Consider the following 56,275-nt stretch of genomic DNA (forward strand, 5'->3'; position numbering starts at 1 on the left):
TGGAGCCGACCGAGAGCGAGGCCATGTCGGGTTTCAGGGGCAGCATGCCGCCCCGCGCCTGTCCCGCGCCGGAGCGGCCGCCGGTGGAAAGCTGGACGATCATGCCGGGGCAGTGCTTTTCGATGCCTTCCTTGAGCCGGGAGAAGCGCTCGGGGTCGGAGGTGGGCGTGCCGTCATCCATCCGGACATGGCAATGGGCGATGGCAGCACCCGCCTCGAAGGCCTCCTGGGTTGACTCGACCTGCTCATCGACGGTGATCGGCACCGCCGGGTTGTCGGATTTCTGCGGCACCGAGCCGGTGATGGCCACACAGATGATGCACGGGTTGGTCATGGTTGGTTTCCCCTACGGTCTTTCGAAGGTTTACGATCTACCCCCCTGCCCCGCAAGCGGGGAGGAGCGCGGTCAGAGACCCTTCTCCTCAAGCACCTTCCTGGCGACGCGGAAGCATTCGAGGGACTGCGGCACGCCGCAATAGATGCCGACCACGTGGATGATGGCGCGGATTTCCTCCTTCGTGACGCCGTTGTTGAGCGCGCCGCGGCAGTGGATTTCCCATTCGTGCATCTTGCCCAGCGCGCCGATCATGGCCAGGTTCATCATCGAGCGGGTCTTGGGTTCGATCACGTCGTCGCCCCAGCCGAAGCCCCAGCACCAGGCGGTCATCGCCTCCTGGAACGGCCTGGTGAAATCGTCGGCCGCTTCGAGGTTCTTCTCGACATACTCGGCCCCCAGCGTCGCCTTGCGCTGTTCGAGGCCTTTCAGGAAGAGGTCTTCGTCGAATGTGCTCATGTCAGGGTCCTCCGTCACACATCAATGGGCCGCAGGACGTAAAGGTCGTCTGCAGCGGTCAGGATCTTGTCGTGGTCGTAAAGCACGGCGCGCCACTCTTCCGGGATGCCCTCGTAGCCATAGATACGGCCGGCGAGTTGGCCCGCGACAGCGCCGACCGTGTCGGCATCGCCGCCGAGGTTGACCGCGGCGAGAAGCACGTCGCGGAACGTGTCGCCCTGCGTCAGTGCCCAGAAGGCGGCGTGGAGCGTGTGGACGACATAACCGCTGGCCACCTCCGGTGGCGCATCGGGGCGCGGCAGCAGGGAGGTGTCACCGGTGACCATGAAGCGGGCCATGCTGGCGGCGGCCTTCAGACAGGTGGGGCTGGCATGGGTCAGCCGGCTTTGCATCTGGGCCACCGCCATCGCGCTGTCGACCTCCGCCCCGTAGGCCAGCACCACGGGAGCCAGCCGCATTATCCCGCCATTGCCGGATTTCGCCTCGTCCGTCGATCCGCAATATGGATTGCGGGTCTTCTCGAAGAGGTCGAGCGCCTCGGCCGTCTGGTTGCCGATGTCGAAGCAGACGCCGGTGGAGGAGAGGTAGCCGTGGCGGCGCCAGTTGACGAAGCGCTTCATGGCGTCTTCGGGATCCCAGCCATTGGCGGAGCGGAGCATCTGGGCGAGGCACATGGCCATCGAGGTGTCGTCGGTCCACTGGCCGGGCTTCAGGCTGAAGGGGCCGCCGCCGGTGATGGTGGTGACCGGCTCGTACGTGCCGCGCGGCTTGAATTCGAGCGTGGTGCCCAGCGCGTCGCCCACGGCGAGCCCGATCAGCATGCCGCGGGCCTGGTCCTGCGTGAAGGGCTTGCCAGTCTGGTTCATGGGCGCGGCAGCTTTTCGGAGAACCGGCCGGACAGGGCGCGATGATGGGCGCCCTGCTCTTCCGCCTCGTCGCCCGCATCAAGTGTGTCGAGACGGAGGCCCTCGTGGGCGTAGACCGGCCAGCCCGCGCGGGTCAGGCCGCGCAGGCGGGCGGCCATGGCGCGTTTCTTGGCAACCTGGTGAGGCTGAAAATGGTCGTAGTCGCGCGGTGTGTGATCCTTCCCGCGGATGAGGTCGCCGGCCTCGACCGCGGCCTCAATGAGGCGGTGGCCGGTGGTCGTGCGGGTGATGACGCCGTTGAAGCCCGCATCCTCGCCCTCGGGCTGAGCATCTGGCCAGATATCGGCGGCGGCCAGGTCGGCGGCCTCTCCGATGGCGTCCGGGCAGAGCTTGCAGCGGGTCTGGATCCGCCAACCCGCCTCGTCGCGCCAAAGCTCGTCATAGGTGCGCTCGAAGGCGCGGCCGTCGCTGGTTTCCACCCGGGCACGGCCCGGGTTGCCGTAGCCGCGGTAGCGGAAGACCGTGACCTCCTCCTCGGCCACGCCCAATTCGTCGAGCAACTTCCACGACTTACCGAGATCGGAGGCGCCGCCGCAGACCATGACCAGCACCGCGACCAGCAGTTTCTCGAGCCTTGGGTCGGCCTTGGCGCGGGCACGCACGGCGCCGGCGTCGCAGGGTTTGGCGATGATGGCGAAAGGTTCATCGCGGGCCAGCGCGGCTTCCAGCCCGGCCAAGGTGTCGGACGGCCCGTAGCGGGAGCCGGCGCGGCGGGCTACCTGTTCCGGCGTGTCGCTCATCACCCAGCGGGAACGGACGGGCTGGGCCGGGTCGGCCGCGCAATGGAGGATGAAACGGGCCTTGCCGCTTTTCAGCAGGTGCATGCCCAACGCGGTCAGTACGCCACCGGTGGCGGCACGAAAGCGGATTTCCGGGTCGCCTGCCCAGGCCTCGCCCATATGAACGTACCGGCCCCAGACATTGTCGTCTTCCGGACCGTTGCCCGTGGCTTCGGCGACCACGCCGGGACAGGCGGCCAGAATGGCGTCATCTGCGCCGGGGTCCTCGGGAACCAGAGGCGCCGGGCGAAGGCGCCCTTCCGCCGTCATGGTCATCTTCCAGCGGTGGGGGCCCAGCGCCTCGCACAGCCCGCAGCCTATGCAGAGCCCGTGCTCAACGACCTCGCGCACCGAGGCGGGCTGCCGCGGGTCATTCGGCATTGAGCATTTCGCGGATCGACGCCTCGATCTGCCCACCGCACCAGGCATGGCCGAAGCGCGTGTCGGTGTCGTCGCGCATGGCCGCCAGCGCGTCGGTGGACATGATCCGTTCGCCGAGCGAGTGGACATGCGGTGCGTTTGCCTCGACCAGAGGGCGCAGTTCAGGCAGTTTCGCGGTCATAGTGAACCAGAGCGTGGCAGTAACGAGGTCCGCGAGGCCCGGTTTTTCTGTGCCCAGCATGTGGCCGCTGTCGGCCTTCAACCCGTGGGCGCGGCCCGTGGCCTCGAATATCTGTGCCCAGCGCGGCAGGCGGTCTTCGGCGAAGCTGTCCCATTCCTCGCGGCTCCACATCAAACGGCCGCCGAAGCGGGTGACCTCGTCGAGCACGTCGTTGGCGTCGGCGATGATCTTGTGGGTGAGGGACGCAGGTTCCGGGTCTTGCGGCATCAGGCCGAGGGTCGTGCCCAGGTAGGCGAGCGCGGCCGGCATTTGGGCGACCGCGGTGTCGGCCCCGTGATCGACCAGCAGTGGCGGAGCCATGAAGGGGACCGGCTGACCTGTGACCTTTGCGCCCATGACGTCGGTGATGGCCTCGATGCCGGGCTCATCCCATGTCTTGCCGGCATGAGCCAGCACGGCACGGATGAACTGGCCCCGGAAGGGCAGCGGCCAGTAGTAAAGGGTATAATCTGCCATGGTTTGCCTTTCGCCAGTGTTTCCGGGTCTTGGGTCGAAACCCGAGAAAGACTTCGATCCGCTTTCTTTGCAAAGGCGTGTCTCAGCCCTTCGTTCAAGAGAAAGCGGGCGCGCCCTCACTCCCCTCTTGGTAAACCGTCTGCCCGGCGGGAGCGCAACCGGAAATCCGCCGGTATCTGAGCGCGACGGGTATGCAGCGGCAGCGCGGGTCGGCATAAAAGGGGCGTTATGACAAATGAACGGGGGTGACGTGATGGAGACGACGTGGCAGGCCTTGCTGGACGCCACAAGGGCGCTTCACCGCGACGTTCCGGAGTTGTCGGCCTTCTGCGATTTCCCAGATCCGGTGACGGCGCGTACCTGTGCCGCGAAGCACGACCCGCTCTGTGATGCCATGCTGGGGCAATCAGCGTTGCCCACCCTGCCCGCGCTGCACGCCTTCCACGAAAGCGCCATGGCCGCCGCGCGTAGCGCGCAGTGGCGCGACACCTACCGCGACACGGCGTTCGGCGAAACGCTGCACGCCCATTTCGGCAGCTTCGAGGTGGTGGGCCGGGACACGGTGCTGGGGGCCGAGGGCATGCGCAGTTTCCTCGTCTACCAGGCGCCGGGGTTTCATTACCCGATGCACCACCATCCGGCCGAGGAGATCTACCTGGTGCTGGCCGGATCGGGGGAGTTTCACATGAAAGGCCGGCCATCGCGCCGGTTGGAGGCCGGAGGGACGGCGCATCATCCGGAGAACGCGCCGCACGCCCTGACCACGCATGACGCGCCGCTTATCGCTTACGTGGTCTGGAAAGGCGATATCGAGAAGAAGCCGGTCTGGACGGAGACGGACCCGCCGACCTGACGAATGACGGCGATACTGGTCCGTTCGCGCCGTGAGGGTGCCGCGAACGGAAAAGACCGGGTTGAGCGGCTCTGGCATGGAGGAGACATGCGTTTCCCTGCCGGAGCCCTGCAGATGCTGATCGACGCCCCCTCCCCGCTCCTCGAAGCCGCCGAGACCCGCGCGTTGTTCGACACCGCGCTGGCAGCGGCGCGCGACTGGCACGCGTCCTGCCCGGTGCAGCAGGGTTTTGCGCCTTGGCCGGATGACCTGGTGTATGCCCCGCGCGAACCGGTCCGGATACCGGGACTCGCACACATGGTGAATGATCCAGGCGCAGCTTCGAATGCGTCCCGCGCCCTCAGAGACGCAATTCTCGCTGTTGCCCCCTTCGCCGAGTGGCGGCTGACCTACACCGAGGACGAGGTCGGCGCGGATTTCCTTCAGCGTTTCGGCTGGTTCGAACTGGCCGGGCCAGAGGGCCATTTCCTGACGTCCCATGCCCGGATAACGGTCGGGTTCTGGGGAGCGCACCTGTATTATCCGCGCCACCAGCATGAGCCCGAGGAGCTATACACTATCGTGTCGGGAGAGGCGCTGTTTCACGCCGATGGTGAGGAGGACCGGCTGCTGGGCGCCGGGGCCACGCGGCGCACCAGCCCCACGCGATGACCACCACCGACGCGCCGGTCCTGACGCTGGTCTACTGGCGCGGTGGGGGGTTGGCCGATCCGCCACGGCTGACGGCAGCCTGACGTCAGCATGGTGCCTTGCCGTCGGCCCGGCCCGTGTCGAACTTCGGCCAAGGGGCTTGGCGGCGATGGCGGCCGGTTCAGAATTGCTGAAATCCGCGGCAGAATCGGACAAGGCAACGGGCTTTGCTTTATGCATAAGCGCAAAGCTGCGCAGCAACACCAGCTCCGTACGAGGCCGGCCAGCGAAGGCATCAAGCCTTAAAGCGAAAATTTTATTCCTCATGTGAAAATTTTTCTATTCCGGTGCCGAAATATCTGGCAACATGCCTATCACTCATGCAGAGTTGAAACGTCTTTGGGCCATAATTGGTGCGACGAACGGCACGAATAGAAAACCAAAACTGGTCCGGATAAGTTGGGGGCCGGAATCAGACCCCCGTAAACGCGAAACGAATGTCTGAACGGGAGGACACGTCAATGGATACCGATATCGGTGCTTTGACGGTGATATTCACCGAATTTTATTACTGGGTCACCGTACCGCTCATGTTCCTGATCCACGTCGGGTTCTGCATGTACGAGGTCGGCGCGACACGGCACAAGAACCACATCCACACCTTGATGAAGAACACCATGCTGATCCCGCTGGTGACGGTTACCTTCTTCTTCTTCGGCTGGTGGATCTACTTCGCCTTCCCCAACGGGCCCGGAATCACCGGCGGCCTCACGCAATCGGACAACGCGGTGCCGTGGGGCGAACTGATGGGCACGCACCTTGGCGGGCCGGGCGTGAACGACCCGCAGGCCAAAGGGTATGGCGCCGATCTCGGGAACGGGTTCTGGGCGCGTCTGAACGGCGTGTTCTGGGCGGCGTTCCTGCTGTTCAGCTGGACGGCGGCCTCGATCGTTTCGGGCGCCACGATCGAGCGGATCCGGCCGTCGGCCTTCTGGATCCTGGCGGTCGTCATCGGTTCGTTCACCTGGATCATCGACGCGGCCTGGGGCTGGCACCCCGATGGCTGGATGGTCACGCAGCTGGGCTATCACGACGCCTATGCCTCGGGCGTGATCCACGCGATCGCGGGCGGCTTCGCGCTCGGCGTGATCTGCGTACTGGGGCCACGGATCGGCAAGTTCGCCCCGGACGGGACGCCGCGCAACATCAATCCGCACAACAAGTGGCTGGTGACGATCGGGCTGTTCCTGATCTATTGCGGCTTCTGGGGCTTCTACGTGGCTTGCAACGTTCCGATCATCGCATCGGGCGATATCGGAGCCGCCGAGGGCAGCTTTACCGCAACCACGATCTACCTGACCCCCACCACCCTGTCAGCAATCGTCTTCAACTTCCTGATGTCGCTGTCGGGCGGGTTGCTGATGGGCTATGTCGTATCGCGGGGCGAGGCGTTCTGGACCTACTCCGCGGGGCTTGCGGGCATCATCACGGCCTCGGCCGGCAATGACCTGTACCATCCGATCGAAGCGATGCTGATCGGCGCGGTGGGTGCCTATTGCGCGTACAAGCTGCACTTCTGGGTCGAGCGGACGTTCAAGATCGACGATCCGGTCGGCGCGGTTGCGGTGCACGGCTATGCGGGCTTCATCGGCCTCGTGATTGCCGGCTTCGTGTTGTGGGGCCATCCGGCAACGGCGGGCTATCACGCCGAAACCGCCCACATCACGCCGTGGGGCCAGTTCGCGGGCGCCTGCATCATGTTCATTGTGCTGGGTTTCATCCCCGCCTGGATCGTCTCGAAGATCCTGCATGGGATGGGCATGCTGCGCGTGCCGCCCGCGGTGGAGCTGGTCGGGCTCGACATGAGCGAGGAGTTGAGAGAGGAGGCCGACGCGATTGCCGTGTCGGAAGCCGATATCGAAGAGGCCAAGCGCCTCGGACTGCTGACCTGAGGAGGACGCAACAATGTCAACCACGATCGTCGAAAGCTGGTCCGGCGCGGACCTGTCGCAACTGGGCCCGATCTATCCGGGCGTCGGCTGGGAAGTGACCCTGTTCGTTCTGGGCGTGGCCTTCTGGCTGCTGTTCCACATCCTTCAGGCCCGGATCGAGAAGAAGGAGTTTGAGGTCGACGAGGCCGCAGCGCGCAGCAAGGAGCGGCTGGCAAGGGTCTTCGATGAGGAGGCGCGCGAATAGGCGCGCCACCGGGAATCGCACAAAAAACTGGCGCCGGCCCCTTGGGCCGGCGCTTTTGGTTCAATTGGCCCCTTTCCCTCCAACTCACCTCATCGCGGGTATATTCCGGGGCAAACAGACCTTCTGTCGCGGGTTCTGCTCGTATTTTCAGCTGGTTTGCCCTCTATTTCAGCAACATTGAAATTCTGTGTTGGCTTAGCATTGGTGTAGCGTTCACGCGGATTATGAACCAATTGTGAACCAAAAGGGCCGGCAAGCAAGCCCACCAACGGTACGGAGGTACGAACCACATGGAAGAGCAACTCGCGGAACTCGCGGCCAAGGTGGCCGCGATTGAATCGAAGGGGAATCTGACGAACACGATGTTCGCGGAGACCTATTACTACCTGACCATCCCGCTGATGATCATCATTCACGCCGGTTTTCTGGCCTATGAAATGGGCGCCTCGCGCGCCAAGAACGCCCTGTCTTCGGGCGTCAAGAACATCCTGGCCTTCGCCTTCGTGATCCCGGCCTTCTATTTCTTCGGGTGGTGGGTTTACTGGGCGTTTCCCACAGGACTCACGCTCTCGGCCGGTCCGAACGGGATATCCGGTGCGGAATACGCCAACGGCTTCGCGCTCGCCTGGGGCGAGGCGGCGGCCTACATGGGCCCGAACACGGAAGACCAGATCGACGGGGTCTTCTGGGGGGCCTTCACGCTTTTCGCGGCGACCACGGCCTCGATCTTCTCGGGCGCGGTGATCGAGCGCATACAGACAGTCGGCTTCGTGCTCCTTGCCATTGTGCTGGGAGGGTTCAGCTGGACCCTGGCAGCCGCCTGGGGCTGGCACGCCGATGGCTGGCTGATCCAGCAATGGGGCGTGCATGACTTCGGGGCCGCGGGGCTTGTTCACGCTGTCGCGGCCTTCTTCGCCCTCGGCGTGCTGATCAACCTCGGCCCGCGGATCGGCAAGTTCAACGAGGACGGCACGGCCAATCACCTCGCCGGGCACAACATGCCGTTCACGGCCACCGGCCTGATGCTCATCGTCGTGGGGTTCTGGGGCTTCCTGATGGCCTGTCTCGTCGTGGGCGGCGAAAGCTGGTCCTGGGGCAGCAACTTCTCGACCATCTATGGCACGCCCACCAATCTCGGCGCACTCAGCTTCAATATCCTGATGGGTGTTGCGGGCGGCATCATCGGGGCGTGGTCGCTGACGCGCGATCCGTTCTGGATGATGTCGGGCGCACTGGCCGGCCTGATTTCGGTGGCCTCGGGGCTCGACATCTACTTCCCGTCGATCACTTTCGTCATCGCCATGGTGGCGGGTCTGATGCTGAAACCGGCTGCGACATTCCTCGAAAGCTTCGGCATCGACGATGCCGTGGGCGCGGTCACCGTGCATGGTACGATGGGCGTGTTCGGGATGCTGATGCTGGGCATCCTCGGCAGCGGCTACCCTGCCCTGCTCGGCGAGAATGCCCCGACAGTCAGCATCGTCGGCCAGCTTGTGGGCACGGTCGTCTTCGTCGCGATCGGGTTCAGCTCGGGCTACGCAGGGTCGCTCATCCTCAAGATGGTCGGCATGCTTCGCGTGCCGGAAGCGGCCGAAATCGCCGGTCTCGACACGGTCAAAGTGCCGGCTCAGGCCTATCCGGAGGGCATCATGGCATCGCCCCCGGCATCCAAGTAACAGGAGGACTGAAAGATGGGATTTCCCTTTGACACACCGACATGGGATGGCGTTTCCGGCGCGATCTTCATGGGCGTCGGAAGCTCGGCCCCGGCTGTCTTTTCGTTCATCGCGATCGTGATGGCCGTGCTGGCGCTGGTCTTCGGCCAGAAGACGGAAGCCGGCAAGTATCGCAGCCACAAGTAGGGTTGCATCAGCCTAAAAAATGAGACGCCCCGCCGGCCATCATCCGGCGGGGCGCCTTCTTAGAGCGGAGCAGATGCGGCAGCGGTCACGCCACCCGCGCCAGCCCCGCCCCGCTCTTTCCCGAAACGAACTTCTCGTGCAGGCATTTCACCGCATCGTCGGCCGCATCGCGCGGAACGACGAACTGTACATCGACATTGCGCGGCGTCTGTTGGGCGGCGACCACGTCGATGCCCGCTTCGTGCAACGCCTGGAGGCCCTGGCCCAGCACCCGCTCGCCGGTCAGGTCGCGGCCGATGACCGCCACCAGCGATACGGCGCGGGCCGTGACCTCGGCCTGAGGATAGATTTCCTCGATGTCACGGATCACGCGCTTGGCCGTCTTGAGCGAAGCCTGGATGTAGTGCGTGATGTTGTTCGCGTTCGAGGTTTTCGACACGATCCACACGTTGTGGCGCTTGAGGGCCTCGAGCGCGGTGGCGTCGTAGCCTTTGACGCCCACCATGTCCTGTTCGAACAGCTCGAGGGCGACCACACCGAGGCCGGTGACGATCTCGACGCCGGGGTTTTCGGCCTTCTCCTCGTCGATCAGCGTGCCCGGATCGCCCGGCTCGAACGCGTTGGTGACGCGCAGGGTGATGCCGGCGCGGCGCAGGATCTTGGCGGCGTTGGGGTGGATGGCCTCCATCCCCATGTTCGCCAACTGGTCGGCCACGTCGTAGTTGGTGTGACCCAGCTTGCGCGCGTTCTCGACGCCCACGAGGCCCGGATCGGCCGAGGACAGGTGGAATTCCTTGTGGATGATCGCCTCGTGCGCGCCGGTGTGGGCGGCGATGTTCGAGAAGGTCACCTCGGAGTAGCCGCGGTCGTATTCGCGCATCAGCCCTTCGGTGCACTGGGCATAGCCCGTGACGATGGGCAGCTCGCGCGTCAGGTCGATGTCGTCGAGCCCGGCGGCGATGCGCTCTTCCAGCGTGTGCTCGGCCTCGTCGCGCCAGCCGCTGAGGTCGACGAACCGGGCGTCGACACCGTTGCGCTGCAGCAGCAGCGCGGTGACGAAGGCCGAATGCGCCTCGCCCAGGCCCGAGAGAAGCTCCCGGATCACCAGCATGTGGCTGGACAGGCGGAAATGACCGAAGGAGCAGAGTCGCTGAAGATCGAAAAGGCACGAGCGCGCGCCTTCGACCCGTTCGCGGACGAACTCGTCGGCCATGTTCTGGTCGCCGGGGTGGCTGAGCACCTTGCGGTGCGCCTCGCACATGGCATCGCCGACGGACGAGAGCGCATCGAGCCAGCCATGGTCGTTGTCGTCATTTGCGAACAGGCCATAGACGCCGGGGCGGCCCGATTTCTTGTGCTCGAGCAGAAGGTCGGTGATGCCGCCAAAGGCCGAGACGACGAAGATGCGGTGATAGAGATCGGCTCCTTCGCGCCCCCCGATCAGCAGCGTGTCGAGCAACTCGTCCACGCGGCTCATCGAGGTGCCGCCGATCTTCTCGACGGTATGCTTGGGAAAACTCATGACGTTATTCCTTTCGGCGATCAGTCCGCCAATTCTTCCGCGGCGGCGTAGGAGCCGTCTTCGCGGTGTACCTCGTTGCCGGTCACCGGCGGGTTGAACACACAGGCCATGACCAGTTCTTCCTCGGCCCGCAGGACGTGACGGTCATGCTTGTCGAGCGCGTACATCACGCCCGGCTTGATCTCGTGTGTTTCCCCGGTGGCGAGGTCGGTGATCGACCCCTTGCCGGACATGCAGTACACGCTCTCGAAATGGTTCTTGTACTCGAACGTATGTTCCGAGCCGGTGTTCAGGAAAGTGATGTGAAACGAGAACCCCATCTTGTCATCGGCCAGGAGCATCCTGACCGACGACCAGTCTGCGTCGCTGACGACGCGATCTTTGTGGTTTTCGACGATATCGTTGAAATCTCTGACAATCATCTTGTTACTCCGCTGCCATCTTTGTGGAGGTCGAGGCGTCGCGTGCCGCCTCGAGCAGGATGTCGAGCCCCTTGCGGAAGGTATCTTCCGGCGTGGTGAGGGGGGCCAGCACCTTGACGACCTCGTCGTCGGCGCCCGAGGTCTCGATCACGAGACCCTTCTCGAAGGCGCGGGCACAGATATCGCCCGCCAGGTCGCCGGAACCCACGTCGACGCCCTGCATCAGGCCGCGGCCCTTGAGGCGCGCGCCGGGGATGATGTCGGCGATGGCTTGCAGGCCGTCTGTCAGGATTTTGCTCTTGCCCCGGACCTCTTTCGCGAAGTCTTCGGTCTTCCAAAACTTCTCGAGCGCGACCCGGCCCGTGACGAAGGCGTGGGTGTTGCCACGGAACGTGCCGTTATGCTCGGCGGGCTTCCAGATATCGTGCTCGGGCTTGATCAGAAGCGCGGCGAACGGCAGGCCGAAGCCCGACAGCGATTTCGCCTGGGTGATCATGTCTGGGTCGATCCCGGCCTCCTCGAAGGCGAAGTAGGTGCCCGTGCGGCCGCAGCCCGACTGGATGTCGTCGACGATCAGCATGGCGCCATACTTGCGGGCCAGCCGTTCGACACCCTGCATCCATTCTTTGGACGCGGCAGTGAGGCCGCCCTCGCCCTGCACCGGCTCGAAAATGAACGCGGCGGGCGCGTCGATGCCGGACGAGGAATTGTCGAGCATCATCTCGGCTTGTGCCAGCGTGTCGACATCGTCGCCAAGCGCGCCTTCGAAGGGGAAGTGGGTGACGTCGCCCAGCGCGCCGCCACCGGCGCCACCACGCTTGCCGGCGTTACCGGTCAGCGAGAGCGCGCCCATCGTCATGCCGTGGAAACCGTTGGTGAAGGCCACGATGTTGCGGCGGCCGGTGACCTTGCGGGCGAGCTTCATCGCCGCCTCGACGGCGTTGGTGCCGGTCGGGCCGGTCATCATGATCTTGTGGTCCATGCCGCGCGGCTTGAGGATGATGTCCTCGTACGCTTCGAGGAAGCGGGCCTTCTCGGTGGTGTACATGTCTAGCCCGTGGGCAATGCCGTCGCCCGAGATATGCTCGATCAGGGCGGCTTTCATGTCGGGGTCGTTGTGCCCGTAGTTGAGCGACGAACACCCGGCGAGGAAGTCGATATAGGTTTTGCCGTCGGCATCGGTGAGTTCCGAGCCTTGGGCCTTTGTGAAGACCGTGTCGAAGCTGCGGCAGTAGCTGCGCGCCTCGGATTCGCGGCGTTCGAATACAGATTTGTCGGCTGACGTGTCAGTCGGCATGGCGTGTCCTTTGGTTTGATGGATTTGAAGCGGAAGGCGGGCAGCCCCTTCAGGCTACCTTCTTCAGTTCTTCCGCGAGGTCGATGGTGACCATGTATTCGGTGTTGTGTTTTCCACGGAAGTGCAGGGCCTCACCGAAATAGGCCTGCGAGGAAAGCCGCGCGTCCTGCTGTTTCGCGAATTTGCGGAACAGCTTCCACGAGGCAGAGTTCGAGCGCGTGATGGTGGTCTGGATGCGCTCGACATCCTTGCAAATGTCGCGCTGCAAAAGGCCCTTAAGCATCAGGGTGCCAAGACCCATGCCGCGCGCTTCGGAAGAGACGGCGACCTGCCAGACGAACAGCGTCGAGGGATCGTTCGGCATGACGTAGGCCGAAACCCAGCCCGCCGGCTTGCCGCCAAGCTCCGCCAGAACGCATGTATCGCGGAAGTGGTCGCACTGGATCAGGTTGCAATACATCGAGTTCTCGTCGAGCGGCTTGCAGGCCCTGATCAGCGACCAGATATCCGCGCCATCCTCCGGCACGGGCTTTCGCAACGAGGGCGTCGCTTTGTCGATCAGTTCGAGCGTGTGTCGCATCGGTCTGCTGTCTCCTCAGTTTTGCTTTGAATAGTAAAGTAGTTTCCCCCACCTCGAACTTCAAGGTGCAAAGCAAACTTTAGTGGAATGTCGCGCGCGTACGGAAAAGCAGCGCATTTCGCCCTTTAATTCATTGCCTTTGCTTCACTCTGCAAAGCATTTTCGTGGATTGCCGAAATATAATTATTATGTGACTGTAAAGTAAAACGCCTTGCGGAGTCGCCCATGAAACGCATTGATACCTGCCTTATCGCCCTGCGCAGAATCCTTCGCGCGACCGACACCTATGCCCGCGACCTTGCCCAGTCGGCCGGGCTGACGGCGGTGCAGTTCCGGGTGTTGCAGTTGATCGCCGAGCGCGGGCGCTGTACCGCCACGGAAATCTCGCACCGGATGATCGTGTCGCAGGCCACGGTGACGGCCCTGGTGGACAAGCTGGTCAAGAAGGGGCTGGTGGTGCGCGAGAAGTCGAGCACCGATCGGCGGCAGACCAACATCATCCTGACCGAAGAAGGCCGTGCGACGGTCGACAACGCGCCCGATGCGCTTCAGCAGCAGTTCGTCGCAAGGTTCGAAGAGCTGGAAGATTGGGAGCAGTCGATGATCGTGGCCTCGCTGGAAAGGGTGGCGACGATGCTGAACGCCGCCAACCTCGACGCCTCGCCCGTGCTGGATTCCCGAGAGTTCCGCAACGGGGTGTGAGGCTCAGCGCGCTTTGGCGTTGTCGAGGCGGTCGACCACTTCCCGGTACCAGATATCCGCGGCCTTGAGGAAATGCGGCCTTGCGAAGGGGTGCAGGATATCCCGCCGCAGGGTCGTGTCGGCATAGGCGGTGGCGCCCCGCGGATCGCCCAGCGCGCGATAGGCGGCCTTGGCCCCCAGGTAGGGCGCCATGACGGTGCCGGAGCCCGAGAAGCCCATGGCATAATGCAGGCCCCGATCTTCGCCCACATGCGGCATGTGGTTGAAGCTGAAGCCGGTATTGCCCCACCAGGCGTGGCTGATCCGCGCCTCCGACAGTTCGGGCCAGACGCTGAGCATGGTCGCACGCAGGCGTTTCGCGGCCTGTTGCATAGGTATCTCGCGCATCGAAGCCCGCCCGCCCCAGAGGATGCGCTTGCCGTCGGGGGAGAGGCGGAAATAGCTGTGCCGGGCCCGGGTTTCGACCATCATGCGCCGCCCCGGCGCCAGGTGGCCCAGCAGGTTGGACGGCAGTTCCTCGGTCGCGATTAGGTAGGACGGCAGCGGAAAGACCCGTGCGACGTGCCAGCGGAAGAGCGGCGTGGTGTAGCCGTTGGTGCATAGGATGACCTTTTCGGCGCGCACCGTGCCCTTGGGCGTTTTGACCGTGAAACGGTTGCCGGCGCGCTCGAGTGCGGTGACCTCGGCCTTGCCGGTCAGCGTGATGCCCCGGCGGGTCACGGTGTTGCGCAGGCCCTGGTGGTACTTGGCCGGGTGCAGGCCGCAATGTTCAGGGAAATACAGGCCACCGAAATAGCGGGGTGTTTCGATATGCTGGCCGAGCGCGTCACGTTCGACGGTGGAGATGTCCACGTCGCTCTTTTCCGAGACATGCCGGGCCAGCGTCTTCTGGTTCTGGAAATGCTCTTTCGTCCACGCCAGCTGGATGCGGCCGGTCTGCTGCAGGTCGCATTCGATGCCTTCCCGGTCGATGAGCCCTTTCGCCCAGTCGAGCGCCGGCTTGGCTTCGGCAAAGAGCGCGTCGGCCACCTGTGGCCCGAACTTGTCGGCAAGGGCCTTCCAGCCCAGCCGGGGATGCGCCCCCAGCATGCCGCCGTTGCGGGTCGAGGCGCCCTGCCCCGGCTCGGCCTTGTCCACGACGACCACGGATGCCCCGCAATCATGTGCGGCGATGGCCGCCGAAAGGCCGGCATAGCCCGCCCCGATGACCAGGACGTCGCAATCCTGTGGCAGCGTGTCATCCGCCGGATCGTTTTTCAGGACCTCCCACCAATACGGGGTGCCGGGTTCGGATTCGTCGTTCCACTGCATCGGGTGTTCCCTCGTTGACCGGGCCGACTATCGGGCGGGTCAAGCGGCTTGTCCATGACACAACTGCGACAAACCGGGCGTTCCTAGTTCGTGATGATCTCAGGCCCCATGAAGGTGTTGGGCAACACCGTCGAGATCCACGGGATATAGGTGATCATGATCAGGAAGACGAAGAGCACCGCGAGGAACGGCAGCGCCGCCCGCACCACGGCCATCATCGGCATGCCGGCCACGCCCGAGGTCACGAAGAGGTTCAGACCGACCGGAGGGGTGATCATCCCGATCTCCATGTTCACCACCATGATGATGCCGAGGTGAATCGGATCGATGCCCAGTTCGATGGCGATGGGGAAGACCAGCGGTGCCACGATCACCAGAAGGCCGGAAGGCTCCATGAACTGCCCGCCGATTAGCAGGATCACGTTGACCACGATCAGGAACATGACGGGGCCGAACCCGGCGTTGAGCATCGCGCCGGCGATCTGCTGCGGGATCTGCTCGTCGGTGAGCACGTGCTTGAGGATCAGCGCGTTGGCGATGACGAAAAGCAGTGTCACCGTCAGCTTGCCGGCCTCGAACAGCGTGTGCTTGGTGTCCGGGTGCACGAAGGCCGTCACGAGCGCGTAGGGCTTGCGCAGAAGGCTCAGGTTGCCGCCCTGCTCTTTCCCGACGGCCAGCGGCCCCATGTCCTTGTAGACGAAGCAGGCGATGAAGAAGGCGTAGACGGCGGCGACGGCCGCGGCCTCGGTCGGGGTGAAGATGCCCCCGTAGATACCGCCGAGGATGATGACGATCAGGAACAGGCCCCAGGCCGCGTCGCGCCCGGAGGCGAAGATTTCGCCCCAACCCTGCCAGTCGCCCTTGGGCATGTTGCGCACGCGGGCGACCACGTAGATCGCCGTCATCAGCATCAGCCCGGCCAGCAGCCCGGGAATGACACCGGCAAGGAACATCCGGCCCACTGACACCTCGACCGCCGCGGCATAGACCACCATCACGATCGAGGGCGGGATGAGGATGCCCAGCGTGCCGGCATTACAGATCACCCCGGCCGCGAAGTCGCGGGTGTAGCCCACCTGCCGCATGCCCGCGATTACGATCGTGCCGATGGCCACGACGGTGGCGGGCGAGGAGCCCGACAGCGCCGCGAAGAGCATGCAGGCGAAGACCCCGGCGATGGCAAGTCCGCCATGCAGGTGCCCGACGCAAGCGATCGAGAAGCGGATGATCCGTTGGGCAACCCCGCCGGTCGTCATGAAACTCGAGGCGAGGATGAAGAAGGGAATGGCCAGCAGGGTATAATGCCCTTCGAAGGCGCTAAAGAGGGTTTGCGCCACCGACGCCATCGAACTGTTCGAGAACCACAGCAGGAACAGGATCGAGCTGAGCCCCAACGAGACGGCAATCGGTACGCCGACAAGCAGCAGGCCGATCACCATGACAAAAAGCAGAAGAACTTCCATCAGTCACGATCCCCCTGTTGGGCACGAGCCTGATCGAGTTCGTCTTCCACCTCGTGGCTGGCAACGATGCGGTCGACCTCGCCACGCCAGATTTGCACGGCGACCTGCGCGAAACGGAAGGTCAGCAGTGCCAGCGATAGGGGCAGGACCGCGTATGGGATCGCCTTGGGCATTTTCTCGTAGGATTCCCCAAAGTTGATCCAGTCTTCCAGGAAACGGAGGATGGCGGGCATGGGAATGTCCTGCACCTCGTACCAGCCCTGGCCACGGAAATCGGTGTCGAAACCGGTCGGGAACCAGCGGCCTGTGGTGGGCGGAAGCTCTGCATAGACCGACCAGTAGTCCCACGCGCCTTTCAGCAGTAGCAGCGAAAAGACGATACAGCAGGCGACCGAAAACAGTGCCATGGCCTTGCGCACCGGCGGGGACACGATGTTGACGATGGCGTCGACGCCAAGATGGCTTTGCTTCTTGACGGCGTAGGAGGCCCCCAGAAGCACGAGCCAGCCGAACATGAACACGGTCAGTTCAAGCGCCCATAGAATGTTCGAGTTGAATACGTACCTGGCGATCACGTTGGAGAACGTCACCACCGTCATTGCGCCGAGAAGCACGGCGATCACCGTTTCCTCGATCTTGTCCACGAAGCTGTGTTCGTGTTGCATCTGTCCCCTCCTCCCGCAAGCGTGTTGCGAAAAGGGCGGGCCCGGTCGTGTCAGGCCCGCCCCGTGAGGTGCGCGATATCACGCACCAGTCAGGCTTACATGCTGGCGTTGATTTCCTGCGCCGCGTCGATGTTTTCCTGGCCCACGTCGTCGGTGAACTGATCCCAGACCGGTTTCATCGTCTCGACCCACTTGGCACGCTGGTCGGCGTCGAGCTCACGCACGGTGCCGCCGGCGTCGATGATCGCCTGCTTGGCTTCTTCGTTCACCTTGGTGGATTCCTTGTTCCGGGTCTCGGTGACCTCGGAGACGATGGTCAGGAACTGGTCACGCACTTCGGGCTCGAGGCTGTCGAGCCAATCCACGCTGGTCACGACGAGATAGTCAATGATGCCGTGGTCGGTGTTGGTCACGCCGTCCTGCACCTCGAAGAACTTCTTGCCGTAGATGTTCGACCAGGTGTTCTCCTGCCCGTCGACAACGCCCTGCTGCAGCGCGCCGTAGACCTCGGAGAAGGCCATCTTCTGCGGGCTGGCGCCAAGTGCTTCCATCTGAGCCACGAGCACGTCGGAAGACTGCACGCGGAACTTGAGGCCCTCGGCATCGGACGGTTCCAGCAGCGGAACGTTGGCCGACATCTGCTTCATGCCGTTATGCCAGTAGGCCAGCCCCTGAAGGCCACGGCGCTGCATGCTGTCGAGAAGTGCCTGCCCGGCGTCGGAGGCCTGAAATTCCTCCACGGCGTTGATGTCCTTGAACATGAAGGGCAGGTCGAAGATGCGGAACTGCTTGGTGAACTTCTCGAATTTCGACAGCGAGGGCGCGGCCAGTTGCACGTCGCCCTGAAGCATGGCTTCAAGCACCTTGTTGTCGTCATAGAGCGTGGAGTTCGGGAAGACCTCCATGCACATGGTGCCGTCCATCTCGTCGTTCACGCGCTGTTCGAGCAGCGACGCGGCGATCCCTTTGGGGTGTTTATCGGTGTTGGTGACGTGGCTGAACTTGACGACGATCTCGCCATCGTCGCAGGCGGCACTTACGGCGGTGGCCGAAACGGACAGGGCCAGCGCTGTGGTGGCAGCGGTCAGAAATTTCATGGTCTGGTCTCCTCCCAATATGAGACATTGCAAGACAGCCCCCTGACGGGGGCGGTGTTCTGACTCTTTGTCGGGAAGGCAGGACCGCTCAAGGGAAACTTGAAACTCGTCCATGTGAACTCAGAAAACACATTCTAATTAATGCTTTAGACGTCACGTTTAATTTCAGCATCAGGCGCGCGGTCAACGCCTGTGCGGAATTCCGCACATGGTCTTGGCGACTTTGTGCGGAATTTCGCACACCGCTTCGGCAGGGATTCTTTGCCGCCAGCCCGCACGGCACGTGATATCGCGGCCTTCTGCCACTCAGTCGCGACGGTAGTCGTCGGGCCTGATCCCGTAGCGCGCAAGCTTGTCGTAGAAGGTCTTGCGCGGCAGCTTCAATGCCTTGGCAGCCTCCGATGCGCGGCCGTTCTGCCGCCCCAGAGCGGCGATAAGCAGCGAGCGTTCGACTCGCGCCATCTGTTCGGCGAGGCCCAGTTCGGCGGCGGCCGCGGCCTCCTCGGGCATGCCCAGCACGAAGCGCATGGCCGCCGACATCAGCGAGCGCGCATTGCCGGGCCAGTCCTGCGCCATGAGGCGGGCCATGTGGTCGGGGGTGATCTCCGGCACCGGGATGCCCGCCTGTTCGGCGGCCTGTGCCACGTAATGCGAGAAGAGTACGGGGATATCCTCGGGCCGCTCGGCCAGGGCCGGGATACGCACAGGCGTCACGTCCAACCGGTAGTAGAGTTCGGCATTCATGCGCCCGACCTCGACCTCGGCGGCAAGATCGGCGGTGGTACCGGCGATGAGACGAACGTTATCGCCACCTTCGAGCTTCTCGGCCAGCGCATACTGGGTGGCACCCGGAAGGGTGGAGATGTCGTCGAGGAAAAGCGTGCCTCCGGCGGCGGCGCTGAACGCCTGATCGAGGGCCGAACCGTCCATACCCGACGAGGAGCGCTTGACGAACGGCCCCCGCGCGAGCGGTGACAGGAGGTGGATGACCTCGGCCACTTTCGACACGCCGGCACCCGGCGGGCCGGTCACCAGCACCTCGACCCCCATCGGCGCCACCGCGCGCACGCGTGCGCGCAGGTCATCCGCCATCGCCGATGTGCCGAACAGCATGCGCGCTGCCGGGTCCCCCGTCTGCAACTGCGCCTTAAGCCGGCGGTTTTCCAGAACCAGCCGGCGGGTAGAGAGCGCGCGTTGCAGGACCGGGACCAGGTCGTCGGGAGCGCAGGGTTTCTCGAGGAAGTCGAAAGCGCCCTGCCCCATCGCTTCCACCGCCATGGGAATGTCACCCTCGCCCGTCAGCAGGATCACGGGCAATTCCGGATCGATGCCGATCGCGTAGTTCAGCAGGTGGAAGCCGTCGCGGCCCGGCATCCGGATATCGGACAGGATCACGCCCGGAAAATCATCCGCGATATGGTCCTTCGCCTCGATGAAAGAGCCGGCCGGCCGCGCCGACAGATCCGCCAGTTCCAGCGATTGCACCAGCGCCTCGCGCACCGCGGCATCGTCGTCAACAACCAGAACATCCACCGTCATGCCGCCGCCTCTTCCTGCCAGGGTTCGAGTTCGACCGTCATGATGGCACCGCCCTCCGGAGCGTTCGTTCCGCGAATATTGCCGCCGAAGCTTTGAACTAGGCCGTAGGAGATCGAGAGACCGAGCCCCATCCCGTCATCGCTACCCACGGCCTTCGTCGAGTAGAACGGCTCGAACATCTTGTCCGGATCGCTGATACCGGGGCCGATGTCGCGCACGGTCACGCTCAGCGGTGGGCCGGCCTGGATAGCGATGCCGATGCGCTTGTCTGCCTGGGCCGACATGGCGTCGGCGGCATTGTTGATCAGGTTGACGAAGACTTGCACCAGCCGCACCTCGCCGCCCAGCGCATGGACAGGGTGCGAGGGCGGCTGCCAGTCGAGCGTGACGCCGTCCTTTCGCAAGCGGGATTCGGTCAGTTCGGCCGCCGTATCGATGACCTGCACGAGATCGACCTTCCCCATCGGTTCGCTCTCGTTTCGGGCAAAGGCGCGCAGGTTCTTGATGATGCGCGCGGCACGGGCGGCCAGTTGCGAGATACGGTGGAGATTCTCGCCCGCCGCATCGGTTCGGCCCTTGGCAAGGAACGACCCGCCGTTGTCAGCGAATTGCTGGATCGCCATCAGCGGCTGGTTCAACTCGTGGCTGATGCCGGCGCTCATCTGGCCCAGAGCGGAAAGCTTGCCCGCCTGCACCAGCTCGTCCTGGGCGCGCTTTAGGGCGGCTTCGGCCTCTTCCCGTTCCTGTACTTCGTGGCGCAGGGCGATGTTGGCGTCCGACAGCTCTGCCGTGCGTTCGGCCACGCGCGTTTCAAGCTGGGCATTGGCGCGGGCCAGCGTACGGCGGCGTTCGCCGAGTAGCAAGAGCACGGCACCGAAGGCCAGGCAGATCACCGTGAAGACAGAGGTCTGGAGCCATGCGATGCGGCGGGCGGGCGCAGTGTCGACAAGGGCGTGGCCGGTCATGCCGATCACCGGCTCGTCGCGTTCAAGATGCAGCGCGGCGCGCGGAAGGTAATCGCCCCAGTCCATGTGCCAGATCTCATAGTCGCCGCGGCGGATGGCGCTGAACTCCGGCGCCGGGTCTACGGGCGGGGCCAGTGCCGCGCCGTCCTGGCGCGGCTGCCAGCCCAAGATCTCCTGGCGGTTCGACAGGAAGATGCGGCCCTCCGGATCGGTAAAGAAGACCGGGGGCTGGCCGCCGATCCAATCCCATTCGACCTCCATCATGTCGACCAGCGCGATAATGCTTCCCTTCACCCCCTCCGGCCCGAAGGCGGGGGCGGCAAAGGCGTAGACCCGGCGACCGTCTGGCCCGAGCCGTCCGTAGAAGGTGCCGAGCGCCCCGCGCATGGCGCGTCGGAAATACCGGCTGCCGGCGGGACGCAGGATGACATCGCCTGCCCGCGCGAGCACCGTTCCGGCGGTGTCAGTATAGAAGAGGGCCAGCGCCCCGCTCTTGTCCGCTGCGTCCTGCAGGACCCAGTCGGCCCGGGCGACCCCGTCTTCGGCGGTGAGGTCGTCGAATACCGGATGTTCGGTCATCAGCACGGCCAGTTCGCGGAAGCGGCGCAGCTCCCCGGTGAACCGGTCGGAGGCAAGGGCAAGGTCGGCACGGCCCTGCTTTTCGAGCTGCGCCATCGCCTGGATATGCGCATAATGCCAGATGCCCGCCGCGATGGCGGCGACCGCGCCAAGGAACAGGGCGACCACGAGCAGTCTGGTGCGCAGCATCTTCGTCATTGCGATGTTCTAGCAAGCCAATCACCGGCTTGACCAGTCGCCCGATGTCACGCCTTGACGGAGAGCACCGCCTGGGCCAGCGGTTGCGCGCTGAAGCGCACCGGGTCTGCCACGGGCAGGCCGGTTTCCTGGGCGGTCCGGTCGATCGCCTCCTGCGCCGCGGCCTCATCAAGATCGCGGGTGTTGAGCGCAATGCCGACGACCTTGGCCGGGGTCAGCGCCCCGCCCGCCCGCGCCACCATCTCGTTGAGTGCGATGACTTCCTTGAGCGGGGGGACGGTTATGGCATCCCCCGCGGTGTCGAGCACGTCCATCCCCGCCCGGTGGCACAGCACCAGCGCATTGGCACTGCTTCCGCGCATCAGCGGCAGGGTCGCCGTGCTGCCCGGATGGAGAAGCGAGCCCTGCCCCTCGATGATCAGCACGTCGTGGCCGGCATTTTCCAGCACCATCCGCTCGACCGCGCCAGCCGCATGATCCACCCGGAAGGCGTCGAGCGGAATGCCCTTGCCGGTGATCGCGACGCCGCTCTGCCCGGTGGCGAGAAAGGCCGCGTCGTGGCCCGCATCACAGAGCGATGACCAGATTTCGAGGCCGGAGGTTTTCTTGCCGACGGCCATGTCGGTGCCCACCATCAGCGCACGGATGTTCGGCAGCTTCGCGGCACGTCCCATGGCGATGGGTGGCATGGCGTCGGTCGGCGTGCGGATGTCCCAGATCCACTGGCCGGGCTGCAAGCGGTCACCCAGCGTGTCGTTCAGCCGGTCATGCAGCCCGTTGACCACCGACAGCCCGGCACCGATCGCCTGTTCCAGCATCGCCATCCACTCGGGCGGCACCCGCCCGCCGGAGGGCGTTGTGCCGAGCACCAGCACCTCGGCGCCCAGGTCAATGGCCTCGTCCAGCGATGCGACGATGGGAATGTCGCGGTCGATCTTGCAGAGCTCCCGAAGGCTCTTGCCCACGGCGCGGCTGTCGATCACGCAGGTCACCGGGTTACGGCCGTAGCGAATGATCCCCTCGGCCATCTTGGCGTTGATGAGTCCCATGTTGGCCTCGGCATAGATGGCGATCTTCTGGGTCGGCTCAAGCATCGGGCAGGTCTCCTCCGTGGCCGGGGCGGTCGGCGGGAAGGGTGACGCCTTCGACCAGCGGGGCGCCATCGGCCGGGTCGGGGTCGAGGTTGAGGTGGCTGTCGAGGTCGATATAGTCGAAAAGCGCCCCGATCGAGGCGCCCGCAGCGATCGAGACCGCGCTCTCGCCCATGCAGCCGATCATCGTCTTCAGGCCGAAGGCACGAGCGGTGGCGACGATGCGCAGCGCCTCGGTGATGCCGCCGCATTTCATCAGCTTCAGGTTCACCCCGTCGACCCGGTCGGCGAAGCCGGGGATATCGCCCGACATGCGGCAGCTTTCATCGACGAAGATCGGCAGGGAACGGTCCTTGAAAAGATCGGCAAGCTGATCCTCGGCCCCGCGCACCAGCGGCTGTTCGATATACTCCGCCCGCCGCTCGGCCAGCCAGCCCATCATGTGGCGCGCATCGTCGAGCGACCAGCCGCCATTGGCATCTACCCGCAGAACGACATCGGCATCGCCGACACTTTCGACCACGGCCGCGTACATCGCCTTGTCGGCCTCGATCCCCTCGGGCGAGCCGAGCTTGATCTTGAGGGCCTTCGCGCCCTTCTCCAGCAGCAGGGGCACCCGCTCGCGCACCACCTCCGGCGGGTTGATCCCGACGGTAAGGGAGGTCGGCACGCCCCGCCGCGCCAGCCCGAGAAGGCGGTAAAGCGGCATGCCCGCCTGTTTCGCCTTGAGATCCCACAGGGCCATGTCGAGCCCTGCCAGGGCACAGGGGGCGACGCCCGCTTCGTGCGCCCTGTCCCACGTGTCGTGAATGGCCTGCGCATCGAAGCCGCGATCCAGCACGCCGCGCAGCATGGTTTCGGCTTCGTCCGTTGTCTCGGCGCCTTCGGTGACGCCGGGGGCCACCTCGCCCCAGCCGGTCTGCCCGTTCTCGGTGACCGAGAGGAACAGGTTCTCCGCCCCTTCGATCACCCCCCGGCTGATGGCCAGCGGGAAACGCTTCTTGAGATAGACCTTGCGGAAGGTGACCTCTGCCATGTCAGTGTCCTTCGATGCCGTTGAGAAAGGCGGTGAGATTGTGGCCCAGCGCGTCGGAGACGTATCCCCCCTCCTGCACGATGACGAGCGGCAGGCCGGTGCCTGCGATGGCGGCGGCGATGCGCGTGAAGCCTTCGGTCGTCACCGCGAAGCCCTGGAACGGGTCGTCGACATGGGCGTCGAGGCCCAGCGCCACCACGATCACGTCGGCACCGAAATCGGTGATCCGCTCGAGCGCCTTGTCGAGCGTATTCAGGTAGGTCTCGTCATCCGTTCCACGGTCCAGCGGCAGGTTGAGATTGGCGCCGAGCCCGGCCCCCTCGCCCCGTTCATGGGCGTGGCCCCAGAAGAACGGGTAGAACCGCACCGGATCGGCATGGATCGAGACGGTCAGCACGTCGCCGCGGGCATAGAACATGCCCTGGGTGCCATTGCCGTGATGCACGTCGACGTCGAGGATGGCCGGGCGCAGGCCCCTGGACAGCAGGCGCTGTGCCGCGATGCCCGAGTTGTTGAAGAAACAGAAGCCGCCGGCGAGATCGGCGAAGGCGTGATGCCCCGGCGGGCGGGAGAGCGCGTAGACGGCGCGCATGCCGTCGGCCACCGCATCCGCGCCGCTGACGGCGGTCTGGGCCGACCAGTAGGCGGCCTTCCAGGTGTATTCGGCGATCGGGCAGGCCGTGTCGGCCTGGTGAAACCCCGCCTGCCCCACCGCGGATTTCGGGTAGCTGTCGGTGCGGTTCATCGGATGGACGTTGGGGATTACCTCGTCCGAGGCACCCTCGATCCGCTGCCAGCGGGCGTGAATGTTGCGCAGGAAGGTCAGGTACTCGGCCGTGTGCACCGCCGCAATGGGCCCGAGCCCGGCATCGGCCGGCGTCTCGAAGACACAGCCCGCCGCCTCTGCCCCCGCTTTCAGGATATCGACGCGCCTGGGCACCTCGGGGTTGGGTTTTTGCGTGCCGTTGGCCATGAAGTTCTTCGGGTCATGGGCGCGCTGGCGGTCGTCGAGGATGGCTTTCATTGAGGGTCTCCCAGCAGGTCGTTGAAGGCGTCCGCCTTCAGAAGGCAGGTCAGGTCACGCTCGGCCATACCAAAGCCGAGCCGGTCGTAAAACGCCCTGGCGGAGGTATTCTCGGCATAGACGGTCAATTTGAGGAACCGGGCCTGCCATTTTCGCGCCGCGAGTTCCGCCACGGCGCGCAGGAGCGCCCGGCCCAGCCCCTGCCCCCGCGCCGCATCGGCGACCCAGAGATCGGAGACATAGACACCTGCCGCGCCGATGGTCGTCGAAAAGATCGGCGACATAAGCGCCGCCCCCACGACCGTGCTATCATCGCGCGCCAGCAGGCCGTGACAGGCCGGGGCGTCACCCACGCAGGCGCGCGCAAGCACGTCGGCTGTCGCGCGGTGCGTATCGCCCATGTCGGCCGAGAGGACCTCCAGCGCACGGGCGAGATCGCCGATATCCTCTGCTCTGACTGGCGAGATGTCGAGTGTCTCAGAAGGCCACATGTGCCGCCCCCTTGAGCCCGAGCATCTCCCGCGCCTCGTCCGGCGTGGCCACTTCCCGGCCCAGCCCCTCGACGATCCGGCGGACCTTGGTGACCTGCTCGGCATTCGACACTGCCAGTTTCCCCCTTTCGATATAGAGGCTGTCCTCGAGCCCCACGCGCACATGCCCGCCCATCCCGGCGGCCATCGCGGCCATCGGCATCTGGTCCCGGCCCGCCGCAAGCACCGAGAAGCGGTAATCCTGTCCGAAATAGCCATCGGCCAGCCGCACCATGTGCGTCAGCGTCTCGGGAGCGGCGGCCATGCCGCCCAGCACGCCGAAGACGAACTGGATGAAGACCGGCGGTTTCACCATCCCGCGCTCGACGAAATGGCGCAGCATGACGAGGTGGCCCATGTCGTAGCATTCGAACTCGAACCTTGCCCCGCGCTTTTCCCCCATCTCTTTCAGGACATGGGCAATGTCGCGGGGGGTGTTCTTGAAGATCAGGTCGTCGGTCGCCTCCAGAAACGGTTTTTCCCAGTCGAAGCGCCAGTCGCGCTCTTTTACGGCCATGGGATATAGCGCGAAGTTCATCGACCCCATGTTGAGCGAGCACATTTCCGGTTCGGCCGCCATCGCACCCTCGAGCCGATCTTCCAGCGACATGATCGCGCTTCCGCCGGTGGTGATGTTGATCACGGCATCGCAGCGGTCCCGGATGCCCGGCAGGAATTCCATGAAATGGGCGGCCTTCGAGGAGGGCCGGCCGGTTTCCGGGTCACGTGCATGCAGGTGCAGGATCGCCGCGCCGGCCTCGGCGGCGTCTACGGCCTGATCCTCGATGTCCTTCGCGGTGAAAGGCAGATGCGGCGACAGGCTGGGCGTGTGGATCGAGCCGGTGACGGCGCAGGTGATGATGATCTTCGACATGGGAGTTAACCGGCCAGATTGGGGGCCAGCCCCCAAGCCCCCGTGATATTTTCAGCCAGAAGAAGCAAGCGCGCGTGTTCCATGCTTCTTCTGGCCCGAAATATCCCCGCCGGAGGCATCCAACGGCGCGGGCAGGCGCATCCAGTCAGGTCGAGGCGCACGGTCAAAGCCCCGCTTCCTCGCAGAACCGGTCGAGGGCGCGGGTGAGTTTCTCGATGAGTTCGTCCACCTGTTCCGTGGTGGTGATCATCGGCGGCGCGACGATGAAATGATCGCCGGAATAGCCCCCGCGCGTGCGGCGGGAGTAGATGATGAGCCCCTCGTCATAGGCCGCCTCGACCAGCCGGTCATAGGCGTTCATCTCCTTCGGCAGCGGCGCCATGGTTGACCTGTCAGCGACAAGTTCGAAGGCCTGCAACATCCCCATGCCGCGCACGTCGCCGATAATCGGGTAACGATTCATCAGCGCGCGCAGGCGGTGGCCGAGTTGCGTGCCCACATCCAGCGCGTTCGCCATCATGTCCTGCCGTTCGATCTCCTCGATCACGGCGAGGCCGGCCGCGCAGGCGAGCGGATTGCCGGCATAGGTGAAGCCATGGATGAAGCCGCCCTGCCCCAGCACCGCCTCGACGATTTCCTCCTGAGCGATCACCGCGCCGAGGGGCATGTAACCGGCGCCGAACCCCTTGGAGAGCGCGGCGATATCTGGCACCGTGTCCCAGTTGTCGGCGGCGAAGAAGGTGCCGGTGCGGCCGCCGCCTGATATCACCTCGTCATGGATCAGCAGCACGTCGTAGCGGTCACAGATCTCGCGGATGCGCTTCATGTACCCTTCCGGCGGCATCAGGCAGCCGGTCGAGGCTCCGCCGATGGGCTCGACGATGAAGGCCAGCACGGTTTCCGGGCCTTCCTGCAGGATGCGCTCTTCCAGCATGTCGGCATAGTGGCGTCCGGTTTCCGGGTCGCCGGGGTCGAGCCCGTCGAGATAGGCGCGCGGCGCCGGGATTTTCGGCATCTGCCGCATCATCGGGTCGAAAGGTGCCGTCATCGGCGCGTAACCGGTCAGCGCCAGCGCGCCAAGCGTACAGCCGTGATAGGCTGGGTAGCGCGAGATCACTTTCCAGCGCTGCGGCTCGCCCACGGCCAGCTTGTACTGGCGGGCAAGCTTAATGGCGCTTTCCACCGCTTCCGAGCCCCCGGAGACGAAGAACACCCGCTCCATCCCCTCGGGAGCCATGCCCGCGACCTTGGCCGCCAGTGCCTCGCCCGGCTCGGTTTCGAAATGCAGGCGATAGCCGAAGGTGGCGATCTCCATCTGCTTGCGCATCGCCTCCAGCACATTCGGATTGGAATGGCCGATATTGCAGACCATCGCGCCGGACGAGCCGTCTAGATAACGCTTGCCGTCCACGTCCCAGATATACACGCCTTCGGCCTTCCTCAGCCGCGGCCGGCGCTGCCGGGTCTGGTAGAAAAGGTGGCTCTTGCCCTGCCCGTCCATGTCGTCTCTCACGCTATCCAGAATGCCTTTTCGAGATCGTCGAACTCGCTGGCCGGACCTTCGAACTTGTTGCGGCCCAGTTCAAGCACATAGACATAGTCGGCGATCTTGAGCGCGTGGCGGATTTCCTGGTCGACCAGAAGAATTGTCAGCCTGTCGACCTTCGACAGGTCGGTCAGCATCTCGTAGACCTCCTCGGCCAGCATTTTCGAAAGACCCGCGGTCGGCTCGTCGACCAGCAGCATCTTGGGCTCGGACATCAGCGTACGGCCGATCTCGACCATGCGCTGTTGGCCCCCCGACAGCTCGCCCGTCACCTGCTTGCGCTTGTCGCGCAGCGCCGGGAAGCGTTCGTAATTGGCCTCGACCTTCTGACGGACCTGCTTGCGGTCGCGGCGGAAGGTCCAGCCGCCCAGTTCGAGGTTCTCCTCGACGGTCATGTCCTTGAATACGCCAGGCTGCTGCGGGATATAGGCCAGCCCCTTGAGGATCTTCTCGTGCGGCGGGATGCCGAGGACCGACTCGCCGTCGAGCAGGATGTCGCCCTTGTTGGGCGCGAGGAAGCCGAAGGCGGCCTTGAGCGCGGTCGACTTGCCGACGCCGTTGGCGCCGAGGATCGTGGTGATCTGGCCCTGCCTTGCCTTGATGTCGAGGTCGGACAGGATATTGAGATCCCGGTAGTAGCCCACCGAGAGGTTCTTCATCTCGAGAACGGTTTCCGGTTCGCTCATGCCGGGGCCTCCTCGCCTTCCTCGGCGCCGAGATAGGCCTCGATCACCGCCGGGTCGTTCTTGACGTCCTCGGGCGGGCCGTCGGCGATGAGATCGCCGAAGTTCAGAACCAGAAGCCGCTGGGAGAGCGAGAAGATGGAATCCATCTGGTGGCTGATGATGATGATCGCCTTGCCCTCGTCGTTGACGCGCTGGATGTAGGCATAGATCACCTCCATCAGGCGCGGGTGAACGCCGGCAAAGGGCTCGTCGAGGATGATGACATCGGGGTTGAGCATCAGAAGCCGCCCCAGTTCCAGCAGCTTCTGCTGCCCGCCCGACAGGGCCTGTGCGTATTCGTTGCGCAGGTGGTCGATGGTGAGGAATTCCAGCACCCCCATCGCCTTGTCGCGCAGCTCCGCCTGCCCGTGGGTGTTGCCCAAGGCGAGCGCCGGCACGTAGAGGTTCTCCAGCACCGTCATCCGGCGGAAGGAGCGCGTCACCTGGAAGGTCCGGCCCAGCCCGGCGCGCGCCACTTCGAAGGGCTGCAACTGGTCGATGCGCTTTTCCCCGAGATAGACCGTGCCGCTAGTAGGCTTGATCGCCCCGTCGAGGATGTTGGTCATCGTCGTCTTCCCCGCCCCGTTGGGGCCGATCAGGCCGATCAGTTCGGGACCGTTGATCTCGAAATTCACGCCTTTCAGGACATGGTTGCCGCCAAAGCGTTTCTGCAGGTTGGTGACCTTGAGATGTATCACTCCGGTGCCTCCGTTCTGTGGGGGCCGCCGCCAGGGCCGGTGACGGTGGAGGCGCGCTTGGCGACGGTTTCCTCGGCCACGCCTTCGCGGCGGAAATAGCCGATGATCGGGGCAATCAGACCGTTGCGGAAGAAGCGGAGCGTGATCATCAGCAGGAGGCCGAAGAAGACCAGCCGCCAGATCGTCATGTCGACCTCGACCCCGCCGATGACGAAGCTGTTGCGCAGGAGTTCGAGCACCACCTGCAGGATGATCGCACCGATGGCGGCGGCGACGAAATTCTCGATGCCGCCGATCACCGCCATGGCGACGACAAGGCTCATCTGCAGCAGGAACAGCATGTTGGGCGTGATGATCTGCACGTAGTGCCCTTGTACTGCACCCGCCGCGGCGGCCATGGCGCAGGTGATGGTGAAGACCAGCACCTTGTAGCGCGTCGTGTTCACGCCCAGCGCGGCGGCCGCATCCTGATCCTCGCGCAGGGCGCGCACGAAGAGGCCGAATTTCGACCGGGCGAGCCATCCGAGGATGGCAAGGCAGGCCAGCAGCAGCGCCAGCATGGTGTAGTAGGGCGGTAGCTTGTCGGTGGGCTCGAAATAGGTGCCGAAGAGATTGACACCGTTGGGGTAGAGCGGCGGAAGCTCCAGGCCCGCCTGCCCCCTCGTGATATCGATCTCGGCCGAGATGGTCGCCTTGAGGATTTCCGAGAAGCCCAGCGTGAAGAGCGCGAGATAGGCCGCCCGCAGGCGCAGGACCAGCATGCCGACGAGGAAGCCGGCCAGAGCACCCATCAGCGTGCCCAGTATAATCCCCAGCAAGACAGGCATCGGTCGCATGTCGACGCTACCGCCCCACGCCTCGAGCGCCTGACGCAGGCAATCCTGCGTGAGCGTGGTCGAAGTCACCCCGATCGGGTTCACCACAACCAGCCACTGCCCGAAGAACCGCATTTCGGCGCAAAGCTGCGTGGGTTCGGGCGAGAGGTAGAGATAGTGGCAGAAAAGGCCCGTCGTATAGGCGCCGATCGCCATGAACCCCATGTGCCCGAACGAGAACTGCCCGGCATAGCCCGACAGCATCGACCAGCTTGCCGCGAGGATCGCGTAGAAGAAGCCGGTGATCAGGATATGCATGATGTAGTCGTAATCCGCCGCGCCATAGGTCAGCGGGAAGATCAGCAGCAGGATCACGAAGATGCCGCCGGCGATGTTGGGTATCTGCTTTTTCATGCCCTCTGCCCCCTAGCCCTTACCGTGCATGCCGCCGGCGAAACGGCGTCCGAACATGCCCGTGGGCCGCAAGAGCAGCGTGAGCGTGAGAACGATCATCCCGTAGGCGGGGATATAACTGGCGGCCTTCTGCGCATCTGGCACGCATCCGGTGCCCGCCGCCTCGACCAGCCCGACCATGATGCCGCCGATGAAGGCCCCGGGCAGAGAGCCGAGACCGCCGAGCACGACAATCACGAAGGAGCGCATTGCCGGGATGGCGCCCACCTGCGGTAGCCACGAGAAGGCTTGAACCAATAGTGCGCCAGCCAGTGCCGCGATCATCCCGCCAAGCGCGAAGGCCAGCATGTTCATTGTGTTGGGGTTGATGCCGGTGATGGCCGCGGCTTCGCGGTCCTGGCTGACGGCACGCAATGCCTTGCCGGTCCATGTCCGGTGCATGAGGAACAGCAGCGCCAGCAGCACGAGGATGCAGGTGATCGCCGCCGTGAAGCGCGGGCTCGAGATGGTGACCTGCTCGAACAGCGTCATGCTGCCCCGGCTGGTCTTGATCCAGATCGGGTCGGCCTCGGCCGGGAAGCGCCAGCGCGGGAATTCAAGGAAGCGCTGCGCCTTTACCGGGTTGGCGCCGACGAGGGCTTGAACGAAATACTGCAGGGTGAAGGCCAGGCCGAAGGTGACGAGGATGCCGTATTCGATCGGCCGGTCGATCTTGCCGTGATACATCGGCGTCAGCATCAGCCGCTCGAACACCGCGCCCAGCAGGAAGGCCACGAGGCAGGCGCCCAGCACCCCCATCAGCGGGTTGATCCCGGGCAGCCAGACCTCGGTGATGAAATAGACCAGCATCCCGCCGATCATGTAGAACTCGCCATGGGCGAAGCTGACCACGCCGAGGATCGAGAAGATCAGCGACAGGCCCAGCGCCATGAACCCGTAGATGATGCCGATGATCAGCCCGTTGACGAACTGGCTGGCGACGAAGCCGCCCGAGACCACGCAGATGTTGTCGGGATCGGCGAAGCTGAAGGTCACCGCGATGATCAGCACGGTCAGCAGCGCGAGCGACGTGGTCAGGTAGACGGAGGTGCGCGGTGTCGCCGCCCAGACCGCCGCCAGCCCCACGGGGCCCAGCGAGGCACCTGCCATGGTGCCGATGAAGGCCGCGTTGGAGGTGTCGAGATCGCAGGCGAGGTAGCGGCGCTTGATGAGGATACTTCCGGCCACACCCCAGATGATCATCCAGGCCAGAACGCCCCAGAACAGCAACGGAAATTCCACGATGTCCCCCGTGTCACGCCGGGTTTGCCCCGGCTGTTTTCGGATTGTCGAATGTCCGGGCGCCGAAACCGGCGCCCGGACGGATCAGCGGATCATTCGTTTACGAAGACCGGCTCGGCGGTCTTGTAGGCATCCGGGTAGACGATCGCCGCGCTGGTCGAGTCCTGCCCTTCTTCCTGGTACTGGATCATGGTCAGGGCCGGATCGGGCCACTGGTGCCACCACTCGTCGCCCTTGCCGTCTTCCGACGGATCCTTCTGGGTGCCATAGGGGAAGTATATCTTGCCCAGCGTGCCGTCATGCTCGATCGATTCCAGTGCCGTCACGATTGCATCCGCCTCGGTCGAGCCCGCCTCCTCGATGGCCTGGGCGATGATGGCGATCGAGTCATAGGCTTCCATCGCGTAGCTCTCGACGTCCGACTTGCCCATCCGCTCCTTGTAGGTGGCGGCGAAGGCCTTGCCCTTCTCGGTGAATTGCGACTCGGGAACGCCGATGCGCTGGACAAAGGCGTTCTGCCCGTCCGGCACGTTCTGCCAGTAGGCACCGGATTCCAGCGCGTCCTGTCCGGTCACGAAAGGCAGGTCGAGCGGCCCGATGCCGGCGTCGGCGGCCTGCTGGGTGAAGTTGTAGGCGGCCTCGCCCGTCACCAGCGTGATGATCATGTCCGGGTTCTCGGCCTTGATACGCTGGACGATGCCGGCATAGTCCTGTGTGCCGATATCGACCGAGAAGGTCGTGCTTTCCACACCGCCGCTTTCCAGCCCCTTGGCGGTTTCCTGCGAGGCCGGGATGCCATAGTCGGTGTTCTCGGTGAGGATCGCCACCTTCTCGACGCCGGGCACGGTCAGGGCGAATTGCCAGATGGTGGCCGAGGCCCACGAGCTGAGCGGCGCGATGCGGAAGATGTATTTCTGCTTGTCGCCGGTGATCGTGTCGTTCCACGTCTCGGCAAAGACCACCGGTACGCCGAGGCGCTGCGCCACGTCCTTGGAGGCCACGCCGACCGAGCTGTGATAGCCGCCGCCCACGGCGACCACGCCATCCTGGGTGATGAATTTCTCCATCAGCGCGGCGCCCTTCTCGGGCAGGCCCTCGGAATCGCCGACCACGACCTCGATATCACAGCCCAGCACGCCGCCATCGGCGTTGATGTCTTCCTCGGCGATCAGCATCGCCTCGCGCATCGCCTCGCCGCCGACCACGGTACCGGGGGCGGACAGCGGGGCGATCCCGCCGATCTTGATGGGGCAGTCGGCCGCCATGGCGGCGCCAGCCGTCACGATGGCGCCGACCGCGGTGGCGGTCAGCAGTCTGATTGTCGTCATGGAATGTCTCCCGTTGGTTCCCGGCTCTTTTTCCCGAGCCTCGTGGGCCAAACTATTGCAGGCCCCGCCAAAATGCCTCAAATTGATAATACCTATTCAGGCCATAGACGGCATCTATGGGGCCGATCAGGGCGGCCGGAAGCGGAAAGGGACAGGGCGCTGAACCACGCGGACAAGTTTGTCACCAACCTCGACTGGAACCTGCTGCGTACCTTCGTGGTGATCGTCGAGGAAGGCGGGATCACGGCGGCCGCCACGCGCCTCCTGCGGCGGCAGCCAACGGTCAGCGTGGCGCTCGGCCGGCTCGAGGCCCAGATCGGAAGCCGCCTTATAGAACGGGGCGGCGGAGCGTTCCGGCTCACCGCGGCGGGGCGCGAGCTGTATCGCGAATGCACCGAGATTTACGGGTCGGTATCAAGGCTGGCCGACCTGACGCAATCGGCCTCAAAGAACCTGACCGGCCATGTCGACGTTTTGCTGGCAAGCCACGTGGTCACCCCGATCCTCGACCAGACGCTGATCGAGTTCCACCGCCTCCACCCGGCCGTCAGCTTCGAGGTGCGCGTCGAGACCAGCCGCAACGTCCTGCGCGGCGTGCTGGAGAAAACGGCACCGTTCGGGATTTGCCTTCTGAACAGGCGGTTGGAGAAACTGGACTACGAGCGCATCTACCGCGAGCATTTCGGCTTCTTCTGCGGCCCGCCTCATCCGCTCTATGGCCGGCGGGATCTCGACATCAGCGATCTGCGGGGCTGTGCCGGGGTGTCCTTCGAGACCGACAGCATGGACGACGCGCTTCGCCCCGTGGCCGTGTTCCGCCGGGACAACGACCTCGACCACAATATCGTCGGCCGATCGAGCCACCTCGAGGAAGTGCGGCGGCTGATCTATTGCGGGCTGGGCATCGGCCCCCTGCCCGTTCACGTCGTGCGGCAGGATCTGGAGAACGGCACGTTGTGGCGGCTGCCACCCTATACCAATCCGCCGGCGGTCGACATCTACGTGGTCACGAACCCGGCCAGCCGCCTCAGCCGGACCGAGGCGGCATTCCTTGCCGCGCTCAAGGCCCAGATCGCGGCCAAGACACTGGCCGACCGCACCTATGACGATGTCAGCCCGCCCGGCTTTGCCTCCCGCCCCCTGACGGCGGAGGAGACGAAATGATCTCGCGGCTTGCATGCGCAGCGAGGGCTTGGGCTGTCGCCGGATCGGAAATGATCCCGAAGGGGCGAGATTGCGGCGGAACTATGTCAGGACCGGGACAGCGATGAGCAGCGGAACGGAAACGGACGGCGCGGTGACGGGCTCTGCGGGCCGGGCCCTGCTGGTCCTGGGGCTGATATTGGAACACGGCCCGGTATCGCCGCAGAGGCTGACCGCGATCAGCGGGCTCAGCCGCACGGCGGTTCACCGGGCGATCCACGCGCTGATCGATCGGGGGTTCGTCCGCTACCAGCTTGGCAAGATGCACGTGATCGTCACCGCCGAGCTGCGCGACAGTTTCCGCGGCGCGTTTTTCAGCCCGCCGGGCATCGACGCGGTATCGAAAGCCGTGGACGAAGGGCTCAAACATCGCCGAATTCACTGTGAAATCGCGGTGTTGAGCCAGGCCGGCGAGGTTCGCATCGTTGAAACCACCGCCCCCGACGAGGAGACCGAGGTCGACTTCTTCGAGAGTGATCTGGTGTCGGTGCTGCTTTCGCATTTCGATCCCGTGGCGGTGACGAGAATGACCGCCCGCGCCCTGCGCGCCGCAGGCGACGGCGTCAACGTGGAACACGATTTTCTCGACCGGTACCGGCAGGCGCAATACCAGGGCTTCATCTGGAACGGACAGCACGGTGCGCTATGCCTCCGTGTTCAGGGTGATTCGGACCAGGCGGTCGGACTTCGCCTCATTTCACGCGGATCGGGGCGGCATCGGCAGCGAGATTGCGTCGAAACTGCGGAGGCAATTGGGCGGCTTCTGCCCGGAATGTTTCCAAATCTCTCCACAATACGCGAGTGATTTCAGTATACGGAATGATCCGTTTGTCTTTGCTGCGCCGCAGGGCTACCAATTTCCTCGATGCAAGTACCGGTGCGTCTTGTGACGTTCCGGCAACCAGTAAAGAGGAACACGATTATGGCCCCGACCAACAATCCCGGCATCGTCGACGGTGAAGATACCGGCGAGAACATGGGTCTCGGTTACGATGACTCCAACGCTCCGACCGACCAGGGCGGAGATCAGATCACCAATGGCGACGACACGATCTACGGTAATGGCGGCGATGACACCATCGACGGCGCCGGCGGCAATGACGTGATCCGGGGTGACGGGCCCGACGGTTCCTCCGGCGCTGGCGCGCGGGAGTTCTTCCAGTGGTCGGAAGCCCCCGGCTTCGGCGACCTTGCCCATGCCGACGGTTTCACCCAGGATACCGGCGAGGCCTCAATCACCTTCTCGATCGAGAACGCGGATGCCGGCACGCAGAGCCAGTATCAGACCGAGGATCAGCTGACCGCGGGCCTCGATGACGAGGTCGCCGAGGATGCCTCCTTTGAATCGGTGACGAATGGCAGCGGCCACAACACCACCTATCGCTGGACGTCCAATGACGGCACGATCGAGAATGTCGAGTTCCGCGTGAACGACCTCGACGGTGACGGCCTTGTCGAAGTGCGCGCTTACGATGCGGAGGGCAACGAAGTGCCCGTTTACATCGAGGACGCAGGCACCGGTATCACCACGTCGAGCACCAACGGCCTCGACGGCAACAACTTCGCCGACAGCAACGACATCAATTATACCGATGACAACAATCCGGAGCACTCCTTCAAGGTCAGCATCCCGGGTCCGGTGGCCTATTACGAAGTGATTCACACCCAGAACGGGGATGCCAACAGCGGCATCAACATCACCGACATCGCGTTCAACGTGTCGGGTGGCGGCGTGCCGGGCAACGACAAGATCTTCGGCGGTGACGGCGATGACGACATCGACGGCGGCGACGGCTCGGACTCGGTCTTCGGCGGCAACGGCGACGACACGCTGACCGGCGGCGCGGGTGACGACACGGTTACCGGCGGGAACGGCAATGACGTGGTCGAGGACCTGGATGGCGACAACACCATCGACACCTCCTCCGAGCTCGGCCAGGCCGCCCTGCCCGACCGTGGCTACCCGGGCCTGTTCCCGGCCGACGGCGACCCGAACGATGACCGGGATTCCGTGACCACGGGCGACGGCAACGACAACATCGTCACGGGCGACGACGCCGACACGATCGTGTCGGGCGGTGGCAACGACACCATCAACGCCGGCATCGACGATGACGAAGTCTATGCCGGTGACGGCGATGACCTGATCACGCTGGGCGAAGGGTCGGACTATGTCGAGGCCGGCGCAGGCAACGACACCATCTACGGTGGTCTTGGCCCGAGCTTCCCGGATCAGCTCAACATCACCGACGACGACACCGGCGGCGCCAGCCCCGACCTCGTGACCGACAACGGCATGGACACGATCTATGCCGGCGCGGGCGACGACGTGGTCTATGGCGAGGACGACGATGACGAGATCTACGGCGAGGATGGCAACGACTATCTCGACGGCGGCATCGACGAAGACACCATCGACGGCGGCGAGGGTAACGACACGCTGATCGGTGGCCAAGACGACGACTCGCTCATCGGCGGTCTCGGCGATGACGAGATGTCCGGCGGCAACGGCAACGACATCTTCGTCGAGAACGGCGGCGACGGTGCCGACACGATTACCGACTTCGGTGTCGGCGATACCGGCTCGATCACCGATGGCGACCAGACGAACAACGATTTCGTCGACCTGAGCGGGTTCTATAACGACACCACGCTTGCAGACGTCAATGCGGCCGGCGGCAGCTTTACCTCGGCGATCGACATGCTGCGGGCGGATGCCGAGGATGGCCGGATCGACGGAGTCATCGGCGGCACCGACTACAGCGCCCAGATCGGCGATGTCGACCTGACGCTGCAGGACGGGGCGGGCGGCGCTGTCACCGGGTCGAGCCTGACCCGCGACAACACCAACGTGCCCTGCTTCGTCTCGGGCACGCTGATCGCCACGCGCCGCGGCTCGGTTCCGATCGAGGAACTGAAGGCGGGCGACGAAGTGATCACCATGGACCACGGGTTCCAGAAGATCCGCTGGATCGGCTCGACCACGGTTCCGGCCGAGGGCGCTCTGGCCCCGGTGGTGATCCGCAGGGGCGCCATGGGCAACGAACGCGATCTGCGCGTCTCGCCGCAGCACCGGATGCTGGTGCGTGGCTGGCACGTGGAACTGATGTTCGGCAAGCCCGAGGCCCTCGTACCCGCCAAGGCGCTGATCAACGACGAGACGGTCTTCCCGCTGGAAGGCGGCACGGTGGATTATTACCACATGATGTTCGACCGCCACGAGCTGGTCTATGCCGAGGGTATCCCGTCGGAGAGCTTCCACCCCGGCCACGTGGGCATGGGCGCCTTTGCCGAGGACGCACGCGAGGAAATCCTCGCGCTCTTTCCGGAACTGCGCGAGGACGTCACGGCCTATTCCGAGCCGGTGCGCCCGACCCTGAAGGTGCGCGAAGCCCGGGTGCTGGCGGAGAACCCCGAACTGATCAAAGAGTAAGCGCGCAAGCGCAATGGTTCGAGTGAATGAAGGGGCGCCTTTCGGGGCGCCCCTTTCCTGTTGTTCGTGCCTGCCATGGCGGGGGTGCGTCGCAGCCCGGCCGATCGATACAGCCGGGCCGGAGATCCCGGGCCCTATTCGCTTTGCAGATTGTCCGGATTGAACACGTTGCCGAAGCCGGAACCGTCATCCTCTTCGGTGGGCGCCGTGCCCTCCTCCTCTTCGCCGCTCTGGAGGTTCCCGGGGTCGAACACGTTGCCGAACCCGGAGCTGTCACCGCCTTCGTCAGGGGCTTCGCTTTCCTCTTCTCCTTGCAGGTTGCCGGGGTCGAAGACATTGCCGAAGCCGGAGTTGTCCCCGTCTGCCGGGGCCGCCTCTTCCGGGGCGTCGGTGCCGGGCGTCAGTTCGTCGGGATCGAACACCCCTTCGAACTTCCGCTGGCGTTCCTCTTCCCGCTGACGGCGCTCCTCCTCACGCTGCTCGCGCAACTCCTGGATACGCTGTTCGGCCTCGAGGCGTTTCTCCTCGCTTACGCGGGCGATGCAGGCGTCGGGGCTGTAGGCCGTGGCCGTGCCGACAACGGTGATCGCGCCGATGCAGAAGATGACGAGGACAATGGCCGCCGGGTTGCCCGACAGGAACCGGGGCAGCCTCATGCCGCCGCCCGTCACCTCGCCCACCGAGCGGTTCTGCCGCGCGGCAAAGGCGAGCTGGCGGCGCCGGATGATCGACTCGTTCAGCAGGGCGAAGAACACCGTCAGCACGACGATGATGAAGGCCAGCGCCGAGATCGACGGGTTGATGCCGTACCGTACCTTCTGCGCCAGTTCGATCGTCAGGGTCGGGTACTGGCCGAAAGTGAAGGTCGTGGTGTTGTAGTTCTCGAAACTGGCGAGAAACGCCAGCACGGCGGCCGAGGCGATGGCCGGCCGCATGAAGGGTAGCAACACCTTGCGGAACGCCTGCGCATGCGTCGCGCCGAGATCGAGCGCGGCTTCCGTCTGGCCGACATCGTACCGCTGCAGCCGCGCCACCAGCACCAGCATGCAATAGCTCGCGATGAAGGTGGACTGGCCGATCACGGTCAGGAAGATGCCGTTCGACAGGAAGCTGTCGGGCCCCAGCCCCAGGAACCGGTTGATCCGGTCCCAGAAAACCAGCGTCGAGATCCCCAGCACCACGCCGGGGATCAGGATCGGGGCGATGATCACCGTGTAATAGGTCGCCCGCAGTTTCGGCCAGATCTGCGTCAGCACCAGCGCCGCCGCAAGCCCCATTGAAACCGACAGGACCACCGTGCCGGCGCCGATGATGAACGAGTTCCGGATGCCGTTCAGGATACGCTCATCCCGAAACAACTCGCCGAACCAGTCGAAGGTCAGGCATTCCCACGGTGTCGCCTGTGGAAACTCGGAAGAGTTGAAGGCGGTGACCGACATGATCACCAGCGGCCCCAGCAGGTAAGCGAAGAAGATCGCGAGATAGATCCAGACGCTCACACGGATCGCGGACAGGTTCATTTGCCGATATCCCCCATGTTCACCTTGAACAGGCGCATGAGCGCCAGAACGAGGAGGATACAGGTCACCAGCAGAACGATCGCGTAGGCCGCGCCCTGGGGCCAGTCATTGTTGTCGTTGAACTGCTGATAGATCAACTGCGTGAACCACAGGCTGGATGGCCCGCCCAGGATTTGCGGGGCCGCCAGCGCGCCGGCGGTCAGCATGAAGACCATGGTACATCCCGAGCTGATGCCCGGCTTGGCGTAGGGGATCACCACACGGCGATGGATCGTCGTCCAGCTTGCCCCCATGTCTCGGGCCGCCTCGATCTGGTTGCGGTCAAGGCTTTCGATCACGTTGTAGATCGGGAAGATCATCAGCAGGATGTAGGCATAGCCCAGCCCTGCATAGAGCGCGATGTCGTTGCGGATGAAGTCGAAGGGCGCGTCGAAGACGCCCAGCCCCATCAGCACCGTGTTGATCACCCCGCTTTCGCCGAAGATGATGCGCAGGGCAAAGGCGCGCAGGATCTCGTTGATCCAGTAGGGAATGATCAGCATCAGCGCGAAGATGCGGATCTTGTTGCCCTTGGACTGGCCCAGATAATAGGCGATCGGGTAGCACAGGATGAGGTTGAACAGCGTCACGAAAATCGCGGCGATAATCGTGCGGTAGAAAACCCGCAGGTCGACGCTGTTGAAGCTCTGGCTGCCGCCTTCCGGACCGAAGATCAGGTATTGGTAGTTTTCGAGGGTATAGGTGTCACTCGGCCCGCCGTAGGCCGGCGGCGGCAGGTTGTGCCGGAACGAGAAGTCGAGCATCGAAAGCTGCGGCAGGATGATCAGGCCGATCGTCCAGAAGAGGACGAGGCCCAGCATCAAAAGGCCCATGCCCAAGCCGTTGCGATTGAAGAACTCTTTCAGAAAACGGGGCATCACGTGGTCCCCCTATTCCGTCGCCAATTCGCCGTGGGGCACGATCACCGCGTTCCTCACGTCGTATTCCAAGGTCATGGGCGCCCCGAGATGGCTTTGGAAGGACTGGCCGACATTGGGCAGCGAGACCTTCAGTTCCTTGCCGCCCTCGCCCGCCATGAAGATGTTGTAGGCGTTGCCCTCGAATTCCTCGTTGGTGACCGTGGCGGTGACAAAATGGTTGCCGGTGGCGCCCGCGCTGGCAATCGCGAAGGCCTCGGGGCGGATGAACATCATCGCCTTGTCGCCCGCTTTCATCTTGCCGCGGTTGGCGGTCGAGATGGTGGCTAGAAGATCGCCCGAACGGTTGGTGGACATCACCGCCTCGTCGCCCTTCACCTCCTTGATGGTGCCGCGGAAGACGTTGTTCTCGCCCACGAAGGATGCCGCAAAGGCCGTGGCCGGGTCGTTGTAGATGGCCCGGCCCGTGCCGATCTGGTCGATCACCCCGGCCTTCATCACCGCGATCTTGTCGGACATGGTCAGCGCCTCGCCCTGGTCGTGGGTGATGTAGATGAAGGTGATGCCGACACGCTGCTGGATTTCACGCAGTTCGGTGCGCATGTGCTGGCGCAGCTTCAGGTCGAGCGCCGAGAGCGGCTCGTCGAGCAGCAGAACGTCCGGTTCGGCACAGAGCGCGCGGGCGATGGCCACCCGCTGCCGCTGACCGCCCGACAGTTCCGAGGGCAGCTTGTCGCCCTGCCCCTTGAGCGCGATCATGTCGAGCAGTTCGTCGGCGCGCTTGCGCCGCTCGGCCGTGCTGGCGCCCTTGATTTCCAGCGAAAAGGTGATGTTCTCCCACACCTTCATCAGCGGGAAGAGCGCCAGGTTCTGGAAGATCAGCGCGGTCGGCCGCTTGTTCGGCCCGATCCCCTTCATGTCCTTGCCGCCGATCAGCACCCGGCCGTCCGACGGCTCGAGGAAGCCCGACACCGCCCGCAGGATCGTCGTCTTGCCACAGCCCGACGGGCCGAGAAACGAGAAGAAATTGCCACCGTCAATGGCCACGTTCGCGTCGCGCACCGCAACGAAATCGCCGAACCTGATCCACAGGTTCTCCAGATCGACACCGACCCCTGCACTCATCTGCTGTCCCCCTTGGCCGTGCGCGTTTCGCCCCATCCCCGGACGCCGCGCACTTGTCTGTCATGCTGAATGCCCCGGCCCCGTGACGGGGGCCGGGGTTCGCCAAGGCGCGGTTTACGCGCTCTTGAACTTGTTGACGAACTCGGTGCGCACCTCGGCGTACCAGGGTGCCTCGGCCGGCCAGGGGTTTAGGTTGGCCAGGCTGTCGCCCGGATAGGCCTCGGCAAAGTTCTTCTTGTAGGTATCGCCCGAAAACTGGTCGGCGCCCAGCACCGGCGAGTTGTAGCCGTGGCTGTCGATGGCGACGCCCGCAGGCTCCTGCTGGTAGGCAAAGTCGATGAAGGCGTAGATCTGCTCCATGTTCTGGGCGCCGATCGGCACCGACATGCCGTCGACCCAGGCCATCGCGCCCTCGACCGGCGCCTGGTAATGCACCGGCTCGCCCGCGGATTTCAGGGCCAGCGGCGGACCGTCCCAGGTCTGGCCGACCACGACGCCTTCGTTCAGCAGGCCGTTCTTCTGGGTATCGGCATCGTTCCAGATCAGCTTGATCCGGTTCTTGCGCTCGATGGTCCAGTCGGCGATCTGGGTCCAGACCTTCCGCATGGTTTCCTCGTCGCTATAGGCTGACCAGACCGAGCCCGGCTCCATCTGGCCCGAGGCCTCCATGTAGAGGCCGGCGCCCAGCAGCATCGAGTGCGCACGGCCCATCGTCTTGCCGGCGTTCTCTTCCGACCAGACATCGCCGTAGCTCGGCGCATCGCCGCTCGGAAGCCACTGGTCGGTGCGGTAGGCGATGCCCTCGGTGCCCCAGATATGTGGCAGCCAGTGCACGCCTTCGCCGCCGAAGTTCCACGCATCGGTGCCGATCTTGGCCATCGACGGGTTCACCGCGTCGATGTTGACCTTGTTCATGTCGAACGGCTGAAGCAGTTCCAGCGGCTCCCACTGCAGCGAGCGATTGTTGGTGGGGCTGACGATGTCGAAGCCCTGGCCCTTGGTGGCCTTCATCTTGTTGATGATTTCCTCGTTCGAGCCGATCCCGGTGTAGTTCACCTTGATGCCCGTTTCGCCTTCGAAATCGGAGATGAACTTCTCGGGCAGGTAGTCCGACCACATCAGGATGTTGATCTCGCCCGACGAGGCCAGCGCGCTTTTCGAATAGAGCGGTGCGGCCAGCGCCGTGGCGCCCAGGGTAGTGGCTCCGCGCAAGACGGACCGGCGCGTGAGGTTGGATTTGGTTGTCATGTATGTTCTCCCTTCAGGACTTTGACCCGATGAACCTCGGTTCTTATTGTAACGCTTTTATGGTGCGGAGTGTCGCCGCCATTCCCCATAACGCGAAGTGACAGTTCACAGAATACATAAGTCCAGATGAGCCGATTCTGCGCAAGGTTTTCCAACCCGCGGTACAAAATATGGGCAGATCAGGGCGAACTGGACTGATTGCCGAAACCGGCAAAATTGCAGTTCACCGCGGGCCACGAGGGAGGGCGGCCCCTTTCAACACGCAACGTGGGGCGCCGTCACCCCGGCCATGGCAACGAGTAGGTCTTCACGTTGGTGAAGAATTTCATTGCCTCGATCACGCCTTCCTTGACGCCGTTGCCCGAGTCCTTGATGCCGCCAAAGGGCGACATCTCGATCCGGTAGCCGGGCTGCTCCCATATGTTGCAGGTGCCGACATCCAGCCCGTTGATATAGGCGATGGCCCGATTGAGGTCGTTGGTGCAGACCCCCGAGGACAGGCCGAAGGGCGTGGCGTTGGAGATACGCATCACGTCGGCATCGTCATCGGGTACGCGGACAATGGGGATGATCGGGCCGAAGGTCTCTTCCATCACCAGTTCGCTGTCATGCGGCACGCGGTCGACGACGATGGGCGGCAGCAGCGCCCCGTCGCGGCCGGGATGGTACAGGATCTCGGCGCCCGCATTCCCGGCCGCGTGGACGCGCGACTCGAAAAGTTCGGCCGCCTGTGCGTGGATCACGCAGCCGAGCTGCGTTTCGGGGTCCTGCGGGTCGCCGAAGCGGATGGCCTTGGCCTTTTCCAGCACCAGTGGCACGAAGGCGTCGGCCACGCTCTCCTGCACGAGGATGCGCTTGATGGCGGTGCAGCGCTGGCCGGAATTGCCCGTCGCCCCGGCGACCGCGATGGTCGCGGCCTTCTCGAGATCCGCCTCGGTCAGGTCGTTGCACACGATCAGCGGGTCATTCCCGCCAAGCTCCAGCGCCGTCTGCCTGTAGCCTGCTTTCGACGCGATCATCTTGCCCACCGGCACGCCGCCGGTGAAGGTGATGATGTCGATATTGTCGTTGGTGATCATCTCGTCGCCGATGTCACCCGGCCAGCCGGTGACCACCTGGAACATCTCGGGCGGCAGCCCGGCATCGTAGAGGATATCCGCCAGCGTCAGCGCCGTCAGCGGCGTCAGCTCGGTCGGTTTGCAGACCATGCAGTTGTTGGTCGCGATCGACGGCGCGATCTTGTGGCTGACCATGTTGAGGGGATGGTTGAAGGGCGTGATCGCGGAGATCGCCCGGACCGGTTTGCGCATGGTGAAGATCTTGCGCGCCTTGCCGTTATGGGTGAGGTCGCAGGAGAAGATTTCCCCGTCATCCTTCAGCGCCTCGGCGGCGGCGAACTGGTAGACATCCTGCGCGCGTTTCGTCTCGTAGATGGCGTGCTGGTGGCAGATGCCCAGCTCCAGAACCAGCCATTTGGCAAGGTACTCGCGCCGTTCGCCGATCAGCTCCCCTGCCCTCTGCAGGATCTGGCTGCGCTCGTAGCGGGTGAGCTTCGGCGTGTAGCCGGCGGCGATCTCGAAGGCGCGGCGGGCGTGTTCGGCGGTGCCGGCGGGCACGGTACCGACGACCTCGTCGGTGTAGGGATAGCGCACCTCGACCACGTGATCGGTGAACACGGTCTCTCCGCCGATCCGCATGCCTTCGTGGCGGATATCTGCCTTGGTCATCACCTGATCCTTCATAGCGCGGCCGCCATGGTTGCATAGTAGAAGGCGTCGAAATTGCGAAGCTCGGGCGCTTCGGGCAGGTCGAGCCGGCGGTTGACGATGAACGGCACCTCCTGCTCGGTCAGCCCGCCATGGCTGCGCAGGGGTTCCTTCAGCGCGGCAAGGTCGTGGCGGTCGGCGGAGGTGCCGATGGTCATGTTTTCCCCCGACACTATGACGATATCGCCGATGCGGTCGGCGGGCAGCTCGTATCGGCGCACGGCCTCGGCCCGGTCGACAACCTCGATAATGCCGTCGGTGGCCCGCAATCTCGCCATGATATCGGCGACATCCGCGCCGTCGGGCAGATAGGCCGTTGCGAAGCTGCCGAGCGCGCCGTGATGCACCACGTATGGGTCGGTGATCGGCAGAATGACCCGCGCCGCGCCCTGCCCCAGCCACGCGTCCATCAGGTCCTGCACGTAGACCACGTTGGGACGGCTTTGCGCGTCATGCTTGGGCTTCATGCCGTGATCGGCGGTCAGGACGACGGCGGCGCCCAAAGCATCCAGCTCGCCAAGGTAACGGTCGACCATGGCGTTGAACTGCAACGCGCCCTCCTCGTCCGGGGCGAACTTGTGCTGGATGAAATCGGTGGTCGACAGGTACATGACATCCGGTTTCCATTCCTTCAGGAGCTTCACACCCGCGGCGAAGACGAACTCGCTCAGCTCTGCGGAATAGACCTCCGGCACCGCGCGGCCCAGCCACGCGCTGGCGTTGTCGATGCCATGCTCGGACTTGGCGGTCGTGTCGGATTTCTCGGAAGAAAACGCGATCGCCCGGTCCTCGTCGAAGCGCAGCCCGGCCCCCAGCAGCGCGCGCAGCTTGTCCTTGGCGGTGATCACCGCCACCCGCGCGCCGCTCTCGTAGAATTGCGAGAACAGCGTCGGCGCCCGCAGGAAGCGGACATCGTTCATCATCACCTCCTCGCCGGTGTCCGGATCATAGAGGAAATTCCCGCAGATCCCATGAACCGAGGGCGGCCGGCCCGTCGCGATGGAGAGGTTGTTGGGATTGGTGAAGGACGGGATGACCGAATGCGCGCGACGCTCGGTCCCCTCCTCGCGGATGCGCTTTAGGTTGGGCATCAGCCCCTTGTCGATGGCGACATCGAGATAGGCCGGCTCGCAACCGTCGAGGCAGATCGCCACGGCCGGAACCTTCGGCATGGCATAGGCCCGGTCGTTCGCGGTGATCGGGGTTTGCAGGGTCATCTCGGAATATCCTTACTGTCAGGCGGCAAGCTTCGCACGCTCTTGTAACGCTTCTTCGGGCGGCGCGGCAGAGGTCACGCCCATCTCTGTCAGCGCCTCCTTCGCGGCCACGACGACCCGGCGCATCACGTCTTCGTCCATCTGCCCGATGCAGCCGATGCGGAAACTGTCGACGACCGTCAGCTTGCCCGGGTAGATGATGAACCCCCTCCGCTTCATCAGGTCGTAGAACCGGTCGAAGGCGAACCGCGGGTTGGCGGGACAAAAGAAGGTGACGATGATCGGGCTCAGCCACCGGGCCTCGAGCAGGGTCTCGAAGCCGAGGTCTCGCATGCCGGCCACCATCACGTCGCGGTTGCGGGCGTAGCGCGCGCCGCGGCCCGCCACGCCGCCCTCGGCCTCATGCGCGCGCAAGGCTTCGAGGAAGGCGGCGACGGCATGGGTGGGCGGGGTGAACCGCCACTGGCCGGTCTTTTCCATATGGGCCCATTGGGCGTGAAGGTCGAGGCTGAGGGAGGTGGAGCGGCCTGCCGCAGTCTTCAGCGCCTCCCGCCGGGCCAGCACGAAACCGAAGCCCGGCACGCCCTCGATGCACTTGTTGGCGGAGGAGACCAGCGCCTCGTAGGGAACTGTTTCGGGCGGCAGGTCGATGGCGCCGAAGGCCGACATGCTGTCAATGAGCAACCGGCGGCCGGCCGCGGCAACCGCTTCGGCAATTTCCTCGACCGGGTTCAGGATGCCGCTGGAGGTTTCGCAATGTACGGCGACGACATGGGTGATTGCCTGATCGCGGGCCAGGATCTCCGCCACCTCCGCGCCGCGTGGCGGCAGGTAGTCGCCCTTGTCCAGCACCTCGACGTCGCGGCCCAGGTAGCGCAGCACCTCGGCCGACCGCTTGCCATAGGCACCGTTTGCCAACACCAGCGCCTTGCCGTTGCGTGGCACGAAGGTTCCCAGCATGGCCTCGACCGCGAATGTGCCCGACCCTTGCATCGGCACGCACTCGAAGGCCTCGCCGCCCCTGCCGAACATCGCCACCAGCCGCTCTCTCATCTCGGCGGTCATGGCGCGAAAGTCGCCGTCCCAGCTTCCCCAGTCGCGCAGCATGGCCTGTTTGACGGCGGCAGAGGTGGTCAGCGGCCCCGGGGTCAGCAGGTAGGGCTCTCCCATCAGGGGCGGTTCGATACGGGGGGTCATGCGCGTCGGTCCCGGTCCGGATTGCCTGGCACAGGCTTGCCGTATCCGGGTCCATATGTAAAATTGGTAATGGATATGCATCCATAGGCGGAACTTATAGTGCGGTATGCCCAGATAAAGGCGTTCCATCATGTGGCCCTGCTTGGCGGCTTCTCCCGTGCGGCAGAGGCGCTGAGCCTGACCCAGCCCGCCATCTCGGAACAGGTGCGCAAGCTTGAACAGTCGCATGATACGCTGTTGTTCCACCGCGACCGGCGCCAGGTGCGCCTGACCGAGGCAGGGGAGGCGCTTCTGCGCCTGACCCGCCCCTATTTCGAGGCCGAGGCCCAGATCAACGAGCACCTGTCGCAATCCGGCGCGGCGGTGGCGGGCGAGCTGCGCGTTATCGCGGATGCGGCCCACCATGTGACCGGCCTGCTGCGCGAACTTCGCACGAAACATCCACAGATCATGGTCTCGCTGCGCGGTGGCAACACGGGCGAGATCCTGGACGAACTGCGCGCCTACAGGGCCGAGATCGGTGTCGTGGGCGATATCGCCCCGGGTCCGGAATTCGACACGGTCCCGCTTGGCGGCGCGGAGATCATCGCGTTTGCCCCGCCCGACCTGCTGCCGCCCGGTGCGAGCGCCCTGCCACTGTCTTACCTGATGCAACGTCCTCTGGTCCTGCGCGAGACCGGCTCGAAAACCCGCCAGAAGGTCGAGGAAGAGGCGGCACGGCAGGGCCTGCGGATGACGCCCGGTATCGTCGCAGAGGGGCGCGAGGCCGTGCGGGAGCTGGTGGCCTCGGGGGCCGGGGTGGGGTTCGTCTCGCGGGCGGAGCTGGGGGCAGATGACCGGGTGAGGGCCGTCTCGATCGAAGGGGCGAAGCTGCGCATGGACGAGACGCTGGTCTGCCTCTCTCAACGGCGGGACCTGCGCCTGATCCGAACTGTCATGGATCTTGCGCGACGCGGCTGAACCTCGCCGCATGAAAGCGAACTACCCGACATGCATACACGCATGACGATAATTTGTGGCATGTTTCGGGAAGGCGCATCACGCAATGACCTTTGCCCCGCCCTATTCCTGCTTGGTTTTCGGGCCAGCTTGGACCCCGGCCATGACGAGTGAATTTGTTTGGAGGGTACCCGCGCGGGCTTCGATCAAGGGGACTACCGCACCAACGCAGTCAGGACCGCCGGCTTGCCTCGGCGGTCCGTCGTGAAAAGGCTGCTTGGTGTCATGTAATCGTCGAATGATCCAGCCCTATGGCTGAGCGCATTTCGGGGCGGCTGTCGTGCGGGCAAGGCACGGTCAGCGGCCCCGAGTGTTTTCCCGCATGCCGACGCTGTACCCGCATCCCGATTTACCTGACGCGCTGGACCGGCCCGTGACTTGCACGCGCCCGTGCGACGTGACAAGATTCCGTCGGGAAAGAACAAGAAATGTCCGGGAGGCCCGAGATGACTCCAACCCGCCAAAAGCGTCGCGTTCAGGTAATCTGTGCGGCGCTGCTGCATATCCCGATTGTCGCGATCGCCGCCTATGCCTTGGCGAACGACATCGGCGACCATGTCGGCATACTGGCTGTCGGGCTCGTGGCAACGGTCGCTGCCACGGTCATGATCGTCCCGTATATCGGACGGGTCATCGACGGCGGGTCTGTTCCGGCCGCGAACTGATGGATCAAAGAAACAGGTAGAGGATCCACGCCAGCAGCGCGGCCTTCGCGACGGCAAGGATGACGACCATCCCCCGGTTCTCGGGCGCGCGGACGGCGTCGAACAGCCGCGCGGACAAAGACAGATTCTCGTCCCCGAACAACGTCATCTCGATATTGCTCAGAACACGCGGCGGCGGTGTCACGCCCGTTTGGTCGTCGGTTTCGTAGAAGGCCACGAAGCGCTCGTTCCAGAGCCGGAAGGCATCGCGCATCTCCGCATCCCCTTCGAGATCGCGGCGCACACGCTCCTGCTCGGCCGTGTCCAGCAGGCCGAGGGCAAGTTCGCCCGTCAATGCGATCTTCTCGGTGGTCAAGGGTGCGGCCCTTCAGTTGCGGCAATGGCCAGGTGGCCCGGATACCGGAGCCCAGAATGTACCATCCCGCGCATTTACGCAATGTGACGTTGATTTCAATGCCGCAGATGATCAAAAGAGCGTCAGGCGCGCAGGCCGTCGAACATGGTCAAGCGGGGTATCCCGGTCAGACCGGTTCCTGTCGGTCCTTGCGCATGGCCCTGCGCTCCGCCCGGTCCAGCCGGGCGAGCACGTCGGCGGCGCTGGCCCCCTCCGCCTCGGCCGCGCGCCAGATCCGGCGGCAGGACGCGGGAGACCATGGCAGCGCAGCCCGGGACAACCATTGACGAAGGAAGGCGGGCAGCCTGTCATATTCCCCCATCGGATCCCCGGCGCGCCGTCGCCGGCGCACCCGGGTTGCGCCGAGATTGGTCTTCACGCGGCATCCTCCGGGTCGGCCACCGGGTCGAGCACCAGAACCAGCCGGGTCTCGCCCGTCCCCTCGACCGGGGGCGAGCGGTGCAGGAGCTCGCTGGTCCCGCGGGCCGGCCAGAGCTTGCCGCGCAGCAACAGCGGCGCGCCGGTCGGGGCATTGAAAACCTCCCGCGGCACGTCACCCCCCTGCCCGGCCCCGTACTCGGTGCCCGTTCCGCGGTAGGTGCAGATCAGCCGGACGGTCACCGCATCGACATGGAAGCGGCCGCAGGCATTGCCGCTCACCCGGTCGAGGCGCAGGCGCAGGTAGGGCGCGCCCGACAGGGCCGCGAAGATATCGGCCAGCGCCGCGATGTCGTCGACCAGCATGTCGCGTTCCGGCCCGGGCGGCGTGCCGGCCCCGTGGCAGAGCGATGCTACGGCGTTACGCACCGCAGCCGGGCGCAAGACGACGCGGGCCGATGGCAGGTGATCCGGATGCAGACCGTCGAGCCATTGCTGGAACGTCGGCAGAGGTGTGCGGTGCCAGAGGGCCGCCGCCACGCCGGCCTGCCAGATGGCATCGAGGTCTTCGGGCCGTCGGACAATCTCGAGCCCGGCAACCGCCTGTTCCGTGATGGTCTGAACCAGGGTCATGCTGCCTCCGATCGACGCCATTGCGGGAACGGATCAGGCAGGTCGGGCAGCGCATCGGGGCCCGGCGCGCGCTCTTCCGGCACCAGCACCGATTCCAGCGTCGCCTTCAGCGCGGGCCAGTCGATCCCGGCGCCGATGAAGACGATCTCCTGCCGCCGGTCCCCCCAGGGTTCCTGCCAGTGGTTCGCCAGGTAGCTTTGCGCCTGCGGGTGATCGGGCCAGCGTTCCTTCGGCACCGAGGCCCACCACGTGCCCAGCGGCGCGACGGTCGACAGGCTGCCCGCAAGCGAGAACTCGGCCACCCACTCGGGCCGCGTGGAAATCCAGAAATGCCCCTTGGCCCGGATCACCCCCGGCAGCGGCCCGTTGAGCACGTCATGGATCCCCTGCGGATCGAACGGCCGCCGGGCCCGGAAGACGTAGGAGGTGACCCCGTATTCCTCGGTCTCGGGCACGTGGTCGGCGAAGCCATAGAGCTCCTTGGCCCACATCGGGTGCTCGTGCGCTTTCTCGAAATCGAAGAGGCCGGTATCGAGGATCTCGCCGGCCGGCACGTTCGCGTGGTTCGTCTCGATGATGCGCGCATCGGCATTCAGGCTGCGGATGATCTTTCGGGCCGCGTCGGCCTTCTCCGGCCCGGCATCGGCCACCTTGTTGAGGATCACCACGTCGGCAAACTCGATCTGGTCGGTCAGCAGGTGCACGAGGGTGCGCTCGTCGGCCTCGCCCATGGTCTCGCCCCGGTCGCGGAGGAAATCGTGGCTGGCGTAATCGTTGAGCAGGTTCACCGCGTCGACCACCGTGACCATCGTGTCCAGCCGGGCGACGTCGGACAGGCTGTCGCCGTATTCGTCGCGGAAGTCGAAGGTCGCGGCCACGGGCAGCGGCTCGGAAATGCCGGTGGATTCGATGAGCAGGTAGTCGAACCGCCCGGCGGCGGCGAGGCGGCGCACCTCGTCGAGCAGGTCGTCGCGCAGGGTGCAGCAGATGCAGCCGTTCGACATCTCCACGAGCGTCTCGTCGGTGCGCGACAGCTCGGTATCGGCGCGCACGAGATCGGCGTCGATGTTCACCTCGGACATGTCGTTGACGATCACGGCAACGCGCCGCCCCTCGCGGTTGTTGAGCACCCGGTTCAGAAGCGTCGTCTTGCCGGCGCCGAGGAAGCCGGAAAGCACGGTCACGGGAAGTCTTGAATCGGTCATGGCATGGGATCCTCTTGCTGGGGCGGCTCCCGGCGGGGCGCCGCCATATTGGATGTTATCACATTACACTTACCGGCCCGAAAAAACGCGCCTCCCCTTTGGGCCGGCGCGCAGGGCGGGCCGCGACGAGGCGGTCCGCCCGTAGGCCGGTCTCAGCCGGCCTGAAGGCAATCCGCCAGCGACCCGGCAAGGTTCCGAAGCAGTTGCGGGTACAGGTCCGTCCCCGGCTCCAGGTCCGACCCCAGCGGATCGAGCACGCCGGTCTGGGCCTCGGACCCTTCCATTACCGCAGCCACGACACCGGGGCTGAATTGCGGCTCGGACAGCACGCAGGTGACCTGCTGTTCCTGCATCCGCCCCTGGATCTCGGCAATGCGCGCGGGGCTCGGGTCGGTCGCGTCGGAGAGCGAAATCGCGCCCGAGGCCGGGAAGCCGAAGCTGTTCTCGAAATACTGGTAGGCATCGTGGAAGACGATGAAGTTCTCGCCCTGCACAGGTTCGAGAATCCCCTCGATCTCCTGCGACAGCGCCGCAAGTTCCTCGCGCCCCGCGGCGGCGTTGGCGGCGTAGGCCTCGGCATTCTCGGGATCGGCGGCCGAGAGGCTGTCGGCGATGACGGTCAGCCAGGCGGAGGCGTTCTCGGGCGAGAGCCACATATGCGGGTCGGTGCCGCCGTGATCGTGGCCGTGGTCATGATCGTGGTCGTGGCCCTCGGCGTGCTCCTCGTGGTCGTGCCCTTCGCCTTCGCCCTCCGCATGATCCTCGTGGTCGTGATCATGTGCCTCTTCATGATCGTGGTCGTGGTCATGTGCCTCTTCGTGATCATGGTCATGCGACTCTTCGTGGTCGCCGTGATCATGGGAATGCGCTTCGAACAGGGCGCTTTCGCGGGTCGGAAGCGTGGTGGTCGCGTCCAGATCGGACAGCGTCACGATCTCGGCCCCGCCGGCCAGCGTCTCGATCGAATCGCCGAGCCACGGTGTCAGGCTCGGCCCCACCCAGAACACCAGCGCCGCGTCCTGAAGCGCCTGGGCCTCGGAGGGGCGAAGGCTGTATTCATGCGGGCTGGCGCCGGGGGCGACGATCAGGTTCGGCTCCCCCACCCCGGCCATGACGCGCGCCACCAGCGAGTGCACCGGCGCGATATCCGCCGCGACCCCGGGCGTGTCGGCCATGGCCGTTCCGGCCAGCAGCGTAGCAGTCAGCGATAGCGGGAGAAGGTTTCTGGACATCCGGGGCTCCATGTGATTTTATAACATCGATGACCCGATACATGATATAAGATAACATGACAAGCCCCGGACACCCCAAGGCCGATCCCGCCACCGAACCGGTGGGTTTCGCCGCGCATGACCACGGCCGCTGCGTTGCCACGGGCATTGCGGCGGCGGAAGCACGCTGTTCCGAGCAGGGCCTGCAATTCACGCCCGTGCGCCGCAAGGCGCTGGAAATCCTGCTGCAGGAACACCGCGCGCTGGGCGCCTATGACGTGCTCGACCGGCTGCGCAACGCGGGTTTCGGCTCGCAGCCGCCGGTCGCCTATCGCGCGCTCGACTTCCTCGTCGCCAACGGGTTGGCGCACAAGATCGAACGTCTTAACGCTTTCATCGCCTGCGCGCATCCCGGCACCCGCCACTCGCCGGCCTTCATGATCTGCCGGCTGTGCGATTCGGTGGCCGAGGCGCACGCGACGCCGACACGGGGCGCGCTGGGCCAGGCAGCCCGTGAAGCCGGGTTCCGGATCGAGCGCACGGTGGTCGAGGCGGAAGGCGTCTGCCCGTCCTGCGCGGAAAAGGCCGACGCATGAGCCTGATATCGCTTCGCGGATTAAGCGTTCGTTACGGCGCAGTCACGGTGTTGCGCGACGTGTCGATGGAGGTTGCGCCGGGCGAGATCGTCACGGTGGTGGGGCCCAACGGGTCGGGCAAGACCAGCCTGCTGCGGGCGATCATCGGCGCGGTGGCGCCGGCGCGGGGCGAGGTGGTTCACAAGCCCGGCCTGCGCATCGGCTATGTGCCGCAGAGGCTGCATATCGACCCGACCCTGCCGATGACGGTGGAACGGTTCCTGCGCCTGCCCGGCGGCATTGCGAAAGGCGCCTGTGCCGAGGCGCTCGAGACGGCCGGGGTGCCGGACCTCGCCAAGCGCCAGATGTCCGGCCTGTCGGGCGGGCAGTTCCAGCGGGTGCTGCTGGCCCGGGCGATGATCAACCGGCCCGACGTGATCCTGCTCGACGAGGCGACGCAGGGGCTGGACCAGCCCGGCTCTGCCGCCTTCTATCGCCGGATCGAGGAGGTGCGGCGCGAGACCGGCTGTGCCGTGCTGATGATCAGCCACGAGCTGCACGTGGTGATGAGCGCCTCGGATCGGGTTGTCTGTCTCAACGGGCATGTCTGCTGCGAAGGCACGCCCGAGAAGGTCTCGTCCGCGCCCGAGTATCGCGCGCTCTTCGGCAGCGGCACCGGCGGGGCGCTGGCCCTTTACCGGCACGATCACGACCACGCCCATGACGGGGCCTGCGACCACGACCACGGGCAGGGTCACGGGCATGATCACGGGCACGACCATACGGAGGCCGCCGAGTGATGCTCGACGATTTCATGATGCGCGCCACCCTCGCCGGCCTTGGCGTCGCCTGTGCCGCCGCGCCGTTGGGCAGTTTCGTCGTCTGGCGGCGCATGGCCTATTTCGGCGATGCCACGGCCCATGCCGCCGTTCTTGGCGTGGCCCTTTCGCTGGCGCTTCAGATTTCAGTCTTCACGGGCGCGATGGCGGTGGCGCTGGCCATGGCGCTGACCGTCACGCTGCTGACCGGCCGCGGCTATGCGATGGACACGCTGCTGGGGGTCCTGGCGCATTCGGCCCTGGCGTTCGGGCTTGTCGCGGTGTCCTTCCTGTCGGGCATCCGGATCGACCTGATGGCCTATCTCTTCGGCGACATCCTGGCGGTGTCTCGCACCGACCTCGCGGTCATCTGGGGCGGTGCGGCGGTGGTGGTCGGGCTGATCGGCTGGCGCTGGTCGGGCTTGCTGACCGCGACGCTGAACGAGGATCTCGCCCATGCCAGCGGCATCGACCCCAAGCGCGAGAAGCTGATCCTGACGCTGGCGCTGGCGATTACCGTCGCCGTGGCGATCAAGGTGGTCGGCGTCCTGCTCATCGCGGCGATGCTGATCATCCCGGCCGCCGCCGCGCGGCCGCTGTCGCGCACGCCGGAAGGCATGGCGCTCACCGCCGCCGTCATCGGCGCCGCCTCGGCGGTCATCGGGCTGCGGGCCGCCTATATGCTCGACACGCCGGCCGGGCCGTCCATCGTCTGCATTGCGGCGATGTGCTTCGCCGTGACCAGCCTTGCCAGCGGCGTTTGGCGCAACGGCTAGGGCGCGCGGGCGGGGCGGTACGGGCTCGTTGGCCTGAAGGCCGGCACCATTTCGGGCCGGTTGGCTCAGCTCACGCCGCAGCCCCGCGGGCTCAGCCGCACTTGGAATGGCCGCAATTCATGCAGGTCATGCAGCCTTCGACCATGCGCATGTCGTATTGTCCGCAGGCCGGGCAGGCCGGGCCGCGTTTGCCGGGCAGGTTGACGACCTCGGCCGTGGGGTCGGTCTTGAGGCCGAGGCCTTCGCCCTCGAGGAAGCCGATCTGGATCATGTGGCGTTCCAGCACCCCGCCGATGGCGGCGAGGATCGAGGGGATGTACTTGCCGTTCATCCAGGCCCCGCCGCGGGGGTCGAAGACGGCTTTCAATTCCTCCACCACGAAGGACACGTCGCCGCCGCGCCGGAACACGGCCGAGATCATCCGGGTGAGCGCCACGGTCCAGGCGAAATGCTCCATGTTCTTGGAGTTGATGAACACCTCGAAGGGTCGGCGGTGGCCGTTCAGGATGATGTCGTTGACGGTGACGTAGATCGCGTGGTTGCTGTCGGGCCATTTCAGCTTGTAGGTGGCGCCGTCGAGCTCCGCCGGGCGGTCGAGCGGTTCGGACATGTAGACCACGTCGCCATGGGGCTGAAGCGGTTCGGCATCAGAAGATGCCAAGACTTCAGGCGCTTGATCACCAAGGATTGTCGCTGTGGTGACCTCTAGGGCTTGTGCAATCTTGGCAATGTTGTCGACCGAGGGCGATTTCTCGTTCTTCACGAGCTGCTGCACGTAGTTTGGTCCAAGGCCAGCCTTCACGGACAGCGCCCGCAGGCTCAGTCCGTTCTTCTTGGCCAATTCGACAATCCTGTTCCCGACGTCACCCGTCGTTGAACTTTTCTCACTGACGCTCAGGACCGAGCCCGTCACCTCGTTCGGGCGGTAGGTGGTGCAGCCCTTGCAGCCGGTCTCGTAGGCCTGCATGTAGACGTTCTTGAAGGCCTCGAAGCTGATATCCTCGGGCACGTTGATGGTCTTGGAAATCGAGGAATCCACCCATTTCTGGGCCGCGGCCTGCATCCGCACGTGATCCTCGGGGGCGAGCATCTGGGCGTTGACGAAATGGTCGGGCAGATCGGCATCGCCGAACTTCTCGCGCCACATCTGCACGGCGTAATCCTCGACCCCTTCCTCGGTGCGGGAGCCGTCCTTCTGCAGCACCTTGCGGGTGTAGGAATAGGCGAAGACCGGCTCGATGCCCGACGAGACATTGCCGGCGTAGAGGCTGATCGTGCCGGTGGGCGCGACGGAGGTCAGCAGGGCGTTGCGGATGCCGTGTTCGGCCACGGCGGCGCGCACGTCCGCGTCCATCGCCTGCATGGTGCCGCTGGCGAGGAAGGCGTCGGCGTCGAAGAGGGGGAAGGCGCCCTTCTCTTTCGCAAGCTCCACCGAGGCGAGATAGGCGGCGCGGGCGATGCGGTGCATCCAGCGTTCGGTCTGTTCCGCGGCCTCCTCGGAGCCGTAGCGCATGCCCTTCATCAGCAGCGCATCGGCGAGGCCGGTGACGCCGAGGCCGATGCGGCGCTTGGCCTGCGCCTCCTGCCGCTGTTGTTCCAGCGGGAAGTTCGAGACGTCGACCACGTCGTCCATCATGCGGATGGCGGTGGCGACAAGGGTGTCGAGTTCGGCCTCATCCACATGGGCCGTGTCCTCGAACGGCTCGCGCACCAGACGGGCCAGGTTGATCGAGCCCAGCAGGCAGGCGCCGTAGGGCGGCAGGGGCTGTTCGCCGCAGGGGTTGGTGGCCGAGATCGTCTCGCAATAGGCGAGGTTGTTGGCCTGGTTGATGCGGTCGATGAAGATCACGCCCGGCTCGGCGAAATCATAGGTGGCCTGCATGATCCGGTTCCACAGGTCGCGGGCCTGGATGGTGTGGTAGACCTTGCCGCCGAAGGTCAGCTCCCACGGGCCGTCGGCCTTGACCGCTTCCATGAAGGCATCGGTCACCAGCACCGAGAGGTTGAACATGCGCAGGCGGGAGGCGTCGGCCTTGGCGGCGACGAAATCCTCGATATCGGGGTGGTCGCAGCGCATGGTGGCCATCATCGCGCCGCGGCGGGAGCCGGCGGACATGATGGTGCGGCACATGGCGTCCCACACGTCCATGAAGGACAAAGGCCCGCTGGCATCGGC

At 64.8% G+C, this 56,275-nt stretch carries 54 protein-coding genes (1 of these 54 cut by a window edge); 15 read left to right on the top strand and 39 right to left on the bottom strand.

What is annotated here, in order from left to right; all coding sequences use genetic code 11:
• From RLN94_RS04290 to gst, 5 genes are all read right to left on the bottom strand, one after another.
• Positions 1-334, bottom strand: a 334-nt coding sequence (locus RLN94_RS04290) for a beta-keto acid cleavage family enzyme (RefSeq protein WP_350123318.1), incomplete at its 3' end; no start/stop codon positions are given.
• Positions 335-406: 72 nt separating this feature from the next.
• On the bottom strand, positions 407-793 hold the full coding sequence (locus RLN94_RS04295; protein ID WP_350123315.1) for a carboxymuconolactone decarboxylase family protein: 387 nt from the start codon (positions 791-793) through the stop codon (positions 407-409).
• Between the two features lie 14 nt (positions 794-807).
• The gene (locus RLN94_RS04300) at positions 808-1,659 is read right to left on the bottom strand and encodes an ADP-ribosylglycohydrolase family protein (protein WP_350123312.1); all 852 of its coding nucleotides are present in this window, start codon (positions 1,657-1,659) and stop codon (positions 808-810) included.
• On the bottom strand, positions 1,656-2,879 hold the full coding sequence (locus RLN94_RS04305) for a Coenzyme F420 hydrogenase/dehydrogenase, beta subunit C-terminal domain (RefSeq protein ID WP_350123309.1): 1,224 nt from the start codon (positions 2,877-2,879) through the stop codon (positions 1,656-1,658). The genes RLN94_RS04300 and RLN94_RS04305 overlap by 4 nt, the downstream gene beginning before the upstream one ends.
• Positions 2,869-3,576 (bottom strand): glutathione transferase, Atu5508 family, encoded by a 708-nt coding sequence (gst, locus tag RLN94_RS04310; RefSeq protein ID WP_350123306.1) that lies wholly within the window; start codon positions 3,574-3,576, stop codon positions 2,869-2,871. Before gst ends, RLN94_RS04305 begins: the two co-directional genes overlap by 11 nt.
• A 235-nt stretch (positions 3,577-3,811) precedes the next feature.
• On the opposite strand from gst, the gene RLN94_RS04315 reads away from it, so the two are divergent.
• From RLN94_RS04315 to RLN94_RS04340, 6 genes are all read left to right on the top strand, one after another.
• Positions 3,812-4,429 (top strand): dimethylsulfonioproprionate lyase family protein, encoded by a 618-nt coding sequence (locus tag RLN94_RS04315; protein ID WP_350123303.1) that lies wholly within the window; start codon positions 3,812-3,814, stop codon positions 4,427-4,429.
• A 114-nt stretch (positions 4,430-4,543) separates the two neighbouring features.
• A complete protein-coding gene (locus RLN94_RS04320; protein ID WP_350123300.1) occupies positions 4,544-5,080 on the top strand; it encodes a dimethylsulfonioproprionate lyase family protein in 537 nt (178 codons plus the stop codon).
• Positions 5,081-5,580: 500 nt separating this feature from the next.
• Positions 5,581-7,011 carry an ammonium transporter gene (locus RLN94_RS04325; RefSeq protein ID WP_350123336.1) on the top strand — a complete coding sequence of 477 codons (1,431 nt, stop codon included), beginning with the start codon at positions 5,581-5,583 and terminating at the stop codon, positions 7,009-7,011.
• 13 nt (positions 7,012-7,024) lie between these two features.
• Positions 7,025-7,255: a hypothetical protein gene (locus RLN94_RS04330; protein WP_350123297.1), complete on the top strand. Its 231-nt coding sequence runs from the start codon at positions 7,025-7,027 to the stop codon at positions 7,253-7,255.
• Positions 7,256-7,545: 290 nt separating this feature from the next.
• Positions 7,546-8,931 carry an ammonium transporter gene (locus RLN94_RS04335; protein ID WP_350123294.1) on the top strand — a complete coding sequence of 462 codons (1,386 nt, stop codon included), beginning with the start codon at positions 7,546-7,548 and terminating at the stop codon, positions 8,929-8,931.
• A gap of 15 nt (positions 8,932-8,946) precedes the next feature.
• Entirely contained in the window at positions 8,947-9,117 is a 171-nt protein-coding gene (locus RLN94_RS04340) for a hypothetical protein (RefSeq protein WP_350123291.1), read from the top strand.
• A gap of 85 nt (positions 9,118-9,202) precedes the next feature.
• Here the strand turns inward: RLN94_RS04340 and RLN94_RS04345 are convergent, their stop codons facing one another.
• From RLN94_RS04345 to ectA, 4 genes are read right to left on the bottom strand one after another with little or no spacing between them, the layout of a single operon-like run.
• A complete protein-coding gene (locus RLN94_RS04345; RefSeq protein WP_350123288.1) occupies positions 9,203-10,639 on the bottom strand; it encodes an aspartate kinase in 1,437 nt (478 codons plus the stop codon).
• A 20-nt stretch (positions 10,640-10,659) separates the two neighbouring features.
• Entirely contained in the window at positions 10,660-11,061 is a 402-nt protein-coding gene (locus tag RLN94_RS04350) for an ectoine synthase (protein WP_350123285.1), read from the bottom strand.
• A 4-nt stretch (positions 11,062-11,065) separates the two neighbouring features.
• Complete coding sequence (ectB, locus tag RLN94_RS04355; RefSeq protein WP_350123282.1) at positions 11,066-12,358, bottom strand: diaminobutyrate--2-oxoglutarate transaminase; 1,293 nt, start codon at positions 12,356-12,358, stop codon at positions 11,066-11,068.
• A gap of 49 nt (positions 12,359-12,407) precedes the next feature.
• Positions 12,408-12,938 (bottom strand): diaminobutyrate acetyltransferase, encoded by a 531-nt coding sequence (gene ectA, locus RLN94_RS04360; RefSeq protein WP_350123279.1) that lies wholly within the window; start codon positions 12,936-12,938, stop codon positions 12,408-12,410.
• 225 nt (positions 12,939-13,163) lie between these two features.
• Here ectA and RLN94_RS04365 point away from each other — a divergent pair, with 225 nt between their 5' ends.
• Entirely contained in the window at positions 13,164-13,640 is a 477-nt protein-coding gene (locus tag RLN94_RS04365) for a MarR family winged helix-turn-helix transcriptional regulator (protein WP_350123276.1), read from the top strand.
• A 3-nt stretch (positions 13,641-13,643) separates the two neighbouring features.
• Here the strand turns inward: RLN94_RS04365 and RLN94_RS04370 are convergent, their stop codons facing one another.
• The 17 genes from RLN94_RS04370 to RLN94_RS04450 all read right to left on the bottom strand — a co-directional run bounded on the left by RLN94_RS04370 (position 13,644) and on the right by RLN94_RS04450 (position 32,819).
• Positions 13,644-14,951: an NAD(P)/FAD-dependent oxidoreductase gene (locus tag RLN94_RS04370; RefSeq protein ID WP_350123273.1), complete on the bottom strand. Its 1,308-nt coding sequence runs from the start codon at positions 14,949-14,951 to the stop codon at positions 13,644-13,646.
• Between the two features lie 83 nt (positions 14,952-15,034).
• Positions 15,035-16,414 (bottom strand): TRAP transporter large permease, encoded by a 1,380-nt coding sequence (locus RLN94_RS04375; RefSeq protein WP_350123270.1) that lies wholly within the window; start codon positions 16,412-16,414, stop codon positions 15,035-15,037.
• Positions 16,414-17,079 (bottom strand): TRAP transporter small permease, encoded by a 666-nt coding sequence (locus tag RLN94_RS04380; protein WP_350123267.1) that lies wholly within the window; start codon positions 17,077-17,079, stop codon positions 16,414-16,416. Before RLN94_RS04380 ends, RLN94_RS04375 begins: the two co-directional genes overlap by 1 nt.
• A gap of 95 nt (positions 17,080-17,174) precedes the next feature.
• Positions 17,175-18,176 (bottom strand): DctP family TRAP transporter solute-binding subunit, encoded by a 1,002-nt coding sequence (locus RLN94_RS04385; RefSeq protein ID WP_350123264.1) that lies wholly within the window; start codon positions 18,174-18,176, stop codon positions 17,175-17,177.
• A 306-nt stretch (positions 18,177-18,482) separates the two neighbouring features.
• Positions 18,483-19,715 (bottom strand): sigma-54-dependent transcriptional regulator, encoded by a 1,233-nt coding sequence (locus RLN94_RS04390; protein ID WP_350123261.1) that lies wholly within the window; start codon positions 19,713-19,715, stop codon positions 18,483-18,485.
• A complete protein-coding gene (locus RLN94_RS04395) occupies positions 19,712-21,457 on the bottom strand; it encodes a sensor histidine kinase (RefSeq protein WP_350168594.1) in 1,746 nt (581 codons plus the stop codon). The genes RLN94_RS04390 and RLN94_RS04395 overlap by 4 nt, the downstream gene beginning before the upstream one ends.
• 47 nt (positions 21,458-21,504) lie before the next feature.
• Positions 21,505-22,551: an N-acetyltransferase DgcN family protein gene (locus RLN94_RS04400; protein ID WP_350123255.1), complete on the bottom strand. Its 1,047-nt coding sequence runs from the start codon at positions 22,549-22,551 to the stop codon at positions 21,505-21,507.
• Positions 22,544-23,584: a mandelate racemase/muconate lactonizing enzyme family protein gene (locus tag RLN94_RS04405; RefSeq protein WP_350123252.1), complete on the bottom strand. Its 1,041-nt coding sequence runs from the start codon at positions 23,582-23,584 to the stop codon at positions 22,544-22,546. Before RLN94_RS04405 ends, RLN94_RS04400 begins: the two co-directional genes overlap by 8 nt.
• Position 23,585: 1 nt before the next feature.
• Positions 23,586-24,608 (bottom strand): histone deacetylase family protein, encoded by a 1,023-nt coding sequence (locus RLN94_RS04410; protein ID WP_350123249.1) that lies wholly within the window; start codon positions 24,606-24,608, stop codon positions 23,586-23,588.
• Complete coding sequence (locus RLN94_RS04415; RefSeq protein WP_350123246.1) at positions 24,605-25,099, bottom strand: GNAT family N-acetyltransferase; 495 nt, start codon at positions 25,097-25,099, stop codon at positions 24,605-24,607. Before RLN94_RS04415 ends, RLN94_RS04410 begins: the two co-directional genes overlap by 4 nt.
• Complete coding sequence (kce, locus tag RLN94_RS04420; protein ID WP_350123243.1) at positions 25,086-26,012, bottom strand: 3,5-dioxohexanoate:acetyl-CoA acetone transferase; 927 nt, start codon at positions 26,010-26,012, stop codon at positions 25,086-25,088. The genes RLN94_RS04415 and kce overlap by 14 nt, the downstream gene beginning before the upstream one ends.
• A 163-nt stretch (positions 26,013-26,175) precedes the next feature.
• Positions 26,176-27,513, bottom strand: a complete 1,338-nt coding sequence (locus RLN94_RS04425; protein WP_350123333.1) for an aminotransferase family protein — start codon at positions 27,511-27,513, stop codon at positions 26,176-26,178.
• 8 nt (positions 27,514-27,521) lie between these two features.
• On the bottom strand, positions 27,522-28,244 hold the full coding sequence (locus RLN94_RS04430; RefSeq protein WP_350123240.1) for an ABC transporter ATP-binding protein: 723 nt from the start codon (positions 28,242-28,244) through the stop codon (positions 27,522-27,524).
• Positions 28,241-28,981, bottom strand: coding sequence for an ABC transporter ATP-binding protein (locus RLN94_RS04435; RefSeq protein ID WP_350123237.1), 741 nt, complete (start codon positions 28,979-28,981; stop codon positions 28,241-28,243). The genes RLN94_RS04430 and RLN94_RS04435 overlap by 4 nt, the downstream gene beginning before the upstream one ends.
• On the bottom strand, positions 28,978-30,210 hold the full coding sequence (locus tag RLN94_RS04440; protein ID WP_350123234.1) for a branched-chain amino acid ABC transporter permease: 1,233 nt from the start codon (positions 30,208-30,210) through the stop codon (positions 28,978-28,980). The genes RLN94_RS04435 and RLN94_RS04440 overlap by 4 nt, the downstream gene beginning before the upstream one ends.
• Positions 30,211-30,222: 12 nt before the next feature.
• Positions 30,223-31,491 (bottom strand): branched-chain amino acid ABC transporter permease, encoded by a 1,269-nt coding sequence (locus RLN94_RS04445; RefSeq protein WP_350123231.1) that lies wholly within the window; start codon positions 31,489-31,491, stop codon positions 30,223-30,225.
• Positions 31,492-31,583: 92 nt separating this feature from the next.
• Positions 31,584-32,819, bottom strand: a complete 1,236-nt coding sequence (locus tag RLN94_RS04450; RefSeq protein ID WP_350123228.1) for an ABC transporter substrate-binding protein — start codon at positions 32,817-32,819, stop codon at positions 31,584-31,586.
• A gap of 72 nt (positions 32,820-32,891) precedes the next feature.
• Between RLN94_RS04450 and RLN94_RS04455 the strand changes: the two genes are divergently transcribed.
• The 3 genes from RLN94_RS04455 (at position 32,892) to RLN94_RS04465 (ending at position 37,455) form a co-directional block, all read left to right on the top strand.
• A complete protein-coding gene (locus tag RLN94_RS04455) occupies positions 32,892-33,983 on the top strand; it encodes a LysR family transcriptional regulator (RefSeq protein ID WP_350123225.1) in 1,092 nt (363 codons plus the stop codon).
• A 103-nt stretch (positions 33,984-34,086) separates the two neighbouring features.
• Complete coding sequence (locus RLN94_RS04460; protein WP_350123222.1) at positions 34,087-34,827, top strand: helix-turn-helix domain-containing protein; 741 nt, start codon at positions 34,087-34,089, stop codon at positions 34,825-34,827.
• A 117-nt stretch (positions 34,828-34,944) separates the two neighbouring features.
• Positions 34,945-37,455 (top strand): Hint domain-containing protein, encoded by a 2,511-nt coding sequence (locus RLN94_RS04465; RefSeq protein ID WP_350123219.1) that lies wholly within the window; start codon positions 34,945-34,947, stop codon positions 37,453-37,455.
• 134 nt (positions 37,456-37,589) lie between these two features.
• Here the strand turns inward: RLN94_RS04465 and RLN94_RS04470 are convergent, their stop codons facing one another.
• The 7 genes from RLN94_RS04470 to RLN94_RS04500 all read right to left on the bottom strand — a co-directional run bounded on the left by RLN94_RS04470 (position 37,590) and on the right by RLN94_RS04500 (position 46,445).
• The gene (locus RLN94_RS04470) at positions 37,590-38,975 is read right to left on the bottom strand and encodes an ABC transporter permease subunit (RefSeq protein WP_350123216.1); all 1,386 of its coding nucleotides are present in this window, start codon (positions 38,973-38,975) and stop codon (positions 37,590-37,592) included.
• Positions 38,972-39,892 carry an ABC transporter permease gene (locus RLN94_RS04475; protein ID WP_350123213.1) on the bottom strand — a complete coding sequence of 307 codons (921 nt, stop codon included), beginning with the start codon at positions 39,890-39,892 and terminating at the stop codon, positions 38,972-38,974. The genes RLN94_RS04470 and RLN94_RS04475 overlap by 4 nt, the downstream gene beginning before the upstream one ends.
• A gap of 12 nt (positions 39,893-39,904) precedes the next feature.
• Entirely contained in the window at positions 39,905-41,017 is a 1,113-nt protein-coding gene (locus tag RLN94_RS04480) for an ABC transporter ATP-binding protein (RefSeq protein WP_350123210.1), read from the bottom strand.
• Between the two features lie 114 nt (positions 41,018-41,131).
• A complete protein-coding gene (locus RLN94_RS04485; RefSeq protein ID WP_350123207.1) occupies positions 41,132-42,265 on the bottom strand; it encodes an extracellular solute-binding protein in 1,134 nt (377 codons plus the stop codon).
• A gap of 278 nt (positions 42,266-42,543) precedes the next feature.
• Positions 42,544-43,992, bottom strand: a complete 1,449-nt coding sequence (gene phnY / locus RLN94_RS04490) for a phosphonoacetaldehyde dehydrogenase (protein ID WP_350123204.1) — start codon at positions 43,990-43,992, stop codon at positions 42,544-42,546.
• Between the two features lie 11 nt (positions 43,993-44,003).
• Positions 44,004-45,248, bottom strand: a complete 1,245-nt coding sequence (gene phnA / locus RLN94_RS04495; RefSeq protein ID WP_350123201.1) for a phosphonoacetate hydrolase — start codon at positions 45,246-45,248, stop codon at positions 44,004-44,006.
• Positions 45,249-45,266: 18 nt separating this feature from the next.
• Positions 45,267-46,445, bottom strand: coding sequence for a 2-aminoethylphosphonate--pyruvate transaminase (locus RLN94_RS04500; RefSeq protein ID WP_350123198.1), 1,179 nt, complete (start codon positions 46,443-46,445; stop codon positions 45,267-45,269).
• 99 nt (positions 46,446-46,544) lie between these two features.
• Here RLN94_RS04500 and RLN94_RS04505 point away from each other — a divergent pair, with 99 nt between their 5' ends.
• On the top strand, positions 46,545-47,405 hold the full coding sequence (locus RLN94_RS04505) for a LysR substrate-binding domain-containing protein (RefSeq protein ID WP_350123195.1): 861 nt from the start codon (positions 46,545-46,547) through the stop codon (positions 47,403-47,405).
• A gap of 485 nt (positions 47,406-47,890) precedes the next feature.
• Positions 47,891-48,109, top strand: coding sequence for a hypothetical protein (locus tag RLN94_RS04510; RefSeq protein ID WP_350123192.1), 219 nt, complete (start codon positions 47,891-47,893; stop codon positions 48,107-48,109).
• 4 nt (positions 48,110-48,113) lie between these two features.
• Here the strand turns inward: RLN94_RS04510 and RLN94_RS04515 are convergent, their stop codons facing one another.
• The 5 genes from RLN94_RS04515 to RLN94_RS04535 form a co-directional block, all read right to left on the bottom strand.
• Complete coding sequence (locus RLN94_RS04515) at positions 48,114-48,464, bottom strand: hypothetical protein (protein ID WP_350123189.1); 351 nt, start codon at positions 48,462-48,464, stop codon at positions 48,114-48,116.
• Between the two features lie 166 nt (positions 48,465-48,630).
• Positions 48,631-48,882 (bottom strand): DUF6525 family protein, encoded by a 252-nt coding sequence (locus RLN94_RS04520; RefSeq protein ID WP_350123186.1) that lies wholly within the window; start codon positions 48,880-48,882, stop codon positions 48,631-48,633.
• A complete protein-coding gene (locus RLN94_RS04525) occupies positions 48,879-49,514 on the bottom strand; it encodes a DUF1826 domain-containing protein (protein ID WP_350123183.1) in 636 nt (211 codons plus the stop codon). The genes RLN94_RS04520 and RLN94_RS04525 overlap by 4 nt, the downstream gene beginning before the upstream one ends.
• Complete coding sequence (locus RLN94_RS04530; protein ID WP_350123180.1) at positions 49,511-50,719, bottom strand: GTP-binding protein; 1,209 nt, start codon at positions 50,717-50,719, stop codon at positions 49,511-49,513. The genes RLN94_RS04525 and RLN94_RS04530 overlap by 4 nt, the downstream gene beginning before the upstream one ends.
• Before the next feature lie 152 nt (positions 50,720-50,871).
• Positions 50,872-51,951, bottom strand: a complete 1,080-nt coding sequence (locus RLN94_RS04535; protein ID WP_350123177.1) for a metal ABC transporter solute-binding protein, Zn/Mn family — start codon at positions 51,949-51,951, stop codon at positions 50,872-50,874.
• 56 nt (positions 51,952-52,007) lie between these two features.
• Here RLN94_RS04535 and RLN94_RS04540 point away from each other — a divergent pair, with 56 nt between their 5' ends.
• From RLN94_RS04540 to RLN94_RS04550, 3 genes are read left to right on the top strand one after another with little or no spacing between them, the layout of a single operon-like run.
• The gene (locus tag RLN94_RS04540; protein WP_350123174.1) at positions 52,008-52,526 is read left to right on the top strand and encodes a transcriptional repressor; all 519 of its coding nucleotides are present in this window, start codon (positions 52,008-52,010) and stop codon (positions 52,524-52,526) included.
• On the top strand, positions 52,523-53,305 hold the full coding sequence (locus RLN94_RS04545) for an ATP-binding cassette domain-containing protein (RefSeq protein ID WP_350123171.1): 783 nt from the start codon (positions 52,523-52,525) through the stop codon (positions 53,303-53,305). Before RLN94_RS04540 ends, RLN94_RS04545 begins: the two co-directional genes overlap by 4 nt.
• Positions 53,305-54,099 carry a metal ABC transporter permease gene (locus RLN94_RS04550; RefSeq protein ID WP_350123167.1) on the top strand — a complete coding sequence of 265 codons (795 nt, stop codon included), beginning with the start codon at positions 53,305-53,307 and terminating at the stop codon, positions 54,097-54,099. The genes RLN94_RS04545 and RLN94_RS04550 overlap by 1 nt, the downstream gene beginning before the upstream one ends.
• A gap of 91 nt (positions 54,100-54,190) precedes the next feature.
• On the opposite strand, the gene RLN94_RS04555 is transcribed toward RLN94_RS04550, so the two are convergent.
• On the bottom strand, positions 54,191-56,275 hold the 3' portion of the coding sequence (locus tag RLN94_RS04555; protein WP_350123330.1) for an adenosylcobalamin-dependent ribonucleoside-diphosphate reductase. The gene runs 402 nt beyond the window's last position; only the last 2,085 of its 2,487 coding nucleotides appear in the window; its start codon lies beyond the right edge, outside the window; the stop codon is at positions 54,191-54,193.

The organism is Roseovarius sp. (assembly GCF_040223625.1).
Taxonomy (GTDB): Bacteria; Pseudomonadota; Alphaproteobacteria; order Rhodobacterales; family Rhodobacteraceae; genus Roseovarius.

Bases quoted from the DNA above. Each gene is read 5' to 3' on its own strand.
- RLN94_RS04500 (WP_350123198.1), bottom strand. From the start codon at position 46,445: ATGACCCCCCGTATCGAACCGCCCCTGATGGGAGAGCCCTACCTGCTG.
- RLN94_RS04300 (WP_350123312.1), bottom strand. From the start codon at position 1,659: ATGAACCAGACTGGCAAGCCCTTCACGCAGGACCAGGCCCGCGGCATG.
- RLN94_RS04400 (WP_350123255.1), bottom strand. From the start codon at position 22,551: ATGCTTGAGCCGACCCAGAAGATCGCCATCTATGCCGAGGCCAACATG.
- RLN94_RS04315 (WP_350123303.1), top strand. From the start codon at position 3,812: ATGAACGGGGGTGACGTGATGGAGACGACGTGGCAGGCCTTGCTGGAC.
- RLN94_RS04525 (WP_350123183.1), bottom strand. From the start codon at position 49,514: ATGACCCTGGTTCAGACCATCACGGAACAGGCGGTTGCCGGGCTCGAG.
- RLN94_RS04395 (WP_350168594.1), bottom strand. From the start codon at position 21,457: ATGACGAAGATGCTGCGCACCAGACTGCTCGTGGTCGCCCTGTTCCTT.
- RLN94_RS04550 (WP_350123167.1), top strand. From the start codon at position 53,305: ATGCTCGACGATTTCATGATGCGCGCCACCCTCGCCGGCCTTGGCGTC.
- RLN94_RS04530 (WP_350123180.1), bottom strand. From the start codon at position 50,719: ATGACCGATTCAAGACTTCCCGTGACCGTGCTTTCCGGCTTCCTCGGC.
- RLN94_RS04470 (WP_350123216.1), bottom strand. From the start codon at position 38,975: ATGAACCTGTCCGCGATCCGTGTGAGCGTCTGGATCTATCTCGCGATC.
- RLN94_RS04535 (WP_350123177.1), bottom strand. From the start codon at position 51,951: ATGTCCAGAAACCTTCTCCCGCTATCGCTGACTGCTACGCTGCTGGCC.
- RLN94_RS04455 (WP_350123225.1), top strand. From the start codon at position 32,892: ATGCCTCAAATTGATAATACCTATTCAGGCCATAGACGGCATCTATGG.
- RLN94_RS04295 (WP_350123315.1), bottom strand. From the start codon at position 793: ATGAGCACATTCGACGAAGACCTCTTCCTGAAAGGCCTCGAACAGCGC.
- phnA (WP_350123201.1), bottom strand. From the start codon at position 45,248: ATGACCCTGCAAACCCCGATCACCGCGAACGACCGGGCCTATGCCATG.
- RLN94_RS04430 (WP_350123240.1), bottom strand. From the start codon at position 28,244: ATGAGCGAACCGGAAACCGTTCTCGAGATGAAGAACCTCTCGGTGGGC.
- ectB (WP_350123282.1), bottom strand. From the start codon at position 12,358: ATGCCGACTGACACGTCAGCCGACAAATCTGTATTCGAACGCCGCGAA.
- RLN94_RS04460 (WP_350123222.1), top strand. From the start codon at position 34,087: ATGAGCAGCGGAACGGAAACGGACGGCGCGGTGACGGGCTCTGCGGGC.
- RLN94_RS04335 (WP_350123294.1), top strand. From the start codon at position 7,546: ATGGAAGAGCAACTCGCGGAACTCGCGGCCAAGGTGGCCGCGATTGAA.
- RLN94_RS04475 (WP_350123213.1), bottom strand. From the start codon at position 39,892: ATGCCCCGTTTTCTGAAAGAGTTCTTCAATCGCAACGGCTTGGGCATG.
- RLN94_RS04375 (WP_350123270.1), bottom strand. From the start codon at position 16,414: ATGGAAGTTCTTCTGCTTTTTGTCATGGTGATCGGCCTGCTGCTTGTC.
- RLN94_RS04330 (WP_350123297.1), top strand. From the start codon at position 7,025: ATGTCAACCACGATCGTCGAAAGCTGGTCCGGCGCGGACCTGTCGCAA.
- RLN94_RS04390 (WP_350123261.1), bottom strand. From the start codon at position 19,715: ATGACGGTGGATGTTCTGGTTGTTGACGACGATGCCGCGGTGCGCGAG.
- RLN94_RS04325 (WP_350123336.1), top strand. From the start codon at position 5,581: ATGGATACCGATATCGGTGCTTTGACGGTGATATTCACCGAATTTTAT.
- RLN94_RS04410 (WP_350123249.1), bottom strand. From the start codon at position 24,608: ATGAAAGCCATCCTCGACGACCGCCAGCGCGCCCATGACCCGAAGAAC.
- RLN94_RS04350 (WP_350123285.1), bottom strand. From the start codon at position 11,061: ATGATTGTCAGAGATTTCAACGATATCGTCGAAAACCACAAAGATCGC.
- RLN94_RS04385 (WP_350123264.1), bottom strand. From the start codon at position 18,176: ATGAAATTTCTGACCGCTGCCACCACAGCGCTGGCCCTGTCCGTTTCG.
- kce (WP_350123243.1), bottom strand. From the start codon at position 26,012: ATGTCGAAGATCATCATCACCTGCGCCGTCACCGGCTCGATCCACACG.
- phnY (WP_350123204.1), bottom strand. From the start codon at position 43,992: ATGACCAAGGCAGATATCCGCCACGAAGGCATGCGGATCGGCGGAGAG.
- RLN94_RS04305 (WP_350123309.1), bottom strand. From the start codon at position 2,879: ATGCCGAATGACCCGCGGCAGCCCGCCTCGGTGCGCGAGGTCGTTGAG.
- RLN94_RS04485 (WP_350123207.1), bottom strand. From the start codon at position 42,265: ATGACAACCAAATCCAACCTCACGCGCCGGTCCGTCTTGCGCGGAGCC.
- RLN94_RS04440 (WP_350123234.1), bottom strand. From the start codon at position 30,210: ATGAAAAAGCAGATACCCAACATCGCCGGCGGCATCTTCGTGATCCTG.
- RLN94_RS04365 (WP_350123276.1), top strand. From the start codon at position 13,164: ATGAAACGCATTGATACCTGCCTTATCGCCCTGCGCAGAATCCTTCGC.
- RLN94_RS04345 (WP_350123288.1), bottom strand. From the start codon at position 10,639: ATGAGTTTTCCCAAGCATACCGTCGAGAAGATCGGCGGCACCTCGATG.
- gst (WP_350123306.1), bottom strand. From the start codon at position 3,576: ATGGCAGATTATACCCTTTACTACTGGCCGCTGCCCTTCCGGGGCCAG.
- RLN94_RS04465 (WP_350123219.1), top strand. From the start codon at position 34,945: ATGGCCCCGACCAACAATCCCGGCATCGTCGACGGTGAAGATACCGGC.
- RLN94_RS04340 (WP_350123291.1), top strand. From the start codon at position 8,947: ATGGGATTTCCCTTTGACACACCGACATGGGATGGCGTTTCCGGCGCG.
- ectA (WP_350123279.1), bottom strand. From the start codon at position 12,938: ATGCGACACACGCTCGAACTGATCGACAAAGCGACGCCCTCGTTGCGA.
- RLN94_RS04545 (WP_350123171.1), top strand. From the start codon at position 52,523: ATGAGCCTGATATCGCTTCGCGGATTAAGCGTTCGTTACGGCGCAGTC.
- RLN94_RS04415 (WP_350123246.1), bottom strand. From the start codon at position 25,099: ATGTGGCCTTCTGAGACACTCGACATCTCGCCAGTCAGAGCAGAGGAT.
- RLN94_RS04480 (WP_350123210.1), bottom strand. From the start codon at position 41,017: ATGAGTGCAGGGGTCGGTGTCGATCTGGAGAACCTGTGGATCAGGTTC.
- RLN94_RS04320 (WP_350123300.1), top strand. From the start codon at position 4,544: ATGCTGATCGACGCCCCCTCCCCGCTCCTCGAAGCCGCCGAGACCCGC.
- RLN94_RS04370 (WP_350123273.1), bottom strand. From the start codon at position 14,951: ATGCAGTGGAACGACGAATCCGAACCCGGCACCCCGTATTGGTGGGAG.
- RLN94_RS04540 (WP_350123174.1), top strand. From the start codon at position 52,008: ATGACAAGCCCCGGACACCCCAAGGCCGATCCCGCCACCGAACCGGTG.
- RLN94_RS04510 (WP_350123192.1), top strand. From the start codon at position 47,891: ATGACTCCAACCCGCCAAAAGCGTCGCGTTCAGGTAATCTGTGCGGCG.
- RLN94_RS04425 (WP_350123333.1), bottom strand. From the start codon at position 27,513: ATGGACGGGCAGGGCAAGAGCCACCTTTTCTACCAGACCCGGCAGCGC.
- RLN94_RS04405 (WP_350123252.1), bottom strand. From the start codon at position 23,584: ATGGCAGAGGTCACCTTCCGCAAGGTCTATCTCAAGAAGCGTTTCCCG.
- RLN94_RS04450 (WP_350123228.1), bottom strand. From the start codon at position 32,819: ATGACGACAATCAGACTGCTGACCGCCACCGCGGTCGGCGCCATCGTG.
- RLN94_RS04380 (WP_350123267.1), bottom strand. From the start codon at position 17,079: ATGCAACACGAACACAGCTTCGTGGACAAGATCGAGGAAACGGTGATC.